Origin of the sequence: Clostridium sp. Marseille-P2415, assembly GCF_900155545.1 — a bacterium.
In the GTDB taxonomy this organism is placed as follows: domain Bacteria; phylum Bacillota; class Clostridia; order Lachnospirales; family Lachnospiraceae; genus Lacrimispora.
Genome location: NZ_LT732526.1, coordinates 565,456 through 621,614, shown reverse-complemented (window position 1 = coordinate 621,614; position 56,159 = coordinate 565,456). Strand labels below are relative to the sequence as shown.

60 protein-coding genes and 1 pseudogene (2 of these 61 only partly in view) are annotated in these 56,159 nt (G+C 47.9%); 4 read left to right on the top strand and 57 right to left on the bottom strand.

Annotation, left to right across the window (positions count from 1 at the left end; genetic code table 11):
* The 31 genes and pseudogenes from BQ9856_RS07850 to BQ9856_RS07715 form a co-directional block, all read right to left on the bottom strand.
* On the bottom strand, positions 1-115 hold the 5' portion of the coding sequence (locus tag BQ9856_RS07850; protein WP_200801276.1) for a precorrin-8X methylmutase. The gene continues 521 nt to the left of window position 1, outside the view; the window shows 115 of its 636 coding nt (coding positions 1-115); its start codon is at positions 113-115; its stop codon lies beyond the left edge, outside the window.
* A gap of 24 nt (positions 116-139) precedes the next feature.
* Complete coding sequence (locus tag BQ9856_RS07845) at positions 140-1,681, bottom strand: cobyric acid synthase (RefSeq protein WP_077610531.1); 1,542 nt, start codon at positions 1,679-1,681, stop codon at positions 140-142.
* A 4-nt stretch (positions 1,682-1,685) separates the two neighbouring features.
* Entirely contained in the window at positions 1,686-2,774 is a 1,089-nt protein-coding gene (locus BQ9856_RS07840) for a pyridoxal phosphate-dependent aminotransferase (protein ID WP_077610530.1), read from the bottom strand.
* Between the two features lie 56 nt (positions 2,775-2,830).
* Positions 2,831-3,832: an adenosylcobinamide-phosphate synthase CbiB gene (gene cbiB / locus BQ9856_RS07835; protein ID WP_077610529.1), complete on the bottom strand. Its 1,002-nt coding sequence runs from the start codon at positions 3,830-3,832 to the stop codon at positions 2,831-2,833.
* 21 nt (positions 3,833-3,853) lie between these two features.
* Positions 3,854-4,264 carry a bifunctional adenosylcobinamide kinase/adenosylcobinamide-phosphate guanylyltransferase gene (locus BQ9856_RS07830; protein WP_077610528.1) on the bottom strand — a complete coding sequence of 137 codons (411 nt, stop codon included), beginning with the start codon at positions 4,262-4,264 and terminating at the stop codon, positions 3,854-3,856.
* A 26-nt stretch (positions 4,265-4,290) separates the two neighbouring features.
* Complete coding sequence (locus BQ9856_RS07825; protein WP_328587243.1) at positions 4,291-5,106, bottom strand: adenosylcobinamide-GDP ribazoletransferase; 816 nt, start codon at positions 5,104-5,106, stop codon at positions 4,291-4,293.
* 198 nt (positions 5,107-5,304) lie between these two features.
* Complete coding sequence (locus BQ9856_RS24515) at positions 5,305-5,445, bottom strand: hypothetical protein (RefSeq protein ID WP_159441967.1); 141 nt, start codon at positions 5,443-5,445, stop codon at positions 5,305-5,307.
* A 30-nt stretch (positions 5,446-5,475) separates the two neighbouring features.
* Positions 5,476-6,612 carry a sodium ion-translocating decarboxylase subunit beta gene (locus BQ9856_RS07820; RefSeq protein ID WP_077610527.1) on the bottom strand — a complete coding sequence of 379 codons (1,137 nt, stop codon included), beginning with the start codon at positions 6,610-6,612 and terminating at the stop codon, positions 5,476-5,478.
* Positions 6,613-6,946: 334 nt separating this feature from the next.
* Positions 6,947-7,189: pseudogene (locus BQ9856_RS07815) on the bottom strand ([FeFe] hydrogenase H-cluster maturation GTPase HydF); the annotation flags it as partial.
* 280 nt (positions 7,190-7,469) lie between these two features.
* Positions 7,470-7,610, bottom strand: a complete 141-nt coding sequence (locus BQ9856_RS24510) for a hypothetical protein (protein WP_159441967.1) — start codon at positions 7,608-7,610, stop codon at positions 7,470-7,472.
* Between the two features lie 30 nt (positions 7,611-7,640).
* Entirely contained in the window at positions 7,641-8,777 is a 1,137-nt protein-coding gene (locus BQ9856_RS07810; RefSeq protein WP_077610527.1) for a sodium ion-translocating decarboxylase subunit beta, read from the bottom strand.
* 334 nt (positions 8,778-9,111) lie between these two features.
* Complete coding sequence (hydF, locus tag BQ9856_RS07805; RefSeq protein ID WP_077610526.1) at positions 9,112-10,308, bottom strand: [FeFe] hydrogenase H-cluster maturation GTPase HydF; 1,197 nt, start codon at positions 10,306-10,308, stop codon at positions 9,112-9,114.
* A gap of 34 nt (positions 10,309-10,342) precedes the next feature.
* Complete coding sequence (hydG, locus tag BQ9856_RS07800; RefSeq protein WP_077613296.1) at positions 10,343-11,758, bottom strand: [FeFe] hydrogenase H-cluster radical SAM maturase HydG; 1,416 nt, start codon at positions 11,756-11,758, stop codon at positions 10,343-10,345.
* Between the two features lie 85 nt (positions 11,759-11,843).
* Positions 11,844-12,095: a TM1266 family iron-only hydrogenase system putative regulator gene (locus tag BQ9856_RS07795; RefSeq protein WP_077610525.1), complete on the bottom strand. Its 252-nt coding sequence runs from the start codon at positions 12,093-12,095 to the stop codon at positions 11,844-11,846.
* Positions 12,096-12,266: 171 nt separating this feature from the next.
* On the bottom strand, positions 12,267-12,821 hold the full coding sequence (locus tag BQ9856_RS07790) for a bifunctional adenosylcobinamide kinase/adenosylcobinamide-phosphate guanylyltransferase (protein WP_077610524.1): 555 nt from the start codon (positions 12,819-12,821) through the stop codon (positions 12,267-12,269).
* Positions 12,821-13,900 carry a nicotinate-nucleotide--dimethylbenzimidazole phosphoribosyltransferase gene (gene cobT, locus BQ9856_RS07785; protein ID WP_077610523.1) on the bottom strand — a complete coding sequence of 360 codons (1,080 nt, stop codon included), beginning with the start codon at positions 13,898-13,900 and terminating at the stop codon, positions 12,821-12,823. The genes BQ9856_RS07790 and cobT overlap by 1 nt, the downstream gene beginning before the upstream one ends.
* Positions 13,897-15,303, bottom strand: coding sequence for a cobyrinate a,c-diamide synthase (locus tag BQ9856_RS07780; protein WP_235839178.1), 1,407 nt, complete (start codon positions 15,301-15,303; stop codon positions 13,897-13,899). Before BQ9856_RS07780 ends, cobT begins: the two co-directional genes overlap by 4 nt.
* The gene (gene cbiT / locus BQ9856_RS24790; RefSeq protein ID WP_200801274.1) at positions 15,296-15,868 is read right to left on the bottom strand and encodes a precorrin-6Y C5,15-methyltransferase (decarboxylating) subunit CbiT; all 573 of its coding nucleotides are present in this window, start codon (positions 15,866-15,868) and stop codon (positions 15,296-15,298) included. Before cbiT ends, BQ9856_RS07780 begins: the two co-directional genes overlap by 8 nt.
* A 3-nt stretch (positions 15,869-15,871) precedes the next feature.
* Positions 15,872-17,281 carry a precorrin-6A reductase gene (cobK, locus tag BQ9856_RS07775; RefSeq protein WP_077610522.1) on the bottom strand — a complete coding sequence of 470 codons (1,410 nt, stop codon included), beginning with the start codon at positions 17,279-17,281 and terminating at the stop codon, positions 15,872-15,874.
* Positions 17,274-18,014 carry a precorrin-3B C(17)-methyltransferase gene (gene cobJ, locus BQ9856_RS07770; protein WP_077610521.1) on the bottom strand — a complete coding sequence of 247 codons (741 nt, stop codon included), beginning with the start codon at positions 18,012-18,014 and terminating at the stop codon, positions 17,274-17,276. The genes cobK and cobJ overlap by 8 nt, the downstream gene beginning before the upstream one ends.
* Positions 18,011-19,078, bottom strand: a complete 1,068-nt coding sequence (locus tag BQ9856_RS07765; RefSeq protein ID WP_235839177.1) for a cobalt-precorrin 5A hydrolase — start codon at positions 19,076-19,078, stop codon at positions 18,011-18,013. Before BQ9856_RS07765 ends, cobJ begins: the two co-directional genes overlap by 4 nt.
* Complete coding sequence (gene cobM / locus BQ9856_RS07760) at positions 19,075-19,839, bottom strand: precorrin-4 C(11)-methyltransferase (protein WP_077610520.1); 765 nt, start codon at positions 19,837-19,839, stop codon at positions 19,075-19,077. The genes BQ9856_RS07765 and cobM overlap by 4 nt, the downstream gene beginning before the upstream one ends.
* Before the next feature lie 2 nt (positions 19,840-19,841).
* On the bottom strand, positions 19,842-20,519 hold the full coding sequence (gene cobI / locus BQ9856_RS07755; protein ID WP_077610519.1) for a precorrin-2 C(20)-methyltransferase: 678 nt from the start codon (positions 20,517-20,519) through the stop codon (positions 19,842-19,844).
* Positions 20,489-21,745 carry a cobalt-precorrin-5B (C(1))-methyltransferase CbiD gene (gene cbiD, locus BQ9856_RS07750; protein WP_077610518.1) on the bottom strand — a complete coding sequence of 419 codons (1,257 nt, stop codon included), beginning with the start codon at positions 21,743-21,745 and terminating at the stop codon, positions 20,489-20,491. The genes cobI and cbiD overlap by 31 nt, the downstream gene beginning before the upstream one ends.
* 62 nt (positions 21,746-21,807) lie before the next feature.
* Positions 21,808-22,029: a small, acid-soluble spore protein, alpha/beta type gene (locus BQ9856_RS07745; RefSeq protein ID WP_077610517.1), complete on the bottom strand. Its 222-nt coding sequence runs from the start codon at positions 22,027-22,029 to the stop codon at positions 21,808-21,810.
* 162 nt (positions 22,030-22,191) lie between these two features.
* The gene (locus BQ9856_RS07740) at positions 22,192-22,380 is read right to left on the bottom strand and encodes a PspC domain-containing protein (RefSeq protein ID WP_077610516.1); all 189 of its coding nucleotides are present in this window, start codon (positions 22,378-22,380) and stop codon (positions 22,192-22,194) included.
* Positions 22,381-22,427: 47 nt separating this feature from the next.
* A complete protein-coding gene (locus BQ9856_RS07735) occupies positions 22,428-23,327 on the bottom strand; it encodes a DUF4097 family beta strand repeat-containing protein (RefSeq protein ID WP_077610515.1) in 900 nt (299 codons plus the stop codon).
* A complete protein-coding gene (locus BQ9856_RS07730; protein ID WP_077610514.1) occupies positions 23,324-24,067 on the bottom strand; it encodes a DUF1700 domain-containing protein in 744 nt (247 codons plus the stop codon). Before BQ9856_RS07730 ends, BQ9856_RS07735 begins: the two co-directional genes overlap by 4 nt.
* On the bottom strand, positions 24,064-24,384 hold the full coding sequence (locus BQ9856_RS07725; RefSeq protein ID WP_013273079.1) for a PadR family transcriptional regulator: 321 nt from the start codon (positions 24,382-24,384) through the stop codon (positions 24,064-24,066). The genes BQ9856_RS07730 and BQ9856_RS07725 overlap by 4 nt, the downstream gene beginning before the upstream one ends.
* A 35-nt stretch (positions 24,385-24,419) precedes the next feature.
* Positions 24,420-24,668 (bottom strand): PspC domain-containing protein, encoded by a 249-nt coding sequence (locus BQ9856_RS07720; RefSeq protein WP_077610513.1) that lies wholly within the window; start codon positions 24,666-24,668, stop codon positions 24,420-24,422.
* A gap of 334 nt (positions 24,669-25,002) precedes the next feature.
* The gene (locus tag BQ9856_RS07715) at positions 25,003-26,238 is read right to left on the bottom strand and encodes a D-alanyl-D-alanine carboxypeptidase family protein (RefSeq protein ID WP_077610512.1); all 1,236 of its coding nucleotides are present in this window, start codon (positions 26,236-26,238) and stop codon (positions 25,003-25,005) included.
* Positions 26,239-26,429: 191 nt separating this feature from the next.
* Between BQ9856_RS07715 and BQ9856_RS07710 the strand changes: the two genes are divergently transcribed.
* Complete coding sequence (locus tag BQ9856_RS07710) at positions 26,430-27,836, top strand: polysaccharide deacetylase family protein (protein WP_077610511.1); 1,407 nt, start codon at positions 26,430-26,432, stop codon at positions 27,834-27,836.
* Between the two features lie 127 nt (positions 27,837-27,963).
* Here the strand turns inward: BQ9856_RS07710 and BQ9856_RS07705 are convergent, their stop codons facing one another.
* Positions 27,964-28,917: a TIGR03943 family putative permease subunit gene (locus BQ9856_RS07705; RefSeq protein WP_235839176.1), complete on the bottom strand. Its 954-nt coding sequence runs from the start codon at positions 28,915-28,917 to the stop codon at positions 27,964-27,966.
* A 69-nt stretch (positions 28,918-28,986) separates the two neighbouring features.
* Positions 28,987-30,117 (bottom strand): CobW family GTP-binding protein, encoded by a 1,131-nt coding sequence (locus tag BQ9856_RS07700; RefSeq protein WP_077610510.1) that lies wholly within the window; start codon positions 30,115-30,117, stop codon positions 28,987-28,989.
* 246 nt (positions 30,118-30,363) lie between these two features.
* Here BQ9856_RS07700 and BQ9856_RS07695 point away from each other — a divergent pair, with 246 nt between their 5' ends.
* Positions 30,364-31,389, top strand: a complete 1,026-nt coding sequence (locus BQ9856_RS07695) for a PTS transporter subunit IIC (RefSeq protein WP_077610509.1) — start codon at positions 30,364-30,366, stop codon at positions 31,387-31,389.
* 56 nt (positions 31,390-31,445) lie between these two features.
* On the opposite strand, the gene BQ9856_RS07690 is transcribed toward BQ9856_RS07695, so the two are convergent.
* From BQ9856_RS07690 to BQ9856_RS07670, 5 genes are all read right to left on the bottom strand, one after another.
* On the bottom strand, positions 31,446-31,628 hold the full coding sequence (locus BQ9856_RS07690; RefSeq protein WP_077610508.1) for a FeoB-associated Cys-rich membrane protein: 183 nt from the start codon (positions 31,626-31,628) through the stop codon (positions 31,446-31,448).
* 22 nt (positions 31,629-31,650) lie between these two features.
* A complete protein-coding gene (locus BQ9856_RS07685) occupies positions 31,651-32,304 on the bottom strand; it encodes a potassium channel family protein (protein WP_077610507.1) in 654 nt (217 codons plus the stop codon).
* A gap of 18 nt (positions 32,305-32,322) precedes the next feature.
* Positions 32,323-33,678, bottom strand: coding sequence for a TrkH family potassium uptake protein (locus BQ9856_RS07680; protein ID WP_077610506.1), 1,356 nt, complete (start codon positions 33,676-33,678; stop codon positions 32,323-32,325).
* Between the two features lie 224 nt (positions 33,679-33,902).
* Complete coding sequence (locus BQ9856_RS07675) at positions 33,903-34,922, bottom strand: LCP family protein (protein ID WP_077610505.1); 1,020 nt, start codon at positions 34,920-34,922, stop codon at positions 33,903-33,905.
* An 81-nt stretch (positions 34,923-35,003) separates the two neighbouring features.
* Positions 35,004-35,657: an HAD family hydrolase gene (locus BQ9856_RS07670; RefSeq protein ID WP_077610504.1), complete on the bottom strand. Its 654-nt coding sequence runs from the start codon at positions 35,655-35,657 to the stop codon at positions 35,004-35,006.
* Between the two features lie 141 nt (positions 35,658-35,798).
* On the opposite strand from BQ9856_RS07670, the gene BQ9856_RS07665 reads away from it, so the two are divergent.
* Positions 35,799-36,554 carry a DUF305 domain-containing protein gene (locus BQ9856_RS07665; protein WP_077610503.1) on the top strand — a complete coding sequence of 252 codons (756 nt, stop codon included), beginning with the start codon at positions 35,799-35,801 and terminating at the stop codon, positions 36,552-36,554.
* A 10-nt stretch (positions 36,555-36,564) separates the two neighbouring features.
* On the opposite strand, the gene BQ9856_RS07660 is transcribed toward BQ9856_RS07665, so the two are convergent.
* The 11 genes from BQ9856_RS07660 to BQ9856_RS07610 form a co-directional block, all read right to left on the bottom strand.
* A complete protein-coding gene (locus BQ9856_RS07660; protein ID WP_077610502.1) occupies positions 36,565-37,056 on the bottom strand; it encodes a GNAT family N-acetyltransferase in 492 nt (163 codons plus the stop codon).
* Between the two features lie 122 nt (positions 37,057-37,178).
* Positions 37,179-39,101 carry a PTS fructose transporter subunit IIABC gene (locus BQ9856_RS07655; RefSeq protein WP_077610501.1) on the bottom strand — a complete coding sequence of 641 codons (1,923 nt, stop codon included), beginning with the start codon at positions 39,099-39,101 and terminating at the stop codon, positions 37,179-37,181.
* Positions 39,101-40,018: a 1-phosphofructokinase gene (gene pfkB, locus BQ9856_RS07650; protein ID WP_077610499.1), complete on the bottom strand. Its 918-nt coding sequence runs from the start codon at positions 40,016-40,018 to the stop codon at positions 39,101-39,103. The genes BQ9856_RS07655 and pfkB (BQ9856_RS07650) overlap by 1 nt, the downstream gene beginning before the upstream one ends.
* A gap of 74 nt (positions 40,019-40,092) precedes the next feature.
* Positions 40,093-40,317: a hypothetical protein gene (locus BQ9856_RS07645; protein ID WP_077610498.1), complete on the bottom strand. Its 225-nt coding sequence runs from the start codon at positions 40,315-40,317 to the stop codon at positions 40,093-40,095.
* Complete coding sequence (locus BQ9856_RS25695; protein WP_077610500.1) at positions 40,304-41,608, bottom strand: fructose PTS transporter subunit IIA; 1,305 nt, start codon at positions 41,606-41,608, stop codon at positions 40,304-40,306. Before BQ9856_RS25695 ends, BQ9856_RS07645 begins: the two co-directional genes overlap by 14 nt.
* Positions 41,608-42,525 carry a 1-phosphofructokinase gene (gene pfkB / locus BQ9856_RS07635; RefSeq protein WP_077610499.1) on the bottom strand — a complete coding sequence of 306 codons (918 nt, stop codon included), beginning with the start codon at positions 42,523-42,525 and terminating at the stop codon, positions 41,608-41,610. Before pfkB (BQ9856_RS07635) ends, BQ9856_RS25695 begins: the two co-directional genes overlap by 1 nt.
* Before the next feature lie 74 nt (positions 42,526-42,599).
* A complete protein-coding gene (locus tag BQ9856_RS07630) occupies positions 42,600-42,824 on the bottom strand; it encodes a hypothetical protein (protein ID WP_077610498.1) in 225 nt (74 codons plus the stop codon).
* Positions 42,811-43,665: a MurR/RpiR family transcriptional regulator gene (locus BQ9856_RS07625; protein ID WP_077610497.1), complete on the bottom strand. Its 855-nt coding sequence runs from the start codon at positions 43,663-43,665 to the stop codon at positions 42,811-42,813. The genes BQ9856_RS07630 and BQ9856_RS07625 overlap by 14 nt, the downstream gene beginning before the upstream one ends.
* Before the next feature lie 75 nt (positions 43,666-43,740).
* Positions 43,741-44,658 carry a DMT family transporter gene (locus tag BQ9856_RS07620; protein ID WP_235839175.1) on the bottom strand — a complete coding sequence of 306 codons (918 nt, stop codon included), beginning with the start codon at positions 44,656-44,658 and terminating at the stop codon, positions 43,741-43,743.
* Complete coding sequence (locus BQ9856_RS07615) at positions 44,618-46,192, bottom strand: metallophosphoesterase (protein ID WP_077613292.1); 1,575 nt, start codon at positions 46,190-46,192, stop codon at positions 44,618-44,620. The genes BQ9856_RS07620 and BQ9856_RS07615 overlap by 41 nt, the downstream gene beginning before the upstream one ends.
* 181 nt (positions 46,193-46,373) lie before the next feature.
* A complete protein-coding gene (locus BQ9856_RS07610) occupies positions 46,374-47,543 on the bottom strand; it encodes an SAM-dependent methyltransferase (RefSeq protein ID WP_077610496.1) in 1,170 nt (389 codons plus the stop codon).
* A 237-nt stretch (positions 47,544-47,780) separates the two neighbouring features.
* Between BQ9856_RS07610 and BQ9856_RS07605 the strand changes: the two genes are divergently transcribed.
* Positions 47,781-48,713, top strand: coding sequence for a DMT family transporter (locus tag BQ9856_RS07605; RefSeq protein WP_077610495.1), 933 nt, complete (start codon positions 47,781-47,783; stop codon positions 48,711-48,713).
* Here the strand turns inward: BQ9856_RS07605 and BQ9856_RS07600 are convergent.
* The 8 genes from BQ9856_RS07600 to BQ9856_RS07565 form a co-directional block, all read right to left on the bottom strand.
* Positions 48,679-49,278: a 4'-phosphopantetheinyl transferase family protein gene (locus tag BQ9856_RS07600; RefSeq protein ID WP_077610494.1), complete on the bottom strand. Its 600-nt coding sequence runs from the start codon at positions 49,276-49,278 to the stop codon at positions 48,679-48,681. The genes BQ9856_RS07605 and BQ9856_RS07600 overlap by 35 nt on opposite strands.
* A gap of 17 nt (positions 49,279-49,295) precedes the next feature.
* A complete protein-coding gene (locus BQ9856_RS07595; RefSeq protein WP_235839174.1) occupies positions 49,296-49,955 on the bottom strand; it encodes an MBL fold metallo-hydrolase in 660 nt (219 codons plus the stop codon).
* A gap of 141 nt (positions 49,956-50,096) precedes the next feature.
* Positions 50,097-50,627, bottom strand: a complete 531-nt coding sequence (locus BQ9856_RS07590) for a GNAT family N-acetyltransferase (RefSeq protein ID WP_077610493.1) — start codon at positions 50,625-50,627, stop codon at positions 50,097-50,099.
* A 137-nt stretch (positions 50,628-50,764) separates the two neighbouring features.
* Positions 50,765-52,063 (bottom strand): phosphopyruvate hydratase, encoded by a 1,299-nt coding sequence (gene eno / locus BQ9856_RS07585; RefSeq protein ID WP_077610492.1) that lies wholly within the window; start codon positions 52,061-52,063, stop codon positions 50,765-50,767.
* Between the two features lie 122 nt (positions 52,064-52,185).
* Positions 52,186-52,749, bottom strand: a complete 564-nt coding sequence (ahpC, locus tag BQ9856_RS07580) for an alkyl hydroperoxide reductase subunit C (protein WP_077610491.1) — start codon at positions 52,747-52,749, stop codon at positions 52,186-52,188.
* 259 nt (positions 52,750-53,008) lie between these two features.
* The gene (locus BQ9856_RS07575) at positions 53,009-53,251 is read right to left on the bottom strand and encodes an RDAC family protein (RefSeq protein ID WP_077610490.1); all 243 of its coding nucleotides are present in this window, start codon (positions 53,249-53,251) and stop codon (positions 53,009-53,011) included.
* Between the two features lie 8 nt (positions 53,252-53,259).
* Positions 53,260-54,351, bottom strand: a complete 1,092-nt coding sequence (trpS, locus tag BQ9856_RS07570) for a tryptophan--tRNA ligase (protein WP_077610489.1) — start codon at positions 54,349-54,351, stop codon at positions 53,260-53,262.
* Positions 54,352-54,432: 81 nt separating this feature from the next.
* Positions 54,433-56,159 carry the 3' portion of a homocysteine S-methyltransferase family protein gene (locus BQ9856_RS07565; protein ID WP_077610488.1) on the bottom strand. It continues 712 nt past the right edge of the window, so only the last 1,727 of its 2,439 coding nucleotides appear in the window; the start codon falls outside the window, past its right edge; the stop codon is at positions 54,433-54,435.

Below are 56,159 nucleotides of genomic sequence, written 5' to 3'. Positions count from 1 at the left end.
TCACCAGTTCATTTTCCGGGTCAAGAGTTTTTTCTCCAAGTTCCATCGTTATCAGCTCAAAGCTTCTCTTTTCTATTTCTTCGGGGAGTACCCGCTCCAGTTCGTAAAGTTTCATCTGTTCCTCCATGTTTTTCTTCGGCTAACGCCGGCTTTCCGTTTCCCCCTTTATGCCCATTATCCCATAGATCCGCTCCATGTCAAGGCTTTCTCTTAAGAGCATTGCCAACCGGTCATACTGCTCTTCTTTGTATTCCTGATAAGGAAGGCTTTCATTCAGTTCAATGGAAAGCCCCTTCTTTTTAATGAGGGCTTTTACTATTGTTTCGGCAACCCCTTCCTTATCAAAAAAGCCATGAATGTAAGTGCCATATACATTTCCCTTCTGGCAGCCATCCATTTTGGCCAGGTGGGAACCGGACTGGCTTTCCATTACATAGGCCAGGGGAGGTACGGAACGCGTTGTTTCACCCATATGGATTTCATAGCCTTCCACTTCCATGCCGGAAAGCTCCTCAAAAATACCTTCCACGCCTGTACAGGCCCCTGCAACCCTTGTTCTGGTTTTTTCTTTTCCGAAAACAGTGCGGACAGGCAGAAGTCCCATACCCCTCACAGGAGAAGCTGCTGCCTCCGATTCCACACCGTCCGGATCAAAAAGGCTTTCTCCCAGCATCTGGAAACCGCCGCAGACGCCAAAAACAGGGATTTTATCCGCTTCCAGCTTAGAAACTGCCGCCTCCAGACCATTTTGGCGCATCCAAAGCAAGTCCCCGACGGTATTTTTGCTTCCGGGCAGAATGATCATATCAGGATTTCCCAGTTCAGACACACGGTCCACATAGCGCAGGTGAACTTCCTGCATGGTGGAAAATACTTGAAAATCCGTAAAATTGGATATTCTCGGCAAACGGATCACTGCAATCTCCACTGCCGTACGCTCTGTTTTCCTGCTGCCTGCCAGGTGGTCAGAAAGGCTGTCCTCATCTTCCAGATCCACATCCATATAGGGAACCACGCCTGCGACCGGTATGCCGAGCCTGTCCTCGATCATTTGAAGCCCCGGATCCAGAAGGCCCTTGTCCCCGCGGAATTTATTGACGATCAGGCCGCCGATTAAGGCCCTCTCTTCCGGCTCTAACAGCATCACGGTTCCATATAACTGCGCAAACACGCCTCCCCGGTCAATGTCTCCCACCAGAAGGACCGGCGCATCCGCCATCTTTGCCATCCCCATATTTACAATATCATCCTGCTTTAAATTGATCTCCGCCGGACTTCCGGCCCCCTCTATTACAATGATATCATACTCGTTTGAAAGCTTCCCAAAAGCTGCTTTGATCTCCGGTATCAGCTTCTTTTTGTACGCAAAATACTCCTTTGCAGGCATATTGCCGATGGACACGCCGTTTACAATCACCTGGGAGCCGGAGTCATTAGTCGGCTTTAACAGGATCGGGTTCATGGCCGAATCCGGCTTTACGCCTGCCGCCTCTGCCTGCACCACCTGGGCCCGCCCCATTTCCAGTCCTTCTTCTGTGATATAGGAATTAAGGGCCATGTTCTGGGATTTAAAAGGAGCCACCCGGTAGCCATCCTGCTTAAAAATACGGCACAATCCGGCCGCAATCAGGCTTTTTCCCGCATTTGACATGGTTCCCTGTATCATGATCGTCTTTGCCATTTCGTTACTTCCCTTCTGCTACTATGGATTCTAATATGGAAAGAAATTTTAAATTTTCTTCCCGCTGCTTTACGCAGATGCGGTAATATGTGCCGTCAAGCCCCCGGTAATTGGCACAGGAGCGTATCAGGACTTTCCGGTCGAGTAACTGTCTGTACAGCAGTTTCTCTTTTGTAAGGGCTTCCGGCCTTGTATCCCGGAAAAAAATATAATTCGCCATGGAATCAAACAGTTCAAAACCAAGCCCGGACAGATTCTTTTTAAAAAACTCCCGTTCACAGGCAATGAACTTTCTTGTTCGTTCCACATAACCGGTTTCCTTAAGCGCTGCTGCTCCGGCCGCCTGGGCAAGGGAGGAGACACTCCAGGGCTGGCGTATGAGATTCATCCGGTTTAGCACCTGCTGGCTGCAGCATATGCCATAGCCAAGCCTCAGCCCTGCCATTGCATATATTTTGGTAAATGCTTTTAAGAGGAAGACATTTTCATGCGTTCCGTCTTGAATCACATTAAGGACCGAATAACGCTCCGGTTCCTGTAAAAACTCATTGAAGCATTCGTCCACCACGCAAAAAATCCCTCTGTCCCTGCAAAAATCAAGAAACCCTGACATGTTGTCTCTCTCTATGGCAAAGCCGGTGGGATTATTGGGATTACATAAAAAAACCATCTGGAAAACAGTCCCGCTCTTCTCCATCCAGTCCATGAGTTCCTTTTCTGGCAGCCGGAAGCCCTCTTCCTCTTTTAAGTCAAAATACGTGACATTACAGGAGGCTGCCCAAAGAGCCTGTTCATATTCCAGAAAAGAAGGGGCAATTAAAAGGGCATTTTCCGGTTTAACCGCCTGCACAACCTGAAAAATCAAGTCTGCTGCTCCGTTTCCGCATATGATATGTTCCGCGGAAACGTTATGGAACTTTCCCAGTTCCTGTCTAAGATGCGCGGACCGGCTGTCCGGATAACAGGAACAGCTGTCCACTGCTTTATAAAGGGCCTCCCGTACTCCCTGTGGAAGCCCCAGAGGGTTTATATTGGCTGAATAGTCCATTGTTACGCAGTTGGTATAAATATCCCCGCCATGCTGATATTCCATATTTTTTCTCCCAGATAAAATTTTATTTACGCAAATAACGAGCCGGATGAGCCTGTTTACAGGCTCACGATAATAAACAGGATAAGAACCGGAACCAGGGCCAGCAGATATGTAACAGTCATCAGGCAATTAGCCCTGCGGATATCCTCATGCTCCACCGGCCTGATGGCATCTCCAATGGTCGGTTTTTCATATAATTTTCCAAAATAAAAGGCGTTTCCCGCCAGTTCAATTTGAAGAACTCCGGCACAGACCGCTTCGGTCTGGGCGGAATTGGGGCTTTTATGTTTAAAACGGTCTCTTTTAAATATTTTGATACCATTTCTCCCATTGTACGGGTTTTCTTTTTTTCCCCTTAATCCATAAAAAAACTGGCACACATATCCTGCTCCTATCATGAACACCGCCGATAATCTGGCCGGAATGAAATTGCAGATATCATCGAGCCTGGCGGCTGCCCGGCCAAACCATAAGTACCGGTCATTTTTATATCCCACCATAGAATCCATAGTATTGACTGCTTTATAAAGAAAAACTCCCGGGCCGCCGAAAAGCGTCATGGCAAGCAGGGGAGCTATGATTCCATCCGAGGTGTTTTCCGCTACGGTTTCTACCGCTGCTTTTGTAATTCCCGTGCCGGTCAGGGTTTTTGTATCCCGTCCCACAATCATGGAAACAGCCTTTCTGGCCTCTTCCACATCATTCATATTGAATGCCTTGTAAACCTTCATGCTTTCGGTCCGGAGAGACCGCCATGCCATCATCTGGCAGCACATCATGCTTTCTACGAAAAAGCCTGCATAGGGAGAAAGAAAACAGGCTCCGGCAAATACTGCTGCAGATATGGCTCCCGTGGTGAAAAGCACAATTACTACCAGCCATGTACCGGCTGCCAGTTCCCCCTCTTTCCCCTGAGGGAACCGCTTTCTAAGCCATTTCTCCAGCCGGCTTATAAGGGAACCGATCCCGCAGACCGGATGCCAAATCCAGTGCGGATCTCCCAAACACATATCCAGAAAGCAGCCTGTAAGCACTGCTAATAAATGTAGTCGTATCATTGCTCCAATCCTAACTTTCGTCTATTTAATCTGCGTGGCAATTCCGCACACCAGACGGTAAACCTGTTTTGAAGTCCGGGCAAGCCTTACAGAGGCCCTTCCGGCCGCTTCCCTCCATTCCCGGTCTGACCGGTCCGCCGGCACGATGCCGCATCCCAGTTCATCGGAAATAATGATGGCATCCGGATTTTGTTGTTCTATGGTATCCAGAAACGCCTCCACGCTTTTTCCTTCTTTCAGAAGCCGTCTTATATACTCGTGGAACCCGTGGATGATCTGACAGTCCACGGCAGCTTCATAACTGTCTATCCCGCCTTCCGCCACTCGATATGCTGCATTTCCGCTGTCTGCGGTTATATTGTAATGACGTTCCGCCAGTTCCATGGCAAATGCCAGCTTCCCCTGCCACGCTCCGCCAATGATCAGTATCATATCCTGCCCCCTTTATCCTATAATGATTATACCCAATGGGAGACCACAGCCAGTCCGGCCACCAGTGCCAGCTCACAGATTTGAAGGAAATATCCGGCCAGATCTCCGGTAATTCCGCCAAATTCCCGTTTTGCCATGGTATAATAATATCCATAAACAAATAACGACACAAAAAAGGCTGCCGCTGCAGCAACCGGCCCTCCCAAATACCAGACCCCCAGCTCTGCCCCGGCTGCATAACCAGCCATCACAATACCAACGGTCCGCTTCCGGGCAGCACCGGAAAACGACGCTGCAAGTCCGCTCGTCTTTGCCATCGGAAACGTAACAACAGCCAGTCCGCTTAATGCCCTGGTCATGATGAATATCATACAATAAGCCGGTATCATATGCGGTTCAAGCTCCCGAAACGCAGCCAGATAAAGAAGGAGATAGACACCGCAGCCGATGATGGCAAAAGCGCCGGTATGGGGATCTTTTAATATCTCAAGCTTCCTTTCCCTGTCCGCATGGGAAGACTTCGCGTCAATCACATCCAAAAAACCGTCCATGTGAATCCCGCCTGTAATCACGATGGGAAGGATTACCGGAAGGATCTGCCTGAAATGCAGGAAATCCAAAGAACTGCAGACCGAATAGGCGCCCATTACAAGCAGACCGATTACGGCTCCGATTAACGGGAAAAAACACATAGCGTATCTCAGCCGTTCCTTTGTCCACTCCACCTGAGGTATAGGTATGCGGGAATACATGGAAAAAGCAATAATAAAGCTGCCCAGAAGATTCAATATCATCTGCGTAACTCCCGAAAGTTCTGATTGATCAATCTCCGGATTTTTCACAAGTCTTCCTCCTTTTGATGTATAAACATACTTTAAGTCCCGGCATTTAAAATAATAATATCACAGAAACTGGAAAATGTCATTGCCATTCAAAACACCTGATTCTGTTTTTTTATAGAAAAAGAGCCATTGCCCAACGATCCGTTGGTTTTGCAACAGCTCCTTAAAGTCTGACCATGAAGCATGGAACGTATGGTCTCAATTATCCTTCCGATCCAGGAAGTTTCTTTCAAACCATTGGAACAGCATGATTAGTAAGGTGATGATTATGATAACCACAAAAATACTGACCATACCTTTCCACATAATATCAAGTGTAATCAGAAATTTATCGAACATAGCTGGCTCCTTTCAAAATGCAGCAGGGATTCATAATAAGGTCGTCAGGAGGTTTAAGATAATGCCGCCTGCTAACACGGAAGCAATCTGGCCGGAAACGTTGGCACCAATGGCATGCATCAGCAGATGGTTTGTAGGGTCTTCCTTAATCGCCATCTTCTGTACCACCCGGGCCGACATGGGAAAAGCGGAAATACCGGCCGCTCCGATCATGGGATTGATCTTATTCTTGCGGAACAGGTTAATGAATTTTGCAAACAGAACGCCGCCTATGGTGTCAAATACGAATGCAATGAGGCCAAGACCAAGGATAAGCAGGGTCTGCCAGGTCACAAAAGCTTCCGCTCTCATACTGAAGGAAACGGTGATACCAAGCAGCAGAGTAACCAGGTTGGCAAGTATGTTTTGTGCCGCATCCGATAAACTGTTCAGAACGCCGCATTCCCTAAGCAGGTTGCCAAACATTAAAAAGCCAACCAATGAAACGGACTGGGGTGCGACAAAGCCGGCAATGATTGTTACTGCAATGGGAAATATAATCTTAATTCTTTTCGATACGGACACCGGATTATAAGGCATTCTGATAAGACGTTCTTTTCTGGTGGTAACCATCCTGATCGCCAGCGGCTGTACCAGCGGAACCAGTGCCATATAGGAATATGCTGCTACGGCAATGGGGCCGATGTAATTTGATTTAAGGATCTGCGACACCAGGATGGAGGTCGGTCCGTCAGCCGCACCGATGATGCCGATGGAAGCGGCATCGGAAAGGCCGAAGCCCAGCAAAACGGCAACGGAAATGGTAAAGAAGATACCAAACTGTGCTGCAGCACCGAATAACATCATAATGGGATTGGATAAAAGAGGGCCAAAATCAATCATGGCTCCGATACCGATAAATAAGAGCAGCGGCAGCGCCTCGGAGGCTTCAATTCCTGATTCAAACAGCCACTGAATGATGCCATGGGTATTCCCGATACCAGGAAGTGTCTGATCAATAACACCGGATAAGGGCAGATTAACCAGAATCGCGCCAAATCCCATCGGAAGAAGAAGCGACGGTTCATAGCCCTTTTTAATGGCAAGATAGATCAATAAGATACCTACGAGGTACATGATCAATTGGGGAATGGTAATAGAAGCAATACCTGAAAGCAAAAAGTCCATTGTAAATCTCCCTTCGTTCTTGTGCACTTTTAGTATAGACAGAATCGCCGGCAATCTATGCAGTTCCACCCGATCTTAACCTTAAAAAGACAAGACCTGTATCCTAAAATTAGGATACAGGTCTTGTCTTTTCAAATTAAACCAGAACATTTCTGTCCACGATGTTGATTTAACTGCATTTCTGTAAAAGAAACCCTATTCCATTACAGTATGCTGACTACTCCCCTATATCTGATTAACATTACAGTAGCACAAGCCTTTCCGTTAGTCAACCTTTATTTCCATTTTTTAACATATCAAAATATTTTTTTATACTTTTTTAACACCAGACCGGTTATAAAAGCTTCTCTTCCAGATGGGGAAATATCTTTAAGCTCCTCTTTAAAATTCCTTTCATATGAGCGATGGCAGTACCATAATTCGTAAACGGAACATTTGCGTCAGCAGCACATTTTCTCCGGTACTCCATCTCCCTCTCATTTAACATGCATCCGCCGCAATGGATGATCAGCCGGTAGACTGATAAATCTTCCGGAAACTCCCGCCCGGATGAGGTTTCAATCAAAAGCTCCTTCCCNAATAATAAAGCTGCCCAGAAGATTCAATATCATCTGCGTAACTCCCGAAAGTTCTGATTGATCAATCTCCGGATTTTTCACAAGTCTTCCTCCTTTTGATGTATAAACATACTTTAAGTCCCGGCATTTAAAATAATAATATCACAGAAACTGGAAAATGTCATTGCCATTCAAAACACCTGATTCTGTTTTTTTATAGAAAAAGAGCCATTGCCCAACGATCCGTTGGTTTTGCAACAGCTCCTTAAAGTCTGACCATGAAGCATGGAACGTATGGTCTCAATTATCCTTCCGATCCAGGAAGTTTCTTTCAAACCATTGGAACAGCATGATTAGTAAGGTGATGATTATGATAACCACAAAAATACTGACCATACCTTTCCACATAATATCAAGTGTAATCAGAAATTTATCGAACATAGCTGGCTCCTTTCAAAATGCAGCAGGGATTCATAATAAGGTCGTCAGGAGGTTTAAGATAATGCCGCCTGCTAACACGGAAGCAATCTGGCCGGAAACGTTGGCACCAATGGCATGCATCAGCAGATGGTTTGTAGGGTCTTCCTTAATCGCCATCTTCTGTACCACCCGGGCCGACATGGGAAAAGCGGAAATACCGGCCGCTCCGATCATGGGATTGATCTTATTCTTGCGGAACAGGTTAATGAATTTTGCAAACAGAACGCCGCCTATGGTGTCAAATACGAATGCAATGAGGCCAAGACCAAGGATAAGCAGGGTCTGCCAGGTCACAAAAGCTTCCGCTCTCATACTGAAGGAAACGGTGATACCAAGCAGCAGAGTAACCAGGTTGGCAAGTATGTTTTGTGCCGCATCCGATAAACTGTTCAGAACGCCGCATTCCCTAAGCAGGTTGCCAAACATTAAAAAGCCAACCAATGAAACGGACTGGGGTGCGACAAAGCCGGCAATGATTGTTACTGCAATGGGAAATATAATCTTAATTCTTTTCGATACGGACACCGGATTATAAGGCATTCTGATAAGACGTTCTTTTCTGGTGGTAACCATCCTGATCGCCAGCGGCTGTACCAGCGGAACCAGTGCCATATAGGAATATGCTGCTACGGCAATGGGGCCGATGTAATTTGATTTAAGGATCTGCGACACCAGGATGGAGGTCGGTCCGTCAGCCGCACCGATGATGCCGATGGAAGCGGCATCGGAAAGGCCGAAGCCCAGCAAAACGGCAACGGAAATGGTAAAGAAGATACCAAACTGTGCTGCAGCACCGAATAACATCATAATGGGATTGGATAAAAGAGGGCCAAAATCAATCATGGCTCCGATACCGATAAATAAGAGCAGCGGCAGCGCCTCGGAGGCTTCAATTCCTGATTCAAACAGCCACTGAATGATGCCATGGGTATTCCCGATACCAGGAAGTGTCTGATCAATAACACCGGATAAGGGCAGATTAACCAGAATCGCGCCAAATCCCATCGGAAGAAGAAGCGACGGTTCATAGCCCTTTTTAATGGCAAGATAGATCAATAAGATACCTACGAGGTACATGATCAATTGGGGAATGGTAATAGAAGCAATACCTGAAAGCAAAAAGTCCATTGTAAATCTCCCTTCGTTCTTGTGCACTTTTAGTATAGACAGAATCGCCGGCAATCTATGCAGTTCCACCCGATCTTAACCTTAAAAAGACAAGACCTGTATCCTAAAATTAGGATACAGGTCTTGTCTTTTCAAATTAAACCAGAACATTTCTGTCCACGATGTTGATTTAACTGCATTTCTGTAAAAGAAACCCTATTCCATTACAGTATGCTGACTACTCCCCTATATCTGATTAACATTACAGTAGCACAAGCCTTTCCGTTAGTCAACCTTTATTTCCATTTTTTAACATATCAAAATATTTTTTTATACTTTTTTAACACCAGACCGGTTATAAAAGCTTCTCTTCCAGATGGGGAAATATCTTTAAGCTCCTCTTTAAAATTCCTTTCATATGAGCGATGGCAGTACCATAATTCGTAAACGGAACATTTGCGTCAGCAGCACATTTTCTCCGGTACTCCATCTCCCTCTCATTTAACATGCATCCGCCGCAATGGATGATCAGCCGGTAGACTGATAAATCTTCCGGAAACTCCCGCCCGGATGAGGTTTCAATCAAAAGCTCCTTCCCCGTAAATTCCCGCAGCCAGCGTGGAAGCTTTACGGTTCCAATATCATCGCACTGTCTGTGATGACTACAGCCTTCGGAAATGAGTATCCTGTCCCCATCCTTTAATTCCGCAAGGGCGGCCACCCCTTTTACGGCGTCCTCCAGAAAGCCCTTATACCTGGCCATCAGGATCGAAAAGGAAGTAAGGAGAATATCTTCGGGCGTATCTTTGTTGACCTGCTCAAAAGCCTGGCTGTCCGTTATGACAAGGGCCGGCTTCTTTCCCAGTTTTTCCAGGGTCCCCTTTAATTCCGTATCGCGCACTGCGGCCGATATTCCTCCTGCCTCTAGGATATCCCGCATTACCTGCTGCTGCGGCAGGATAAGACGGCCCTTCGGCGCTGCCTTATCAATGGGGATCACTAAAACCACCAGATCATAGGGATCCAGTAAATCTCCCACGATCCTCATTTTCATATCTCCGGTATTTACAAGTCCTCCGATCCGCTCCTTTAATTCATGGATAAACAGGCCTTCTTCCGCACTGACGGAAAGCCCGTCCGGAAAGAGCTGTTTACCGGTTAAGTCACATTTATTATAGGCAACCACGTAAGGAATCTTCTTTTCCTCAAACAAACGGATCAGTTCTTCATCTGCCTCCGTTTTTCCAATGGTTCCGTCAACCACCAGAACGGCACAGTCCGCCCGGTTTAAAATCTGCTTTGTTTTTCTTACCCGCATTTCTCCCAGGGTTCCTTCATCGTCAAACCCGGGAGTATCGATGATGACCACCGGACCCATGGGGAGCAGTTCCATGGATTTATAGACCGGATCTGTGGTCGTGCCTTTTACTTCGGATACAACGGACAGTTCCTGTCCTGTTACTGCGTTAACAACGCTTGATTTTCCTGCATTGCGGCGGCCGAAAAAGCCGATATGCACCCGCTCGGAGGATGGTGTTTCATTCAGTCCCATGCTTGTCACCTCTTATCATTATCAGTCTGGTGTATCAGAAACGGAAATCCCTTATTCCTTCTTCAATCTTCTGTAAATGGTCTTCGCAGATCATCCGCACCTTCTCTTTTGGAATGTGATTCAGTTCCGCCGCTATGAGCGCCTCACCGATTTCCGCCGTCTCCCCGGAAGCATAATCCATTAAATATTCTTTTAACGTCATGAGGGCATTAGGCTGACAGCAGTTTTGGATCTGGCCGCTTTTGCACAGGCTCATGAAGCGGTCACCGGTACGCCCTTCCCGGTAGCATGCGGTGCAGAACGACGGAATATACCCCATATCCATCAGCCAGTGAACCACTTCATCCAAAGAGCGCTGGTCGGAAACGTCAAACTGCTCCGTATCGGTAGGACGGATTTCCTCCTGATAGCCGCCCACGCTCGTCCTGGAAGCGCCGCTGATCTGGGATACCCCCAGGCGGATCACCTTTTCTCTCACCTTCTGGCTTTCCCTTGTGGAAACAATCATTCCGGTATAAGGAACCGAAATCCGGATCAAGGCGCAAAGCTTTGCAAATACTTCATCATCGATTCCATTGTCAAATGCGTCCGGATCAATGTCATCGGCACTTTTGATGCGGGGAACGCTGATGGTATGGGGGCCCACTCCATGGACCGCCTCCAAATGCTCCGCGTGCATCAACAGCCCTGCAAATTCATATTTATACATCTCCAGGCCAAACAGCACGCCCAGGCCAACATCATCGACACCGCCTTCCATCGCCCGGTCCATGGCCTCAGTATGGTATGCATAATCATGCTTGGGTCCTGTGGGGTGAAGCTTTTCATAGCTTTCCTTATGGTAGGTTTCCTGAAACAGAATATAAGTTCCGATCCCTGCCTCCTTAAGCTTCCGGTAATTCTCTACCGTGGTTGCCGCAATGTTCACGTTGACCCGGCGGATGGCACCGTTCTTATGCTTGATGGAATAAATGGTATTGATGCAGTCGAGGATATATTCGATCGGATTGTTTACGGAGTCCTCTCCCGCTTCGATCGCCAGCCGCTTATGGCCCATGTCCTGAAGGGCAATGACTTCTTCTGCAACCTCCTCCTGGGTCAGCTTCTTTCTGGCGATGTGTTTGTTTTTCAAATGGTACGGGCAATAGGTACAGCCGTTCACGCAATAGTTGGAAAGATAAAGAGGGGCAAAGATCACGATGCGGCTGCCGTAGAAATCTTTCTTGATCTGTTCTGCCAGATCATAGATCTCCTGTATTTTTTCCGGGATCTCACAGGCCAGAAGCACAGAGGCCTCCCGGTGAGTCAGGCCCTTTAAGAGCCTCGCTTTGGCAATGATCCGGTCGATGAGTTCCGCATTGCCTTTGTTTTTTTCCGCATAATCAAGAGTTTCCAGAATTTCCTCATGGGAAATAAATTCCTCCGCTTTCAGCGATTTTGGATCATACATCATGTTTTTTCCTTTCTTTTGGGTCAGCATCTGCTTCTCCGTCAGTATTTTATTTTATGAGGCCGGGCCTCTTAAAACTGTTTTGTCACGCCTTCACTCCCTGGTAAGCTGTCTTGGAACTGATTCCCTTTAATTTACCGATCTTACCGGTCAGGGCGGATATCATGCTCTGAGGCGCATCCACTGCAATGCTGATGATGCTGACCCCTCTCTTTGGATATGGGATCCCCATGCGGCCAATGATGTACTGCCGGTATTCATGAAGGATCTCATTCAGTAATTCCACCGATTCTTCCTCTTCCACAACGATACCGATCACTGCAATTCTCGTTTCCATCGTTATTCCTCCGTTTTCGTTTCATACGGACAGCCGTACAATGAAAAAGACCGCGCCGGAAAGGCGCGGCAAAACAGACTATCCCTTAAATGCCGAACCTTCTACCTCAAACTTTGTTTTTGGTGTCAGGATGCTACTATGTTATAATAATAACATAATTGAGGATTTTTTTCAATTCATTCCTTTTTTTACTATAACCGGGATCCCGGCAACTACCTCCACGACCGTATCCGCCAGTCCGGCTGTTTTTTGATTGATTTCTCCCAGAACCTTTCGGTAGGCATTGGTTTTTTCGCTGTAGCCGTCTCCATCCGAGAAAACCTCATTGGTCACAATGATAAATTCCTCTGACTGCTCCTTCACATGCCGGATTCCCTCCAATACCGCTTCCACTGCCCGGTCTTCTCCCAGGGGAGGGGCTTCTCCTGTTTCCCCAAGGCCGAAAAGTTCATTGGATACCAGATTTGACATGCATTCCAGAAGAACTGCCATGGGCTTCCCGGATTTTCCCAGATCAACGTCTTTTAAATTCCGATAACGCTCCACGGTTTCAAAATGTTTCCTGGCCCTCATCTGCCGGTGGCGTTCGATCCGTTTCCTGCATTCTTCATCCCAGGGCTTCATGGTGGCGATGTATATCCGCCTTCCCTCCCCCAGCTCCTGGATCAGGCTTTCGGCATACTCCGACTTTCCGCTTCCGCTTCCTCCGATAATCAGCGTAACCATTACACGCCCTCCATTGGCTTATATTCTTCAATATGAATGTCTTCAAAGGAACTCATTTTCGTATAAACATCGGCTGCCATATCCAAAAGCGGGACCGCTGCCACCGCTCCGGTTCCCTCTCCCAGGCACATATGGGCCTGTATGAGCGGTGCCAGCCCCAGTTCATCAAGAAGCCGCCGCCCGGCAGGCTCTGCAGATACATGGGAAGCCAGCATATAATCCCGGCATCCCGGATAAATCCGCTCTGCGGCAAGAGCTGCGGCAGCGGAAATAAATCCATCGATCAGCACAGGAATCCGGCAGATGGCACCGCCCAAAAACACACCGGCCAGTCCGGCTATATCAAATCCGCCCACACTGGCCAGAATGTCTGTCACATCCCGGCACCCGGGTCCGTATGTTTCTATGGCCTCTTTTATGACTTCAAGCTTTTTCCTTAAACCTTCCTCATTTAATCCTGCTCCCCTTCCGGTCAATTCCTCCGGATCTCTCTTAAGAAGCATGGAAGAAACGGCACTGCTGGTAGTCGTATTCCCGATCCCCATTTCTCCGGTGGCAATGAGATGATAGCCTTTTTGTGCCAGTTCCTCAACCAGACGGATGCCGGTTTCCATGGACTTAACCGCTTCAGCCCGCGTCATGGCAGGCTCTTTCCGGAAATTTTTTGTGCCGTAAGCGATTTTTCTGCGAATCAGAGGATGACGGGAACCGGACCTTAAATCTCTGGAAACTCCAATATCCACCGGAAAAACATCCACTCCGGCCCGGTCTGCCATGATGCAGACACTGCTGTTTCCTTCCGTCATATTCTCTGTCACAACGGCTGTTACCTCCTGGCCGGTCTGGGTGACTCCTTCCTCCACGATCCCGTTATCCCCGCACAGTATGAGGAGAGCCCGCCTTCCGATATCCACGTTTGAGGTTCCGCTTATGCCCGCGATCTTTACAATATCATCTTCCAGGATACCCAGGCTGTTAAGGGGTTTTGCTACATGACTCCACCGCAGGCGGGCCATTTCCATCGCTTTCTCATGAAGCGGCCGGATCCGGGACAGATATGTATGAAGCTCATCGTTCATTTTTCCATAGCCTCCTTACATTCCGCTTTCTTAAACCGTTCACAGGCTTCTACGAACCGTCCTGGCAAAACAGGATTTGACGGGTAATAAAAATGAGGAAATCCTGCCAGAAGATTCCCTTCTGCATGAACACAGTCCCAGCTTTTCCGTCCTCCGGGCTTCCGTGCTTCCATCCGGGTTCCGTTATTGGTACTGTCCCAGTAATGGAATTCATGCCCGCGGATGGACTCTCCTTTTTTCAAAAACGCGGCATCTTCCCTGGAAAAAGCCTCGATGTAGCCAAACCTTAAAAGGCGTTCTGTGGGATAAGCCCTTCCGTGGATGATCCCTGCCATAGGATAAATTTTATGTTCTTTTGTCTCCAGTTCATCATGAAGGTACAGGAAACCTCCGCATTCGGCCAGTATGGGCATAGAACGGTCTGATGCGTTTCGGATATCCCTGAGCATGGATTCATTTTCCGATAGCTCCTGTCCGTATAGCTCCGGATATCCCCCGCCAAACAAAAGTCCGCAGATTCCTTCCGGCAGCCTTTTATCGTGAACCGGGCTGAACGGGATCAGCTTTGCACCCATATCTTTCATAAGCTTTAAATTCTCCTGATAATAAAAACAGAATGCTTCGTCTCTTGCGATCCCTATGGGCACCCGGCTCCGGGCGGCTGCTTTAAATGCCTCCGGACCGCTGCCGCCGCAATAACAGGTCAGCGGTCCGGCATTCCCAGCCAGTTCCATGAGTCCTTTGATGTCAATTGTGTTTTCCATCTTAGCGGCCAGCTTGTCTAGCTGTTCCTTGAATCCTTTTAATTCCTCCGGAAGCACCAGGCCAAGATGCCGGCTGTCCAGGCGGCCTTCCTCACATTCCGGCAGATATCCGTACACACGGATTCCCAGCGCTTCCATGGCAGGCCTTAACCGCTCTGCCATGACTTCTGAGGTCCTGTTTAAGATTACGCCGCAAATATGGCTGTCCTCTCTGTATTCCAGGAACCCCTTCATCAAGGCAGCCAGTGATAAACCGGCTCCTTTGCAGTCCAGGACCAGTACGGCCGGCGCCTCCACCGTACATGCCACCTCATAGGAGCTGGCCCGGGTACTGTCTCCCCCGACCCCGTCATAATACCCCATGACGCCTTCTATGACGGAAATCCCGGCCCCGTCTGCCTGATTTACAAACTGTTCCTTCACCCTCTCTTTTTCCAGAAAAAAAGTATCCAGATTTCCGCCGTCTATGCCAAGAACATATTTATGAAACATGGGGTCTATATAATCCGGGCCGCATTTAAAAGACCGGCAGGATATCTTCCTGCCCAGAAACGCATTTAAAAGCCCGCAGGTCATCATAGTCTTCCCGCTGCCGCTTTTCGGGGCTGCAAGCATCAGCCTGGGATATGCATTATTCAAATACGGTTCCTCCTTCCCCTCCGAATGAAACAACATAAACCGGATTCTGTCCCAGCATCAAATGACAGTCCCCTGCCAGCCTGCCTTTTGAAACCTGCACCTGCACGATTTCTGCCGTAACGGAATGCTTTTTAAGCCAGGTTAAAACAGCTCCAAGGGATTCCAGAGCTATGACATTCATAACGATCCGTGCCTTGGGATTCTTTTGCAACACAAGAGCAAGCACTGCTTCCATGGAGCCGGAAGTCCCCCCGATAAATACATGGGTAGGCGCTTCGAGCCCGGTCATGGCCTCCGGTGCCGCTCCTTCCACGATTTCCAGGCAATCGGCACGGAACTTATCCTTATTGGCTCTTATAAGGCTTATTGCCTCCGCCTTTCTTTCAATGGCATAGACCCGTCCCCCGGTAAGGAAACGGGAAGCTTCGATGGATACGGATCCGGTCCCGGCCCCCACATCATAGAGAACGGAATCCGGCTTTAGTTCCAGTTTTGATATGGAAACAGCCCGGACCTCACTTTTGGTCATGGGTACATCTCCGCGGATAAACTGTTCATCTCTCATGCATTACCTCTCAATCAATACCGCTGACAGGCGGTCAAATTCCTGCTGCTCCAAAGCTTCCGGCGTTCCAACGGTGATCCGTTCATCCGGATAGGAAAGCCGTTCCCCCACAGAAAGCCTGATTTCAGCAAATCCCTGTTCCTTAAGAAGACGGCAAAGGCTTTTTACCGTATTGGTTCCGTCTAACAACGCAAAAACCCTGGGACTGCCCCTTAATTCTTCAAGAATATCCCAATCCCTTCCGTGAAGGCTCACAAGCCGCACGTCTTCCCAGCCCGTTTTCAATCTGGAACACAAATAAGAAACGGAAGATACCCCGGGAAAAACTTCGGTACAATACTTTCGGCAGTATGGCTCTTTATTTAACGCTTCCGCCATCTTTCCGGCACCGCTGTAAAAACCCGTATCACCGGAATAAAGGATTCCGATCCGGCGGCACTCCTTATGCTCCTCCAGCCAGGGCAGGATATCCCTGCTTAAATAAAACGGTTTCTGAACGGCATTTGGTATTGCATGGGAAATGCTAAGAAGCATCCTCTCTGCACCAAACACCACATCGCAGGCCTGCAATGCTTTTAACGCCTTTCCGGTCATCTGGTCCGGCCCGCCCATTCCGATTCCGATCAGCGAAACGCTCTTCCTTTCCGGCGGGATGCCAGGCTTTGGACCCAATATATTTTTTGCTTCCTGTACCGTGATTCCTTCTTCTTTTACCGGGCGTCCAACAACAACCGCTGTTATGCCGCATTCCGCTGCAGCTCTTATTTTTTCCGGGAAACCTCCGGCATTGCCGGCTTCTTTTGTCACAAGATACCGTATATCATACTGCTTTATCATGGCCTTGTTCATTTCCACAGAAAAAGGTCCCTGCATGCCGATCAAATGTTTTCCCTTTATCCCCATCTGCTCACAGGCAGAAATCACAGATACGGTCGGCAGCACTCTTGCAAAAACCCGGTCCTCCCAGGAATCCAGGGCCATAAAGAGCGAAAGTTCCTTGCTTCCCGTGGTTACAAGAACATTCCCCTGCCTTTTGCTTAAGGAAAGGACCGCTTCCTCCACCGAACCGGCCCATACAATGCTCTCCTCCTCTTTTGCAGCACATTCCTCCCGGACCACCCTCATGCGCTTCGCTCCGGTCCGTTCACAGGCCGTGAGGATGTTTTGACTCACCGCTGCTGCATAAGGATGGGTAGCGTCAAATACAAGATCAATGCCCATACGTCCCATAAACTGTTCCATCTCGCCGGAATTCATGGGGGATTCCTGTATATGCAGATACCGGCTCTCCGGCAGAACCATTTTCCCATATCCGGTAGCCACACTGACCCATGCGTTTATCCCATTTTCATGGCAGTATTCAGCCAGAATCCTGCCCTCCGTGGTACCCCCGAAAATAAGAACCCTACACATGTTTATATCCTCTTGGTGTTACCATTCTTCCATTTATTTCTTTTGTCATGGAATTCCCGATAAAGATGGTCGTAAACATATCTGCCTGGGCATCCCTTAATTTTTCCAGGGTCATGACCTCCATTTCTTCCTCTTCCCTGCCGATATTCCTTACAAGGCCGCACACGGTTTCCGGACTTTTGTATTCCATGACGGTTTCACAGGCACGTTTTAAATAATCCGCCCTCTTTTTGCTGGAAGGATTGTAAAGACAAATGATCATGTCTGCCTGGGCTGAAGTCCTGAGCCTCTTTTCAATCAAATCCATGGGAGTGAGCAGATCACTTAAGCTGATTACCGCAAAATCATGTCCAAGGGGAGCGCCCAGAAGCGCTCCGCCGCTTAACGCCGCCGTCACTCCGGGGATGATTACGATTTCCAGTTCCGGGTCCCATCGCGCCATTTGAAGAATCAGACCGCTCATGCCGTAAACGCCGGAGTCCCCGCTGCATACCATGGAAACGGTTTTTCCCTTTTTTGCCTCATCAATGGCCAGCCGGCAGCGTTCCTGTTCCCTGCGCATGGGAGTTGTCATAAACTCCTTATCCGGGAAATGTTTCCGCACAAGATCTGCATAAACCGTATATCCTACAATGACCTGGCTCTCTTCCAATGCCTTTACCGCTCTTATGGTCATATCCTCGTAGGATCCCGGGCCGATTCCCACCACGTAAAGTTTTCCTGTTCTGTTCATAATTTTACCTTCCAATCCAGGACAGCCACGGCTACCGTTACGCCGCCCGATGCCTGTTTTTTTACCAGAAGCCTTCCGCCTCCCAGTTTCTCAGCACAGGCAAGGGCTGACCGCTCACAAACATTGTCAACTCCTGTTACCTGCTTTACAAAAGAAGAAGCGGAAAACTCCCCTTCCGTTTCGGCAAGCGTCCGGGCCGGATAGGTGTAAAACCGGATCCCTTTTCCGGCCGCATATTCACAGATCCCTGCTTCTTCTTTTTTTAAATCAATGCTGGCACATGCAATCAGGCCTTCCAGGGATAAATTCCACTCCCCAAAAATCCGATTTACAGCCTTTTCTATCTCTTCTGCCGGAATCCCTTTCCTGCATCCGATTCCCAGGATGAGAAGCTTTGGAACCAGCTTAAAGGAATCCTTTAAAACAGCCTCTTCCGGCTTGTTCTTTACGGTTATCCAAAGGTTCAGCCGGCATGCCTCCCCGGAGACAAGCCCCGGGGGAAGTTTCCCTTCTACCGGAAAATCACTGTAAAATCCAATGGTTTCTCCCCTAAGGACCGCAGCGGAAACCTCTTTTACCCTGCTAAGCCCGGTGATGGCAAGTCCCTGTTTTTTGGCAAACAAGTCAACTGCAAATCCACCATGGTTGTCTGTGGCAGTCGTGATGACCGCCTGTCCGCCCGCAATTCCTGCCGCCCGCTCCGCCAGCTCATTGGCTCCGCCCAGATGGCCGGATAAAAGGGAAATGGAGAAACGGCCCATATCATCCAGGACCACCACGGCCGGATCCACTGCTTTGCTCTTTAAAAAAGGAGCAACGGCCCGGACCGCTATGCCCGCAGCCCCTATGAACACAATCCCGTCTTTCTTCAAAAACTGCTCTTTTGTCCATTCCGTTAACGATGTCTTGAGAGGAACCAGGGATTCCCCGTCTGAGCCGGATTCCAGAAGCTTTTTGGGCCCAAAGCCTTCACACTGGTCTCCGGCCATGGAAAGTCCTTTCATGAGCCTTACGCAGAGCCCGGCTCCGGCCTCCGTAAAGCATACGATAGAAAGCTTCATCATTTCCCGTCCGTCCCCTTCCGGAATTCCGTGGTAAAGGCCGGATCATAAAGCCTGGAACGCTCATAGGCGTTCTGAGCCACTGCATTGCCCACAAGAATCAGAGCCGTTTTCCTTATACTCTCCCGTTTTGCACCTTCGCTTAAGCTTTCCACCGTACAGATCACGGTCTTCTCTTCATCCCAGGTGGCCTTGTAAACGATGGCAGCTGGCGTATCCGGAGCATAACCGCCCTTTATCAGTTCTTCTGCCAAAGCATCTAACATCCCTGTGCTTAAGAAAATCACCATGGTGGTGCCATGGGCTGCAAAGGAAGCGATGGATTCCCGCTCCGGCACCGGCGTCCTGCCTGCCATACGGGTAATGACCACACTCTGGGATACCCGGGGAAGGGTATATTCCATCTTAAGTGCCGATGCCGCACCGCAAAAGGAGCTGACCCCCGGGCAGACATCATAAGAAATCCCCCTTGCGTCCAGCTCGTCCATCTGCTCCCTTATTGCGCCATAGATACAGGGGTCCCCGGTATGGAGCCGTACCGTCGTCTTTCCTTCTTTTTCCGCTTTCTCCATCACAGCGATCACTTCCTCCAGGGTCATTTCCGCGCTGTCATAAACCTGGCAGCCTTCCTTTCTCCCTTCTAACAGAACCGGATTTACCAGAGAACCTGCATAAATGATCACATCTGCCCGCAGCAGCAATTCCTTTCCTCTTACCGTGATTAAGTCCGGTGCTCCCGGACCTGCTCCCACTATATGTACCATTTTTACCTCACAATCAACAATGAATAATAGCCTGCGTCTTCCGGGATTTCATCCAGGGAATGATAGATCCGTTCCGACTGCATCCCGCAGTTCTCCACCATGACGGCGCTGGACCTGCATTTTCTGATTTCTTCCTTTACCGCTTCCATCTGTCTGCCCGCTTTCATGAGCACCTTTACACCGGAAAGCTTTAAAGCATCCTTTACCTGATAGGAAGCAGGGATGATGTGAAGCTCCTCTGCCCCCGATACCAGCGGAACCCCCAATCTGGCCGCAGCGGCGCAAAAGGAAGGAATTCCGCATTCCAGGCGGGTGGCATACCCCTCCTTCCAGAGCCTGTCCAGCAGATAACTGCAGGTTGAATAAATGCTTACATCCCCCAGCGTTATAAATCCCACGTCTTCTCCCCTGTCCAGATGTTCCATCACGGCCCTGGCCGCCAGGTCATGGCTTTCCTCCAGCACCTTTTTATCCTTTGTCATGGGCATGGGCAGATAAATGCATTCCTTTTCCTCTATTTCCGGTACCGCCTGCCTGGCGATCTGATATGCAGTACATAATTCCTTCTCTTTATGCGGAATAGCGATGATGTTTAATTCCCGGATCCTCTTTGCCGCTTTTAAGGTCATCAGCTCCGGATCTCCCGGCCCTACTCCGATCCCATACATGGTTCCAGCCATACTTTATCCTCCTGTTTATCCGTATCTCCGGTCATCCCGGCGAACAGCCCAATGAGTGCCTGTGCTTCCCGGCTCATTCCCAGTATCCCGTAAACGGTGGAAAATGTCACCACTTCCACCTTTATCCCGCCTGCCCAAAGGGAGGCAAATTTCTGTATTCTGTTTACTGCCTCTTCCATTACAGGCTCCAGTATTCCGTAATCCTTTAAAATCCCAGCGGCTTCCTCCATGGTATTTGCCAGAAGGATCTTATTTTTCAATTCCATCCCAATGCTGCTTCTTTTAAAGCTTTTCCCTTCCAATGAGGCAGCGGTACAGTCCCACAAAATTTCCATACGGCGGTCCCCATATTTGGAATGGGTATTGGATACACCTCCCGCGACCTTGATAAGCTTCCCGATATGCCCTGTAAGCAGGATCTGGCCGAAGCCCTCTTCTCCCGCCATCTCTAAGGCATCCCCGATGAAATTGCTGCAGGTGACTCCTTCTTCCATGAATAGGCCAAGAGCTTCCTTTATGAATGCCTCCCCATAATTTCCCGGAGTCAGAATGACCCGTCTGATGCCTGCCACCGCTTTCATATGCAGTTCCAGACGTATGGTAGCCGTAAGAGCCGCTTCGCTCATGGGGTTCACAATCCCGGTGGTTCCTAGAACCGAAAGGCCCCCTTTGATCCCAAGCTTTGGATTAAAGGTCTTCTCCGCCAGGTTTCTTCCCTCCGGCATCCAGATGCATATTTTTAAGGAACCCTCAAAACCGGCTTTCCTTCTCGCTTCCTCCACGCCATGGAATATCATGCTGCGGGGGACCGGATTAATGGCCGGCATACCCACGGGACAGGAAAGTCCTGGCCTTGTCACCAGTCCAATCCCTTCTCCGGCAGCCAAAAAAAGCGGACTTACGCCGTCCGCTTCTTCCCCGTTCCAACAATAACATCTTTTTACCGGCTCATCCTCTTTTCCATTAAAATATTCCACGGAGGCAAATACCAGGGCCTGATCCGTTACATCCGGATCATCTCCGGCATCTTTTTTAACCGCACAGACCGCTTTTTCCCGGTTTAAGGCGACATGGAAAAGGGATAAATCGGCAAACCTTCCTTTTGGCGTCATAAGCTCCATATGTTCCAGTTCACTTCCGGTAAGCAGCATGGCTGCTGCTGCCTTGGCAGCAACAGCGGCGCAGGTTCCCGTGGTGAATCCGCTTCTTAATTCGTGTTTTTCCATATTTTTTCCTCTTCGATGTACATTATAAAAGATTTTTGCTTATGGCGCAAGGAAATGTTTCCCTATGCTTCCTCTTCTTTCACAAGAGCGTCTTTTTTCAGTTCTCTTTTTCTTTTCGTAATCAGGCCCCCAATCCGTCCGCTTTCCTTTGCGGTCAGGCTGCGCCAGCCTCCATTTACCACTTTGTCGCCAAGACCAAGCTCCGTAGCGATTTCGAATTTAAGTATTTCCTCCGGCTTCATATTATGAGGATCAAATGGTTCATTTTTCTTTCCTTTTGACATATATTTGCATCTCCTTTCACAAATCTAAAGAGAGTATGCCCGCTGCCAGAAGAATTAAACGTAATTTTTTTCCGGTATTTTACAGGGAAAAGGCAGGACACAGCGGAACGGTTCATCCGCTATGGCCTGCCTCTTTTTCAGAATCCAAGCATTGAGATCCGCTTATCTCCTTGGAATAATGACAGCCGCTATAAAATATGCCACGATGCCTGCGCCTGAACAGCCTAACACCGCCCATAACAGGCGGATGATGGTAGTATCCACATCAAAATATTCTGCGATCCCTCCACATACCCCGCAAAGCATTTTGTCCGTATCGGAACGGTATAATCTTTTCTGATTGCCTTCCATTTGTATGTCTCCTTTCTTCCCTCTGACATGTAACTGTAGTCATTGTATTATAATTCATTCATAAAATCCACCTGGATCGCACCTGTTTCACATTCCAAATCCATGTTTTTGCCGGCTCCGTTATCCATTGTGTCCTTGCTTTTTAAGGCTGCGCTGCTTTCTTCGCCTATCTTTACCGCTCCCAGCCTGCACTGGATATCATAATTGTAATCTTCTTTTTTTCCAGCCAGCTCCATTCGAATGGCACCGACCCTGCATACCGCATCAATATTACCGGAAGTGGTTCCGGAAAAATCCACAGCACCCACATCACTTACAATGTTAAGATCTCCTGCATTGCCCTGACTGATCTTTATGGTGCCTGCCTTTGTTTCCAGGTTCATTTCATCAGCAGACAGAGACTGGGCCATGAGAACCGGAGCCGGCTCCTCCTGGTCTGAAGACCCATTGGAATGGGCCAGCTTCAAACTCACGCTGGAAAAATGGTAATCCTTAGGTACATGAATGGTAAACAGCAGTCCGGAATCGTCTCCGCTTCCTTTCCGGCCAGGGTATACCTGCAGTTCCAGTTTCTCATTCTCTTCAAACCGGCTCCAATGAGTTTCATCCCTGTTACAGAACACCCTGATCCTGTCACCAGCCGGATCCTCTACAAAGACCACGCTTCCTGCACGTGCGGCCACATCCAGTTTCTTTACTTCGGAAGAGGAATAAATTTCCTGTCCTTCCTCCGCTATATCCGTGTATTCCCGGCCATAATAATCATCGAGATCCTCCCAGAAACCGTCAAGAGTTATTCCCGGGATTTCCTTCCTCCACTGGACGGCCCTTTGGGGTACAACATCCAGCAAATCCCCGCCTAAGGCCGCTGCTGTGAACGCGATACCTCCGCCTATGAGAACGCAGATACCTCCGGCTATCAAACATATTTTTATAAACTTTTTCATGAACGGCCCCTCCTTCCATGAAATAATCCGCTAATGGCGTTCACGCAGCTCCGGAACAGAAAAGGCAGGAATTTTCCGTAAAAAGCGCCGCTGACAGCCAGTGCAAGAAGGCCGAGACCAAGAATCAGTATCCCCAGTCCCAAAAGCAATATCCCACTTAGGGGGTGGATAACCATGGAAACAATTCCGGCCAGAACCATGGCAACTCCGGCCACAAGGAGAGCGGCTGTTCCCGCACCGACCACGATGACCGCCGCCAGAAGGCAGCCAAGAAGACCGCTTACCAGTCCCATCATGCCGCCGCCTATTCCAAAAAGTATGGGTGACGCCGCAATAATTAGTAAAATCCATAAAACGGTTTTTACGATCCGGTTGGAATCCGCGGGACTGCCTTTTTTTGCGCGGCCCTTACCGGACTCCCTCTCATACTCCCTTTTATAATCCGAGGCTTCCGGGAGATCATACCGCTTTGCCATCTGAAAATTGGGATCTTTAAACCGTTCATCCTGATAACCGCTTTCCGTGAACTCTCCTCCATCCGCTAAATTGCCGGATATATCCGAACGGATAATGGAAGCAATGCGTTCCGGACTCCCAAATTCTCTGATGACTTCTTCTTCCTTTTCCGGCCCTGCTTCCTCCAGATAATCCCTGTAATATCCGATGGCTTCCACCTTTTCTTCATCGGGAATATCCGACAGCAGATATTCCAGCTCTCTCATAAACTCATCCCTGTTCATATATGTGCCTCCTCAAAAATCCGGGATATCTTCTGCGAATAGCCTTCCCATTCGCCTTTATAGAGATTCAATTGAACCCGTCCCTTTTCCGTAATTTTATAATATCTTCGGTTTCTTCCGTCAAATGCCAGATCATAGACCTCCAGGCACTCTTCCTTCTGCAGCCTGCGGAGTACCGGATACAGGGTTGATTCTGAGATCTCAATGACGTTCCTCACATCCTGTGTGATCTTATATCCATAGGTACCTTCCTGATCCCTTGACACAACCGCCAGGACAATGGCGTCCAATAGTGCTGCTCCTGTGTTAAAAACCATATGCCCACTCCTATCTTCGAATCTTAAAAAATCCGCTACCTGCTCTCATCCTTCGGCACCTTGGGAATAATTACCGCCGCGATGATATAAAGAATCAGGCTGCCTCCCATCAGGGAAAAGCCGAGGAACAAATGGAATAAATGACGCCATGGCTGGAGCAGCATCAGGAGAACCCATATAAGTCTGATCATGACAGGATCTACCTGAAGGTACTCTCCGATTCCACCGCACACACCGCAGATAACCTTGTTCTTCACGGACCGGTACAAACGTTTTCTCTCCACGACCGCCCACCTCCCTTTCTCTTTATGATGTACAAATATATAATATTATTTTTTGCTTTATATTATACCTCGTATAATATATATTATATGTTATATAATATTAGTTGTCAACACCTATTATATTTTTTTAAAGTACATCAAAACCTTTCTATAAGAAAGGGTCTGACTTGTCTGACTCCAGTGCTGCCGCGCTGCCTCTTCCGTGGCTTCTTCCTCTTAAACGTCATGAACCTCCCGCATGAATTGCTTTTTTATTTTATCGGGGAGCTCGGAGAATTTTCCTGTAAACAAAAAGGATCTGGCACGATCGTCCATGCCAGATCCTTTGGATATATTACAGGTTAAACGCCTTCCACAAGCGCTTAAAATAATCAGCAAATTTTGCTTCCCGGACCGCTCCCGCCGTCAATACGGGCACCTCTCCGATTTTTTCACCTCCCAGGGTATAAATCAAAGTTCCTGCCGTCTGCCCCTCTTCTACCGGCGCGGGAATGGAGGGTACCAGTTCCAGCTTCTTTTCAATGGCTGTAAAATCCTCCCCCTTAAGGCTTAAGTAGGAAAATGAACCGCCATATTTTAGAGGAACTTTATCCACCACTCCGTTATCCACTACCATATCAGGGAGAGGAAGCATTTCCTTATCTTCATACAGCTTGCAATTGGCATACCCATAATTCAGCAGGGTCTGCGCATCGGCAAACCGGACTTTATAGTCAGGAGCTGCCATAATGGAGGCGATGAGACGGACCCCATCCTTTTCCGCAGTAGCGGAGAGACAATATTTTGCCAGAGAGGTAGAACCCGTCTTTAATCCGGTTACATTAAAATTAGTAGCCATTTTTAACAGCTTGTTGGTATTGGAAAGGCCGAATTCCTTGGTCCCCTGCTTTGTCACATGGGTGATATTTTCCATCCATATGGTGGAATAATTATGAATCTGAGGATACTTATTGATCAGCTCTCTTGACATGAGTGCGATATCCCTGGCAGTTGTTACATGAGTCTGGGAATCAGTAAGGCCGCAGCAATCCTCAAAATGAGTGTTGGTCATCCCAAGCCCGGCCGCCCGCTCATTCATCATTTTTACGAATTCCTCTTCCGTACCTGCTATGTATTCTGCCATGGTTACGGAGGCGTCATTCCCTGATGCTATGACAATACACTTGATCAGGGTTTCCACCGTCTGGACTTCCCCCTCCTCCAAAAATACCTGGGAGCCTCCCATGGATTTTGCATGGGCGCTGGTCACAACCTCATCCGTAAGCTTGATCTTACCGGAGTCCAGAGCATCAAAGATCAGAATAAGCGTCATGATTTTGGTGATGCTCGCCGGACTCCGCTTCACATCCGCATCCTTTTCGTAGATAATCTGTCCGGTTGATGCTTCCATTAAAACGGCGCTGGGAGACTGCAAAGCCGGACCGCCTTCCGTATTCGCTTCCTTAGCCTCTTCTGCCTGGATAATCATGTCCGAGGCTACCGCTATATCCGGCACCTGCCCTGCCGCCGGCCGGCATAAACAGAAAAACAGCAAAAAGCAGCTTAAAACAATTGCCGTAACTCTCTTCATGGTTTTACACGATCCCCTGAAAAATTCCTTTGTACCATTGTATGGGATTGTTTCTTAAACATATGCCATTTTTTAGAAAAAAATTTACTGCCTTTTGATTTCATCTTCCCGGAAAGTATGCTATACTCGTACGGGGAGGGTTGATATCCTTTCGGTACCACCCCAATATTACAGAATTATGAGGTTACGTTATGAATCAACATTTCCGCAAACGGAATTTTGGCAGAGGCCGAAACCGCACGCTGCAGATTACCGTTATTGTCCTTCTTGGAATTTTCATTACTGCCGTTTTGGCTTTATGCGGCATTGCAATCAACAAAAAGCTCAAACACAGGCTGTTGCCCGCTGACTCTTCTGTCGCAGGGATTTCCTCAGAGAGCGAAGCGCAGACCCCCTCAAACGGAGAAGCTGCAACAGGGAAACCAACGGAAGAACAAAATCTGTTATCCCTCCTCTCTCAGGCAGAAGCACTTGCTGTTCAATACGATTACGAAGGGGCGATTAAACTGCTCAAATCCGATTCCCGTTATGCCGCAAAAGAAGAAGTGACATCTGCCATAGCCAGTTACGAGGCTGCCAAAGGTTCCCTGGTCCGGATCAATCCTCAGGATGTCACCCATATCTTTTTCCATTCCCTTATCATGGATACGTCAAAGGCTTTTGACGGGGACTCCAAGCAGGCCGGCTACAACCAGATGATGACTACAAAATCGGAATTTCTTAAAATCATGCAGTCCATGTATGACCGGGGATACGTTCTGGTGAGAATCCATGACCTTGCATATGAGACTACAGATGAAAACGGCAACCCCAAATTTGTATATGGGGATATCATGCTTCCAGAAGGCAAGAAAGCCTTTGTCCTGTCACAGGATGATGTATGCTATTACGAATATATGAAAGGGGATGGATTTGCCACCCGTATCATTATCGGAGAAGACGGTTACCCCACCTGTGAAATGCAGATGGATGATGGAAGTGTTTCTGTCGGAGACTATGATCTGGTGCCGATTCTTGAGAATTTCATAAAGACCCATCCCGGCTTCTCTTATAAAGGAGCCCGCGGAATCCTGGCACTTACCGGTTATAACGGAATCCTTGGATACCGGACGGACGAGTCCTATAAAGACACCAATCCCAACTATGAAGCAGACCGGGAACAGGCTGCAAAGGTGGCCCAGTCTTTAAAAGACCATGGCTGGGAACTGGCCTCCCACAGCTGGGGCCATCGGAATATGGGACAGATTTCCATGGAACATTTTAAGATCGATTCGGACAAGTGGAAACGAAACGTAGAGTCCTTAATCGGCCCCACCGATATTATCCTCTTCCCCTTTGGAAGTGATATCGGCAGCTGGACTCCCTACGCCGAAGATAACGAACGTTTTACATACTTAAAAGCTCTCGGTTTCCGCTATTTCTGTAACGTAGACGCCAGCAAAACCACCTGGATGCAATTGGGACCTGACCACTTCCGGCAGGCCCGCCGGAACTTGGATGGCTACCGGATGTATTATTACCCTGACAGCTTAAGTGATCTGTTTAACGTTCCTGATGTATTTGATCCGGCACGGCCGACGCCGGTGCCTCCCATGTAATTAAAAGAGCATCTCTACGAAAAACAGTGTATAAAAAATGAGCCTTGAATGGTCTTAAAAGCCATTTTCAAAGCTCATTTTTTATGCCATAAATACTATTTTATTTCGCAAGCTGCTATTCCTGCCGTTAAAACTGCACAATCTCTTTCACCGGCTGTGCGGGCACGACCGATTCTGCATACAGCACAGGCCCTTCTCCTTCATAATCCTTCCAGAACTCATATGCGATTTTAGCCCTGACACGGACCCACTGCCTGGTTTCAAGGTCCCTGGCTTCCCGGGCTTTCGTAACAAAGCCCAGGAACGTCATATCGTCTTCACAACAGGTCATGGCCATGCGTCCCGGCACAAAGTAATTTTGGGGAAAATCAGGAGTTTTTAAAACCATAGCTGTAAATTCTACGATTTTTCCTTCATAACGTTCCCTTCTTTCCATGCAGTCAATGTACCAGATCCCATAAGCCTCCGGTGATATGGTTACCACATCGGCACTTATGTCATAAGGCAGATCTTCATCGGAGATCTCATTGATTTCTCCCTCGGAATCCTCGAATACAATCTCACCACGGGGGCACATTGCCTTAAGGGTTCGGCGGTAGCCGGATAAATCATCAATTCCGTCACAGCGGTTGCAGATAATCATCTCTGAATTGCGCACCATGGAATAAAGAAGCGGTTTCATATTGGCCGCATAGAGATCAAAGGTGGACATATCGATCAGGGTGATCTGCTGATAAATCTTCCAGTCATCGGGAAGCTTCAGCTCATCCAAGTTCCACATGCCGTTCCACTCGATCAGAACCCGCTCCGGATTATAGAGCAGTTCCAGTTCCAAAAGCCTGTCCAGATTCAGTTCCTCTATGCTTTCAATAAACACGCCTGCTGTCCGGTTACGCTTTAACAGTTCCATATCATATTCGGTTTCTCCGTCCTCACAGACGATCAACAGAGATTTCCCATCAGACTTAAAATAATCCTGCTCCATGGTGAACTGAAGGAACTGGGTCTTTCCTGATTCCAAAAATCCATTGATAAGGAACACCGGCATAAATTCGTCTTGCATTGTATCCGTGTTACTCATGATTTCCTCTTTCCTGCCCTTTTTCTCAGGGCATATAGGCATCCCTGTCAGGGGTTCCCTCCATTCTGCTTACCTTCCAAAGGCCTTTTTAAGCTCCTCTTCTTTTAAGTTCGCTCCGATCACGCATACCTTACCGGTATATTCAGGCGCTCCGTCACGGATTTCGTACTGTTCCGGAACTAAGTCAAAGTAAAGCCATGTGCCTTTTTCCTCACCCGGGATCATGCCCTTTGCACGGAGAACATCTCCAAAACCATCTCCATAGGCCAGCTCATCAAGAATCTTATCCAGCTCTTCTTTGGCCACGGCCGGTACGTTCTCAAGGCCCCAGCTGTTGAATACCTCATCCGCATCATGGTGGTCATGGTCATGACCGCAGCCGCATTCCCCATCATGATCATGATGATGGTGGTCATGGCCGCAGCCGCAGCCTTCCCCTTCCTCATGATCATGGTGATGGTGCTCATGGCCGCAGCCGCAGCCTTCCCCTTCCTCATGATCATGGTGATGGTGCTCATGGCCGCAGCTGCATGCTTCCCCTTCCTCATGGTCATGGTGATGATGGTGCTCTTTTACCTCATTCATCAGCTCCTCTGCCATGGTATCCGGCTTCCCGATGATCTCAAGAAGCTGCTTTCCGCTCAGCTCCTCACACGGAGTCGTTACAACAGAAGCCCTGGGATTCAACTCCCGCACGATTAGAACCGCCTGATCTACCTTGTCAGCCGGGGCGATATCGGTACGGCTCAATACAACCGTTCCTGCGTTCTCGATCTGATTATTGAAAAACTCTCCGAAATTCTTCCGGTACATTTTGCATTTCTGGGCATCCACAATGGTGACTGCGCTGTTTAAGGTCACTTCCAGCTCAGAAGCCACATCAATAACGGCCTTCATAACATCAGACAATTTGCCCACTCCGGATGGCTCAATGATGACACGGTCCGGATGGTATTTTGTCAGAACCTCTTCCAGTGATTTTCCGAAATCACCAACCAGAGAGCAGCAAATACAACCGGAATTCATTTCCCGTATTTCGATACCGGCATCCTTTAAAAACCCTCCGTCAATCCCAATCTCACCAAATTCATTCTCAATCAGGACAACCTGCTCTCCGGCAATGGCTTCCTGCAGTAACTTCTTAATAAAGGTTGTTTTTCCAGCTCCAAGGAAGCCGGAGATAATATCAATCTTCGTCATATCAATACTTACCTCTTTTCTTTCCAGAGTTTTACATGAAACTACAACTACTTATTGTGTCACAAACTTAAAATAAAGTCAAGCAGAGGCCAGGTGGTTTTATGATACATATTGTTTAAAAATTATCAATTTTTTAAAAACATGTTTAAAAAGCTTGAAATTTAACAATAATGTGATAAAATACATGGCAACTGCTTTGACAAAGGTCAAATGTGTGCACCAAATAATTTAAAGGAGATTTCTACCATGGAAAAAAGCGGCGTAAAAGAATTCCTCAAGAGGAAAAACGTCACAATTACCGTCCAGACCTATCTCATTGACGCATTGGGTGCTATGGCATTTGGCCTTTTTGCGTCTCTTTTGATCGGAACCATTTTCGGTACACTGGGCAAGCAATTCAATCTTAACATTTTTAATGTCATTGCGGATTATGCAAAAAGCGCCACCGGAGCCGCCCTTGGCGTTGCGATCGCTTATGCGCTCCACGCTCCTGCTCTGGTCCTGTTTTCCGCTGCAACCGTTGGAATTGCCGGTAATTCCCTGGGCGGTCCTGTCGGGGCTCTTGCCGCAACAGTCATTGCCACAGAACTCGGTAAAATCGTTTCAAAGGAAACCCGGCTGGACATACTGGTCACTCCCGGCGTGACCATCATTTCCGGGGTCCTCATCGCCCAGTTTGTAGGGCCCGGGGTAGCCGGCTTCATGGATTGGTTCGGTACCCTTGTAAAAACAGCCACCGAACTGCAGCCGCTATTCATGGGAATTCTGGTATCAGCCCTGATCGGCATCGCCCTCACCTTGCCCATCAGCAGTGCGGCCATCTGCATTGCCTTGTCCCTTGACGGTCTGGCGGGCGGGGCGGCAACAGCAGGCTGTTGTGCACAGATGATCGGCTTCGCCGTCCTTTCCTTCCGTGAAAACGGGGTGGGCGGTCTCATGGCCCAGGGCCTGGGTACCAGCATGCTGCAAATGGGGAACATTGTGAAAAACCCAAAAATCTGGATAGCCCCCACCTTGACTTCCATGATAACCGGTCCCATTGCCACCATGGTATTCCAGTTAAAAAACATCCCTGCCGGCTCCGGTATGGGTACCTGCGGGCTGGTTGGCCCCATCGGCGTTTATACAGCAATGGGGGGCGGCAGTTCCATGTGGCTTGGAATTTTGTTCGTCTGCTTCCTGCTTCCTGCTCTGCTCACCTTTCTATTCGGGGAAATACTCAGGAAAATGGGCTGGATAAAATTGGGCGACTTAAAACTGGACTTAAAATAAAAAGAAAATCAGAAAAGGAAAGCAGCGGCTTCCCAAAGCCGCTGCTTTCTCCCGTTTCATACCGGTTTATCTTTCTCTTTTTTATTCCCAAGGGCGCAATGACCGCAGCCGCCTCCGCAATGCCCGCAGTTGCAGCCTCCTTTATTTTTTAAAACCTTTCTGGCCGCAAAATACACCAGGACCAGGAGAATCAGGGCAATAACAATCGTCGGACCATTGGCCGTTAACCATGTAAACATAACAATCCCCAAGCTTTCTTATCTACTTAAGCTCTTTTAATATATGTTCAATATGCTCTTTTTTTCCAATGACCATCAAATGCTCCTGGGACTGGATCACATAATCCGCAGGCGGCATAAGCTGTGCTCTGCCCTCCCTTTTGATTCCCAGGACGCTGATATGATACCGGTTCCGGATATCCACTTCCTTAATCGACTTGTGTACCCATTCCGGAAGCGGAGGGATCTCATAAATAGAATATTCCGGCGTCAGCTCAATGTAGTCAAAAACATGATCGGCACTGTAACGGCCCGCCAGCTTCTCAGCGATATCCCGGTCCGGATAAATCACCTCATCGGCACCATTGCGCAGCAGGAACTTTGCATGTATATCACGGTTTGCCTTACTGATCACACGCCTGCCTCCCAGTTCCTTAACCAGACTGGTAATTTCAAGACTGCTCTGAAAATTTGTCCCGATACAGACAAAGCATAAATCGAAATTGGCAATCCCCAGACTTCTTAAAACGGTTTCATTGGTACAATCTCCAATCTTTGCACTGGTAACATAAGGAAGCAGATCCTCCAGGCATTCCTCCTTCTGATCCACGATCATGACATCATTGCCGAGTCTTGCCATATTAAGGCAAAGATGATGGCCAAACCGGCCGAGTCCAATAATTAAAATTGATTTCATGGTTTTACTCCTTTTTATCTAACCTACATTAATTGCTTCTACCGGTTGTTCTATATGAACCTTGCGCTGGCTTTGAACAAATGCCAGGGCAAACGATAAGCTTCCGATTCTTCCGCTGTACATCAGGATAATAATAATCACCCGTGATACGGAATAAAGATCTCTGGTAATGCCTGTGGTCATTCCTACTGTTCCGATGGCAGATGCCGTTTCAAACAGTATGTCCGAAAATCCCAGAGGCTGAATTGCCATAATGACAAGGGAAGCAGTAAGCGCAAGGAACAGGTTGATCGTTAAAATGGTACCTGCACGCTTAATGGCCTCCTCTTCCAGGCGCCTTCCGAAGATGTTGACTCCATAAGTCTGCTTGATATTGGAATACACGCACATAAGGAGGACAAACAATGTGGTCGTCTTAATTCCGCCAGCTGTTGACCCGGGGCTCCCTCCGATGAACATGAGGATTATGGTAAGCAGCTTGCTTCCATCGGTCAGTGCCGCCGTATCGGTGGTATTAAAACCGGCTGTCCTGGCCGTCACAGAGCTGAACAGGGATGTCAATATCTGCCCGCTCACATTCATTCCCACCAGGAGGTTGTTTCGTTCCAGCAGATAGAAAAGGAACCCTCCCCCAAAAACCAGGGTCACGGTACTCACCAGAACGATTTTGGTATGAAGCATGTATTTTCTGAAATGCAGCTTATTCCGGTACAAATCATCCCACACGATAAAACCGATGCCTCCAATGATGATCAAGGACATTATGACCAGATTCACCAGCCAGTCATCATAATAGGCTACAAAAGAGCTGTAGGGCTTCTGATTTCCCATTAAATCAAATCCGGCATTGCAGAACGCGGAAATGGCGTGGAAAATACCGTAAAACAAACCCTTCCAGAACCCATACTGCGGGATGAAACGGATTGCCAGAAGAACAGCTCCGGTCCCTTCAAAGATACAGGTTCCTTTTATAATCCTTTTTGCCAGCCTCACCACACCGCCGATCTGCAGGGTATTCACGCTTTCCTGTAAAAGCCCTCTCTCCTTCAGTCCTATCTTTCGCCGCAGGACAATGGAGATGAACACTCCTACCGTGATAAACCCAAGACCTCCGATCTGTATCATTGTCAGAATCACCAGCTGTCCGAATAAGGACCACTGGGACCAGGTATCCCTGACTACCAACCCGGTCACACAGGAAGCACTGGTCGCGGTAAACAGGCAGTTTAAAAAATTCTCAGACTGCCCATCCCTGCTGGAGATGGGAAGCATCAAAAGAAGCGCTCCCGTCATAATCAGGCAAAAAAATCCATATGCAATAAACTGTGTCTGGCTCACGTGCCGTCTGGCACGTTTCAATTGTTTCTCTTCCATGATCCTCTTACTGTCTCTCCTCTTTTCTTATGATACCATATTCCTGTTTTGTATTCAGGCTTTTGTATTCATTTTCAATCTCCTATCTGATTCCATTCGCATAGTATAGCACACTTTGTGCAATAGGAAAAGGTTCGATTTTGCATTTAAACAAGAAAAACCTGTAAAAAACATCAGAAGCAAAACCTTCTGCTGCCCTTTACAGGCTTCCTGGCTCTTTTCTCTTATTTTTTTACCTTCTGCTGAATCTGCCTGCTGGTTTCTTTTACCAGCCCGGAAGGCTCGTAGACCTCATCATCAAATAAAAACTGGTGAAGCCTTTTTACGTTTTCCTCCAATGTCACTGGAATGACACAATCTTTTTTCCCGATTTTTACGTCCTTTAGTTTCGATGGAAAGCCTTCGGTCTCAGTTAAATGAAACCGTTTTGCATTTTTCATCAATGGAAGCATATCTTTCATGCCAATGCTGGTGGATATCTGGGGAAGCACGGCAGTGACCACCCGGTTTAAGGTGGACAAATCCGCTTTTCTGGCCTTTTCAAGCGCCAGATCTGCAACCTCCCTCTGCCGTTCCGTCCGCTTGAAATCCGTATCCATTTTCCGAAGCCTTGCGTAAGCGACTGCCTGGACGCCGTCCAGATGGTTGGGCCCTTCCTTTTTTAAATGATGGGATCCCACACCGGTAGCTTCCACGGTTTCCGTAATGAAACCATTGATGACCCGAAACTCCTCATGACTGATATCCACATCGATTCCTCCCAGAATATTGATGGCATCCGCTACTGCCTTCCAGCTGAATGAGGCATAATCGTCTATGCTTAAATCCAGATTTTCCGTCAATGCCTCAATCGCCTGTTTTGGCCCGCCATTGAAATATGCCTCGTTGATCTTATCATACCGGCCCTTCTGGTCTATCTTTAAATACGTGTCACGGTAGACAGAGACCATTCGTATTTCCCCGGTACCCAGATTTACATTGAGGATCATCTGCATATCCGATCTGGTCCCTTTCCCTAAGTTTCCTTCCCTGGAATCCACGCCGAACACGGCCAGTGTCCAGTATCCCTCCATTTTTTCCTGGGTTTCTATACTAATATTCGTATTTTGAATCTGAGGCATTTCCGCTTGGGGAAGCTTTTGCGGCAAATGCATGATATTCCAGGCATATCCCAGCATAGTCCCTATAAGGGCCGCCCAGACGGCCGCAATCAGGATCAAGCCCCATTTAAAGTATTTAGCCATGGTTCCTCCGTTTTATCAACAAATAAAAAAAGAAGAGATACTCACTCTTATCTCTCCTTAATTTTCCTTTTTTTTAAAATTTTATTCAAAAACATGTTTGATCTCATCCGGATGATCGATGATGTACCTGGGATGAAACGCCTCTAACTCATCCCGGTCACGAAATCCCCATGTAACGGCAGCCGTGTCCATACCGGCGTTGATACCGGTCCGCATATCGGTATTGGTATCTCCAAAATAAAGGCACTCCGAAGGCTTCGCATGAAAACTCTCCGCTGTCATCAAAGCACCTGAAGGGTCCGGCTTGCATTTCACTCCGTTCCCTTCCCCTGTGATCAGGTCAAAAAAGCCCGTTCCATAAACGGCCTCCACGCATTCAACTGCCTGTTCATGCCCTTTGTTGGTCAACACTCCTATTTTTATTTCCTTTTCTTTTAAGAATTTTAAAAACGGCCGCATTCCATCGTAAGGCTCCACCTGGTAAAGACAGTTTTTCTTAAATATTTCCTCATAAACGGCCAGTGCTTCCCCGTAATGAACCAGCTTTTCATCCCCGGAATAAATAAGAGCCCTTTCTACCAGCTTTTTAAATCCATCCCCGACAAACTGCTTGGTGTGGGCCTCATCAACCGGCTTATATCCGAAATGCTCCATGGTCTGACTGATGGAATAGGCCAGGGAATGAATGGTATTGATAATGGTTCCATCCAGATCAAATATACAACACTTATACATATCTCTCTCCTTCCCTCTTTCTTGCCCTTTCATTATAAATCATAATATCTTAAAAATCCAGCTCTCCTGCCTTTTTGAATAAGGGCCTTATTTCTGCCCATACTAATGATGTCCGAATATCAAAAGAAATGGGAGAATGTTATGAAAAAAAATTTGAGATATTGGGCCATTGGCTTTATTCTGGCATTTACCGTCCTGCTGGTCGCCACCTTTACTTCGGTTAACTGGATCAAAATCCGAAAATCCAACCAGTCCAAAATCCCATCCGAAAGCGTCCAGGGGGCTGTTTCTACCGTTTCCGTTACCCCAGGGGCAAATCCGTCAGTGGAGGTAAACCGCAACTTAGACAACGTTTCAGCCGAAGACAATGTCAACCGTTATCTGTCCAGGCAGGATGAAATCATGACGGATATGATGCAGGCAATGAAAAACATTCCGAAATCAGGAAATGCCTCCATTGATTTCTTAAATGGAATGGTCCTTCATCATGAATCCGCCATTTTGATGTCAGAAGCCTATCTCTCTTACGGCAGCAGCGATGACAAGCTGAAAGGCATGGCAGAACATATCATCCCGGCCCAGCAGGCGGAAATTACCAGAATGCAGGATCTGGCAGATAAATATGGCTCGGAAGGCCACAACAATGAGGATAAGGAAAGTGCCTATCTGGAAGACTACCACGGCTTTTTAAACCGCGGCCAAAAAATGGATAAATCCAATGCTTCCAGCCTCGGCCACGCTTTTGCAGACGGCATGATAAAACATCATCAAATGGCAGTGGAAATGGCAAAATCCATACTGGAATACACAGATTATGAAGAAATCCGCACCCTGGCCCAGAACATCATAACCGTTCAGGAGCAGGAAATCAATGAGATGCGGGATTTCACCCAATAAGCGCCCGCTGTTAAAGCAGATGATAATAGGGGCAGATGTCTTCGTAATGGCCATCCTTCATTAAAAATCCCCCTGGAATCACCCCAAGCTGCTGAAAGCCCAGCCGCTCGTACAGGCGCCTGGCCGAAGTATTGGTGGCAACGACCGCATTGAACTGCAGGATCCGAAAGCCAAGCTTCTTACCCTGAGTCAGACAATGATTAACCAGACGCTCTCCGATATGGTGACCCCTGCACTCTGCGCTTACCGCATAGCTGGCATTGCATATGTGCCCGCATCTTCCCACATTGTTGGGATGCAGAATATAAAGACCGCACAGCTTCTTTGCTGCCGTATCCTCTGCTACGGCAGCAAAACTTTGTTCTGCAAAAAATGACTGCCCGGTCATGCTGTCAAGACAGGTTTCCTGGGGAAATGCATTTCCCTCTAAAACAATCTGATTCCATAAGGCGGTCATTTCCGGAAGATCCTTATCTTCGTAAGGTCTGATTACAATATCCAATTCTTACTCCTCCAATCTTTCATCCATTTTAATAAGTATACCGAATGGACAGGGGTTCGTAAAGCTCTTTTTCCTGTCAACAGCAAAGCGCCACAGCCTGCGGGCCGTGGCGCTTAAATATATTATTCTGCCTGTATATTCTTTTTCAGTGCGGCCAATACAACGCAGCCCACAGCAGAACCAATGATAATGGCTAACAGGTATCCAAACGGATTTCCAATAGTAGGAAGAACGAATATCCCTCCGTGAGGCGCCCGAAGGGTACAGCCAAATGCCATGGAAAGTCCGCCCGCCACTGCAGAGCCTATCATGCAGGAAGGAATCACACGGATCGGGTCTGCTGCTGCAAATGGGATAGCTCCCTCTGAAATAAAGGACAGTCCCATGATATAGTTAACCAGACCGGACTGACGCTCTTTATCTGTAAATTTCTTCTTAAAAAATGTGGTGCAAAGAGCAATGGCGATCGGAGGAACCATGCCCCCTGCCATGACAGCCGCCATAATATCAAAATTACCTTCTGCCAGCTGGGCCGTGCCGAACACATAAGCCGCCTTGTTCACAGGGCCGCCCATATCCACGGACATCATGCCTCCCACAACGACACCGAGAATGATCTTGCTGGTGCCGCCCATTCCGTTTAACAGGCTTGTGAGTCCATCATTGATCGCACCTACAAACGGATTGATGAAGGTTGTCACCACGGATACCAGTAAAATACCGATCAGCGGATAGAGGAGGACAGGCTTGATTCCTTCCAAGGATTTTGGAAGCCTTCTGAATGCCCTCTTAAGCATCAGCACAATGTATCCGCCGATGAAGCCGGCTAACAGAGCGCCCAGAAAACCGGAGTTCACATTTCCGCCTGCCGGATTTGCAAATGTAGCGCCCATTTTAGCTACAAGTCCGCCCACAAACCCTACCGCCAGACCCGGACGGTCGGCAATGCTCATGGCAATGTATCCGGCCAGAACCGGAAGCATCATGCCGAAGGCCTGCTCCCCAATGGTCTTTAAATATGCGGCAAGGGGGGTGTTTTTACCAAAATTAGAAGGGTCTATGGAATAATCATCAAATAAGAAAGCCAGAGCTATGAGGATTCCTCCGCCGATTACAAAAGGAAGCATGTGGGATACGCCATTCATCAGATGCTTATAAACGGAATGACCGATTCCTTCCTGCTCATTGCCCTCTCCCTGGGAAACAGCTCCCGAATGGTGGTAAACAGGTGTTTCCCCGCTCACCGCCCGTTTAATCAGCTCTTCTCCCTTTTGGATTCCTTCCGAAACAGTAGCCATGACCACACGTTTCCCATCAAAGCGGGCCATATCCACGTTTTTATCGGCTGCTATGACGATCCCGTCCGCTGAGGCGATCTCAGCCTTTGTCAGGGCATTGCCTACCCCTTCCGCCCCGTTGGTTTCCGCTTTGACCGGAATTCCCATTTTCTTCCCCAGCTTTTCCAAGTTCTCGGCTGCCATAAAGGTGTGGGCAATTCCGGTCGGACAGGCCGTAACAGCCAAAACACGGTATCCATTTGTAGCCTTTGGAGCATCCGAAGTTTTTTCTGCAGGCTTCTTTTGGTACCGTTCGGATTCCTTGTCATCGATAAGCCGTAAAAATTCTTCCTTTGAACCGGCTTTTATCAAATCATCTTTAAAATCAGGATCCATGAGCAAGGTAGAAAGCCTGGACAATGCCTCCAGATGAACATCCGCTTCCCCCTCCGGCGCAGCGATCATGAATATCAAATGGGCGGGGGAACCGTCAAAGGCTTCGTAATCCACCCCTTCCGGTACCACGATGGCGGCAAGGCCCGGTTCCTTCACCGCCGCTGTCTTAGCATGGGGGATCGCAATCCCGTCACCCACAGCCGTGCTACCCAGCGCTTCCCTCGAAAGAATGCCTTCTTTGTATCCTGCCTTGTCGTTCAGCCTACCGCCTGCATCCATTAAGCCCACCAGCCGGTCAATGGCGGCTTCCTTATCAGAAACCTTCACGCCCAGTTCTACGCTTTCCTTTTTTAACAATTCTGTAATCTTCATTAAAACCCCTCCATTGATAATTCTTCATACAGTTTCAGAATATCTTCCTTACCGGCAAGCCCTTCGGAAAAAGCGCTGGCGCTTCCAGCGGCACTTCCAAGGCGCAGGGCATGCTCATAGCTTCCGTTTTCCAGGAAACCGGCTATAAAACCGGCTACCATGGAATCTCCGGCACCAACGGAATTCTTGACCGTTCCTTTCGGAACTCCCATCCGGTATACCTTCGACTCCTCGGTGATGAGAATGGCTCCGTCTCCTGCCATGGAGACCAGCACGTTTCCGGCTCCTTTGTCCTGCAGGCGCTTCCCATAATCAATAATCTCTTCCTCCCCGCGGAGCGTTACGCCAAACATCTCACCCAATTCATGATTATTCGGTTTAATCAGGAATGGATGATAAGGAAGTACATTGATAAGCAGGTCTTTCGTCGCATCCACCACGATACGGACTCCCCTTCCGTCTAACTGCTTCATGATCCGCTCATAGATGTCATCGTCAATGGATTTCGGAATGCTTCCGGATAAAACCAGCACATCCTCTTTTTTTAAACAGTCCAGCTTCTCAAAAAGGCGTTTCACATCTTCCCCGGTGATTTCAGGCCCCATGCCGTTGATCTCTGTCTCTTCCCGGGATTTAAGCTTCACATTGATTCTGGACATGCCTTTTTCCACCCGGATAAAATCCGACTGAAAGCCCAGGCTTTTAACTCCCCGTTCAATCTCCTGCCCGGTAAATCCTGCCACAAAACCCAGTGCAATATTCCCGTATCCCAAAGCCGCTAAAACCGCAGATACGTTTAGTCCTTTTCCCCCACAATAGATGCTTTCCCGCTCAGTCCGATTGACCGTTCCCAGCGTGAAGTGATCTACCTTTACGACATAATCCAAAGCCGGATTAAATGTTACGGTGTAAATCATATGTCACCTTTCCTTTTATCTATAAAATTTTATTTCTTCCCTCGCTTATAATATAATACGATTGCTTTATTTCGTCAATATGTTTCTTCAAGAAATATTATTTCTTGCACTGTTTCAGCAGTTTGCACAATTATCAGTGTTCCCGAAAACAGGCCGGAGTATGTTCCCTCCTGCTTTTTGTTTTTCATCGGATAATAAAAAAGCTCCCGGTACGGCAATGTATATGCAAACATGCCGTACCCGGGAGCCTTCCTGGGCTTGTTTAAAGCCGTCATAAATGAGGCTTTATTTTTTATCATCAGAAATCGCAATCTCATGGCGCCTGATATGGTCATGGGAATCCTTTATGCTGACAGATAAAAACAAATATAATATTTCAATCACAGTTGTAGCTGTCACTCTGGAAAAACAGAACTCTCCCAAAAGCAGCTTTTCTCTGGTAGCCGTGGTAATGTGATAATCACAGGCCTGTCCAAGCGGTGAGGAGACATTGTTCGTTACCGCTATGATTGGGGTGTGGTTTTCCTTTGCCACAGCCGCAAGAGTCATGAGGCGTTTGGAAAAACCTGAATTGGAAATGATGATGATTGCATCCTCTTCCCTTAAATTACAGGTATAGGCCATCTGCGTTTCCCAGATAGTCCCTGATACAGCCGGTATTCCAAGCTGATTGAATTTAAAGGAACCATCCAGGGCAACCGGTATGGTGTTCCCAACAGCCACAAGCTGCACCGTTCTGGCATGTTCAATCACGTTCAAAATCCGGCTTAACTCATCCGGGTCCATCATGGATATGGTCTGGGTCAATTCCGCCACCTTATTGGCCAGAATATTCTGAAGAGACTGAGCAATGTTATCACGGCTGATATCATTGGACACTTCAATGGAATTCCCCTGCTCTTCCGCCACCTCTTTCGCCANCTCAGCCTTTGTCAGGGCATTGCCTACCCCTTCCGCCCCGTTGGTTTCCGCTTTGACCGGAATTCCCATTTTCTTCCCCAGCTTTTCCAAGTTCTCGGCTGCCATAAAGGTGTGGGCAATTCCGGTCGGACAGGCCGTAACAGCCAAAACACGGTATCCATTTGTAGCCTTTGGAGCATCCGAAGTTTTTTCTGCAGGCTTCTTTTGGTACCGTTCGGATTCCTTGTCATCGATAAGCCGTAAAAATTCTTCCTTTGAACCGGCTTTTATCAAATCATCTTTAAAATCAGGATCCATGAGCAAGGTAGAAAGCCTGGACAATGCCTCCAGATGAACATCCGCTTCCCCCTCCGGCGCAGCGATCATGAATATCAAATGGGCGGGGGAACCGTCAAAGGCTTCGTAATCCACCCCTTCCGGTACCACGATGGCGGCAAGGCCCGGTTCCTTCACCGCCGCTGTCTTAGCATGGGGGATCGCAATCCCGTCACCCACAGCCGTGCTACCCAGCGCTTCCCTCGAAAGAATGCCTTCTTTGTATCCTGCCTTGTCGTTCAGCCTACCGCCTGCATCCATTAAGCCCACCAGCCGGTCAATGGCGGCTTCCTTATCAGAAACCTTCACGCCCAGTTCTACGCTTTCCTTTTTTAACAATTCTGTAATCTTCATTAAAACCCCTCCATTGATAATTCTTCATACAGTTTCAGAATATCTTCCTTACCGGCAAGCCCTTCGGAAAAAGCGCTGGCGCTTCCAGCGGCACTTCCAAGGCGCAGGGCATGCTCATAGCTTCCGTTTTCCAGGAAACCGGCTATAAAACCGGCTACCATGGAATCTCCGGCACCAACGGAATTCTTGACCGTTCCTTTCGGAACTCCCATCCGGTATACCTTCGACTCCTCGGTGATGAGAATGGCTCCGTCTCCTGCCATGGAGACCAGCACGTTTCCGGCTCCTTTGTCCTGCAGGCGCTTCCCATAATCAATAATCTCTTCCTCCCCGCGGAGCGTTACGCCAAACATCTCACCCAATTCATGATTATTCGGTTTAATCAGGAATGGATGATAAGGAAGTACATTGATAAGCAGGTCTTTCGTCGCATCCACCACGATACGGACTCCCCTTCCGTCTAACTGCTTCATGATCCGCTCATAGATGTCATCGTCAATGGATTTCGGAATGCTTCCGGATAAAACCAGCACATCCTCTTTTTTTAAACAGTCCAGCTTCTCAAAAAGGCGTTTCACATCTTCCCCGGTGATTTCAGGCCCCATGCCGTTGATCTCTGTCTCTTCCCGGGATTTAAGCTTCACATTGATTCTGGACATGCCTTTTTCCACCCGGATAAAATCCGACTGAAAGCCCAGGCTTTTAACTCCCCGTTCAATCTCCTGCCCGGTAAATCCTGCCACAAAACCCAGTGCAATATTCCCGTATCCCAAAGCCGCTAAAACCGCAGATACGTTTAGTCCTTTTCCCCCACAATAGATGCTTTCCCGCTCAGTCCGATTGACCGTTCCCAGCGTGAAGTGATCTACCTTTACGACATAATCCAAAGCCGGATTAAATGTTACGGTGTAAATCATATGTCACCTTTCCTTTTATCTATAAAATTTTATTTCTTCCCTCGCTTATAATATAATACGATTGCTTTATTTCGTCAATATGTTTCTTCAAGAAATATTATTTCTTGCACTGTTTCAGCAGTTTGCACAATTATCAGTGTTCCCGAAAACAGGCCGGAGTATGTTCCCTCCTGCTTTTTGTTTTTCATCGGATAATAAAAAAGCTCCCGGTACGGCAATGTATATGCAAACATGCCGTACCCGGGAGCCTTCCTGGGCTTGTTTAAAGCCGTCATAAATGAGGCTTTATTTTTTATCATCAGAAATCGCAATCTCATGGCGCCTGATATGGTCATGGGAATCCTTTATGCTGACAGATAAAAACAAATATAATATTTCAATCACAGTTGTAGCTGTCACTCTGGAAAAACAGAACTCTCCCAAAAGCAGCTTTTCTCTGGTAGCCGTGGTAATGTGATAATCACAGGCCTGTCCAAGCGGTGAGGAGACATTGTTCGTTACCGCTATGATTGGGGTGTGGTTTTCCTTTGCCACAGCCGCAAGAGTCATGAGGCGTTTGGAAAAACCTGAATTGGAAATGATGATGATTGCATCCTCTTCCCTTAAATTACAGGTATAGGCCATCTGCGTTTCCCAGATAGTCCCTGATACAGCCGGTATTCCAAGCTGATTGAATTTAAAGGAACCATCCAGGGCAACCGGTATGGTGTTCCCAACAGCCACAAGCTGCACCGTTCTGGCATGTTCAATCACGTTCAAAATCCGGCTTAACTCATCCGGGTCCATCATGGATATGGTCTGGGTCAATTCCGCCACCTTATTGGCCAGAATATTCTGAAGAGACTGAGCAATGTTATCACGGCTGATATCATTGGACACTTCAATGGAATTCCCCTGCTCTTCCGCCACCTCTTTCGCCAGATTGATTTTTAAATGATGAAAGCCGTTAAAGCCGCACCTCCTGCAGAATCTGGACACGGTTGCATCGCTTGTACCGCTTGCCAGAGCCAGTTCCGCCACCGTCATATCAATGATTTCACTCTTATGTGCCAGTATATAATCTGCAATCTTTTTTTCCGCTTCAAAAAACGAATCATAAGATGAGCAGAGAACACCGGACACGTTGATACTTTCCTGCATAAACAACCTTCCTCGAATTTCATGTAATATTATTTCACAATTATATCATGATGTGAAATATAGTGTAAAGAGGAGCTACCTGCTTTTTCCAAGGGCCAACAGAAAAATCGTGGAAATAATGCAGACAAATCCCAGTAAATCCATGGGGCCGAAGCCGGCCTTCATGAATAATACGGAAAAAACCGTTGCTGATACAGGCTCTATCGCCGCAAACAGACTTCCCTTTTCAGGCCCCACACATTTGACTCCCTCCATATAACTGGTAAAAGCGATGATGGTACCGGCCAGAATGATAACCGCCATACCGCAGATCACCACGCCATCCACATCTGCCTTGATATTCCAGGGTTTCCGTATCAGGCACAGAAGGACCCCTCCGATGAACATTCCCCAGGCAGTTACGGCCATGGAGCCGTACTTGTCAAGAAGACGGCCGGGCTGCACGGTATAAACGGCCAGGGCCGCCGCCGAACAAAGTCCCCAGAAAAGGGCACGGCTGGAAATAGCCAGGCTGTTCATGTTCCCGTGTGTGGCCAGAAGATATGTTCCAAAAAGAGCCAGTGCCACTGCGGCAAGCTCGCTTTTTTCCGGCATCTTCCCGGTCCGGAGGGATACATACAGCATAATGAGGACCGGCCCTATGTACTGAAGCACGGTAGCGGTTCCTGCATTGGAATGGCCAATGGCCGTAAAATATGTATACTGGCACATGGACATACCAACCATGCCAAAAATCAGAATATCCCGCCCGTCTTTCGGAACCCTCCAAAGAGCAAAAATCTGTTTTCCTTCCTTAAAATAGCATACAACGAGCAAAAGAAGCCCGGCTGTTAAAAGCCGGATGGGAACCAGCCAGTCCGAGGTAAGTCCTTTTACCTGTAAAAGGTACTGTCCGCAGGTCCCGGATGCCCCCCATAAGATCCCCCCAAACAGAGTCAGGATACAGCCTCTCCTAAGGCTGTTCTTTGCCGTCATACTCATCGCTGTCTTCACTCCGTTTTTCTTCCAGTTCATACTCCCAGGAATTGTGATCATGCCCCGTATCCCTTAAAATCTCATCAATTTCAGCAAACATTTTGCTGTCAGGCAGATTCCTCTGCCAAAGGCGGAAAGCCTCGCCGGACCGTATTTCCTTTGCATCAATGGGAATTCCTGCGCAGTAGGCCTTGTTTATATCCCCGTAAAGACCTGCCATCATCTGCATCTGTTCCTCAGGCAGGTTACTGATCCGGTCATAAACCTGGCTGCTGATTACCTCTGTGAGGAATTTCGGCCCATATTCCTTGAAATGAAGGAGATTTTCATCGGAAACCCCCTGTTTTTCTGCCCAGTTCTCCACATCGGTCTCTTTGGTCGTATAGACCAGCCTGCCATCATCCGTCCATTCCAGGACGCCGTACTGACAGGGAGGGATCGCAAAGGAGTCCGCCACCACTTCACTGATATGGTAGACATCATCGCTTTCTCCTGGTTCCGGCTTATACTTTTTGGTCCTCTGCAAATGCAGATGGCCGCTTATGTAGAGTGGAACCCGGTAGGACTCCAGAAGTTCAATGACATTCCGGCTGTTTTCCAGGGTGCAGTCAGTTGGATATAAGATACTTTCTTTCAACAGATTATGATGAGCAATGGGTATTACGGTTATCCCCTGCTCTCTGGCCTCTTCCAGCTGCTTTTCCATCCAGACCAGAGTTTCCTCCCTGATCCGCCCTCCCACTTTGTTAAGAGGTTCATACTGGGCGGAATCAAGCATGAGGAGCCAGTTTTTCTGATCCAGCTCATAAACATAGCTTAAGGAATCCTCATCCCGGCTCCTTGCCTGATCATAACCGAATTGGCGGTAAATATCATAGAATCCCTCCGGATCCACGATGTCCGCCGGTTTTTTTCCGTCACCGAAATAGGAGGCAGAAAAATAATTATTGATATCATGGTTGCCGGGTATGACCAATACCTTAACTCCCTTTTCCTCTATGACCTTAAGCTTTTGAGCCAGCGCTACATGCCCCGCCTTTTCCCCGTTTAAAGTCAGATCTCCGCTTAAGATCACTGCGGAAGGCTTAAGCTCTTCCATTTCAGCCGTAAACGCATCCATAAGCTGCGGAATGTAATTCACCAGCTTCCCATCGTCACGCATTAACATGGTTTCAAAGGCTTCGCCATAATCCGTCAGCTCCGGAGAAAAATAATGGACATCCGATGCAATTACGATGACAGGCGGCTTATATGCTTCCGTCTGTTCCTTTACCGGGATGCTTTTCGGCGGCTTTCCGTAAATATTTTTATGATTTTCCGATTCCACATTCCCCTCCGACGGCTCTGTCTCAGGATTTAAATGCTCTTCTTCATCCGGCTCTCCGTCCTCATCCCTGCCGCCGGGCTCTTCCTCCGGAAGCTTACCGGCCGTTTCCTGTCCGTCACGGGGGGGAGAATGCAGCTCATCCACCACCATGACAATGCCGAAGCATAAGAGAATCATGATTGTATAAATGAGGATCAGAAGTCCGTTTTTCTTTCGTTTGTTCATGTTGTTCCACAAGATCCCTTTCCACATCCCGTCAGTTTTATCCTATGGAATCATATCACGCTTTCTAAAATCCGGCAACCCTTATAACCCAAGGTCTTATAATCCCAGATTTTCCAGAGCTGTCCCGTATCCTCTCCCGGCTCAAAGGGGGATTGGCTCAGAGTTTTGGGTTCTCATTCGGTTAATACCACCTTGTGAGCGGAAGATCATTGTTCACTCCTTTGGAAATCAGAAGCTGGTGCAGGTCAATGATCCCATTGTGGAAGGTAGCCGCACAGGCACTCAGATAAAGGTCCCACATTCTGGTAAACTCTGTACCCATTTTCTCCTCAATTTCCGTCCGGTGGTCGTTAAAATTCTGATCCCAAAGGCGAAGGGTCTTGTAATAATGACGGCGGAGGCTTTCTACATCGAGCGTATAGAACTGATGGTCGCTTAAAATATGGATCATTTCTCTGAGGCTTGGGATCATTCCCCCCGGGAAAATATATTTTTTCATCCATGGATCGCCGGGATGTTCCTTTAATGCGCTGATATAATGAAGAAGCAATAAACCGCCTGGATTTAACACTGCCTCTATGTTTTTTACAAACAGCTCATAATGCTCCCTTCCCACATGCTCCAGCATGCCAACGCTGACAACGCGGTCAAAGGTCCTGCCGCATTTTTCTAAATCCCGGTAGTCCATTAATTCCACCGATACCCTTCCCGTAAGGCCCTCTTCCTCAATTTTTTCTTCAAATTTTTTCTTCTGTTCCCTGCTCAAGGTAATTCCAAGACCTTTCACACCATATTCCCTGGCAGCCCGGATCAGTAAGTATCCCCAGCCGCAGCCAATGTCAAGAAGGGTCATGTCCTTTTTCAGATACAGCTTTTTCAGGATCCGTTCTACCTTGTTGCACTGGGCGTCGTACAGGGTATCGGTTTCCGTTTTAAAATAACCGCAGGAATAGCTCATGGTATCATCAAGCCAAAGGCTGTAGAAATCATTGCCGATATCGTAATGGGATGTGACCTCCTTCTCCTGATTTTTTCTGGACTGGGAAGAAAAGATCAGCTTCTTAAGCTTGTTCTGGTCCGTTGAGAATTTCTCCATCTGTCCCAGGAAATGGTCCAGTGCATGAAATAAATCTCCCTCAATATCCAGATTTCCTTTCATATAGGCTTCTCCCAGTGCCAGGGAGGTGCTGGTTAATAATTCCCTGCCTTCGATATCCTCTTTCAGATTCACAATAAATGTGGGATTTCCTTTACCGATATGATGAGTCTTTCCGCGAAGCTTTACATCAAAAGGATAATCGTTAAACCTTTGAAGGAAAGAAATTATAAAGTTATCAGTAACGTTTTTCATGGCTTCTCCTCCAATCTGTTTTTATGACTTATATGATTTTTCCCATTTTTTTATGATTTCATAATAATTATTTTTACAATACATCCATTTTTCCAAATAAGCAACATCTTACAAGACATTTCTTATAATCTGTGCTAAACTCAAATCACCTGTCAGGTGTGCCGGTTCCGGTAACCCCCGTAAAACCGCCGTACCTGCCATAATGCAGCATAAATTTATTTATAGGAGTAAACAATCATGAACAATCAGAACCATTTATACGGGCACATGGCCGCCGGGTTTTCCATATTCGTATGGGGAACTACCTTTATCTCTACCAAAGTTCTTCTTGAGGCTTTCACCCCGCTTGAAATCCTGTTTTTCCGTTTTCTCATCGGCTATGCCGCCCTTTGGCTGGCTCGTCCCCGCCTTTTACGGACAAAAAGCAGGGGACAGGAAGGCCTTTTCGCAGCTGCCGGAATGTGCGGTGTAACTTTATATTTTCTCATGGAAAATTTTGCTCTCACTTATACGCTTGCCGCCAATGTCAGTGTGATCATAGCCGTAGCCCCATTTTTTACCGCGCTGTTTTACTGGCTGTTTTTAAAGGGGGAAAAACCGGGTCCCCGCTTTCTGGCAGGATTTATGGCGGCTATCATCGGCATCGGCCTTATGAGCTTCCAAATGGAGTCCGGCGTGAAAATTAACCCAAAAGGAGACTTCCTGGCACTGGCTGCCGCCGTCACCTGGGCTGCTTACTCCGTGATCACAAAAAAAATAGGGGAATATGGCCATGGAACCATTGAAACCACAAGGCGCATTTTCTTCTACGGCCTCCTGTTCATGATTCCTGTACTGGCAATTTTCCCCTTCCGTCTCGGCTTTTCCCGCTTCACTGACACAAAGAACTTATTTAATATCCTGTTTCTGGGTCTGGGCGCCTCCGCCCTCTGCTTTGCAACCTGGAATTATGCTGTAAAAGAGCTGGGTTCCGTAAAAACCAGCGTCTATATCTATGCAGTTCCGGTCATCACGGTCATCGCATCCATGCTGATTCTAAACGAACGAATAAGCCTCCGGTCCGCCTGTGGAATCATGCTGACTCTTGCAGGGCTTATGATTTCCGAAAGCAAACCCCGGTCACAAGGTTTCCGGTTTAAATGGAAGAAACAGAGCCCGGCTCAAAATTGATTTCGTCATCCCCAAATGTACATATGGAAAGGACATATCCGCCCTTAAGGATTTTCTGTTGAAAAGACACACCCGGAACAGAGCATAGCAGGGTACCATCTTCCTTCCATTCAAAAGAAATATCGGTCAGAGGTATGGTAATGCCGCAGCCTGCCGCTTTTACGTAGCTTTCCTTTAGCGTCCATATCCGGAAGAAGTATTCGGAATGCTCTTCCGGCCGTATTTCTTCCATGCGGCGTCTTTCCGCACCGGAAAAAACCTTTTTAAGTATGGGACCGTGGAAAGGCCGTATCCGTTCCACATCGATCCCCAACTGCCTGTCTCCTATTCCGCAGGCCACCATGCCATCCGTATGGCTGATGTTATAGTGAATCTGAGGGTACTCCCCAAGATATGGTTTTCCATGCTCTCCCTCCAAAATCACAAGCTGATCCTGAAATTCCGGAATGATTCCGTATAATTCCTCCAAGCCCTTTAAAAGAAGCTTTTTCCCGAGCTGATGCTCCAATTCCCGTTTCTTCTTTCCATGCGCTGCTTCATACTGCGCCAGATAAATCGTTACCATACCGCCTTAGACCTTTTTTAGATTCCTGTCCTATTCCACGCCCGGTTTTCCACCGGACTTCCGTGACCGAAATATACCTTTCTTGCGCCAAGGGCGCTGATCTTCTCCGCACTTTTTATCATCTCTTCCCGGTCACAATAAATCATCGATAACCCGGGATAGAACATATTCATCAGTGCATCTCCTACCATGACATCCTTCTCATCTATATCAAGTCCGACCGACCCTCTGGTATGTCCCGGAAGCTCCATGACTCTGGCATTTATCCCATAATCCTTCAGCCAGTCTCCTTCCCTCAAAAAGATTTCCGGAGTAAATTCCGGGATCCGGTCCGCTTCAAAGCTTTTGACCGAGACCTCCGCAATCACCATTCCCAGCAAGCCCTGATATTGCAGGGGCTCAATAAAATTGTCCTTAATAAGCTTTAAGTCCGCCCTATGTAACGCTACGGGAACCCCCAATGCTTTCTTAAGATAGGCCGTATTCTGCACATGCTCCATGTGGCCATGGGTGAGTACAATCAGTTCCACGCTTGTTTTCCGGCATTGGGCCAGTATTTTTTCTTCAAACCCGTTCCTTCCCGTATCCACAAGAATGGCTCTTCCATGATCCTTGATCAGGTAGCTGTTCACATTCCCGCATCTGATACGTTCTATTTCTGCCATCTTTTTTTTCATCTCTCTTTCAAATACATTAATTCTCCGCCGGAAGCGGCCTTTGGAAATGTCACGCCATTGTTCATTGTATTGAAGGAGAGCCTTGTATATTCCCACTTTTTTCTATCTTTTTCTGTATATGCACTGCCAGGGAGCATTGCATTATTCCAGCACATATTCCAGCTGGCAGTCGCAAGGTTCTCTGTCCACATGCTCTTTATCGTATTCCCGGGCCTCCGCACAGCCCATTGCCTTATAAAACGCCTGTGTTTCTACGGAGGAATGGGAAGAAATATAAAGCTTCCTAGCGCCGTGCTTCCCGGCCCACTCTGCCGCAAGCTTAAAAAGCCTGCTGCCTGCTTTCTGCCCTCTTAAGTCCCGTGACACATGGAGGCTTGAAAGATCAAGATATTGGTTCTCTTTTCCGAATGGGGTTCCCTCCACAGAGGTAAATCCTTTTAATTTTCCGTTAAGAAAACAGCCGAAGACAACTCCTCCCGTTCGGATGGTATTTTTCAGGCATTTCACCAATACCTCATAATCTTCGTCCTTCCACTGTTCCGTAAATGGATTCTCCTTTACCACCCAGGCTCCGTTTTCCTTCCTCCAGCACTCCTTTACTTCCTGGAAACGGTCAAAATCCTTAAAAAGCTCTCTATTTAGTTCGCCTTCTCTTAATTCCCTAAGCTCCATGAAACTTCTCCCTACGAATTTCTTATGATATATAGCATACCATTTTTTCCTTCTTTCATCAATTCCTTTTCCAATTGAATGGAAAAAGGCCCGGCAGGTTTCAAATTTAAAACCTGCCGGACTCTGTGCCCGATCCTTTATGACCGCCGGATATGGAACGCTTCCATTCCCGGATAAACTGCATGTTCTCCCAGTTCTTCTTCAATCCGGAGCAGCTGGTTGTATTTCGCTACACGTTCGCTTCTGCTGGGTGCGCCTGTCTTAATCTGACACGTATTAAGAGCGACTGCCAGATCAGCAATGGTGGTATCTTCCGTTTCCCCGGACCGGTGGGAAGCAATGGCCGTGTAACCTGCACTGTGGGCCATCTTGATCGCTTCCAGTGTCTCCGATACGGAACCGATCTGATTGAGCTTTATCAGGATGGAATTGCCGCATCCCTCCTGGATTCCTTTCTTCAGACGCTCCGTATTGGTAACGAATAAATCATCCCCAACCAGCTGGACCTTGCTGCCCAGCTCCTTTGTAAGCTTCTTCCAGCCTTCCCAGTCCTCTTCATCAAGAGCATCCTCGATAGAGTAAATGGGATACTTCTCACACAGCTGTTTCCAGTGCTCAATGAGTTCCTCGGAGGTAAAGTGCTTTCCGCATTTGGGAAGGACATACTCTCCCTTATTCTCGCCCTTCCATTCGCTGGAAGCAGCATCCATTGCCAGGACAAAATCACGTCCGGGCTCATATCCAGCCTTTCTGATGGCTTCAAGAATCAGTTCGATGGCTGCTTCGTCGCTCTCTAAGTCCGGAGCAAAACCGCCCTCATCGCCAACGGAGGTAGCCAGACCTTTGGACTTTAACAGAGCTGCCAGGCCATGGAACACTTCCGTACACCAGCGGAGCCCTTCTTTAAAATCCTGGGCTCCTGCAGGCATGATCATGAATTCCTGTACGTCTACCGTATTGGCTGCGTGAGCACCGCCGTTTAGGATATTCATCATAGGAACCGGGAGACGGTTTCCGGATATCCCCCCTAAGAAACGGTACAGCGGAACTCCCATGCTGACAGCCGCCGCCCTTGCGCAGGCAATGGATACGGCGAGAATGGCATTGGCTCCCAGCCTGGATTTGTCGTTTGTCCCATCTGCGGAAATCATAGCCTTGTCAATGGCGTAAATATCGGAAACATCCATCCCGACCAGCGCATAATGAATCACCGTGTTAATGTTATGAACCGCGTTTAAAACACCTTTTCCTCCAAAACGGGCCTTATCCCCATCCCGAAGCTCCAGAGCCTCAAATTCGCCGGTAGAAGCCCCGCTGGGCGCCGCTCCTCTGGCTATGGTACCGTCAGCCAGATGTACCTCGGCTTCCACGGTAGGATTTCCTCTGGAATCAATAATTTCCCTTCCTATCACTTTTTCAATTTCCAGATAATTCATCATCTTTTCTCCTTTACTCTTAAATGTTTTCCAGAATGGAAGGAAACTCCTCTACGGACTTCTTTCCAAATTCTACTTTTTCATCATTGAGGATCATACAGTTCATACATAGTATCCCGCCTTTACAGAAGTCCTACCAGATCCAGGCTTGGCTTTAAGGTTTTGTCACCTGGTTTCCATCTGGCCGGGCAGACCTCATCGCCATGCTCCGCCACGAACTGGGAAGCCTGAACTCTTCGGAATAATTCATCCGCATTTCGTCCCACATTTCCGGCAATTACTTCATAAGCTACGATCCTGCCTTCAGTATTCACGATAAAGGATCCCCTCTCCGCCATCCCTGTGGATTCTGTCATTACATCAAAATCCCTGGCAAGAGCCCCTGTTGGGTCGGCCAGCATCGGATACTTTATCTCCCGGATCGTTTTGGAAGCATCATGCCATGCCTTGTGAACAAAATGGCTGTCACAGGATACGCTGTAAATCTCACATCCGATTTTCTTAAATTCCTCATATTTATCTGCCAGGTCTTCAAGCTCTGTGGGACAGACAAAGGTAAAATCCGCCGGATAGAAAAAGAACACCGACCATTTTCCCAGAACATCCGCCTTAACCACTTCTTTAAATTCACCGTTTATAAAACTCTGTACCTTAAAATCACCAATTTCTTTTCCAATAAATGACATACCATCTATCTCCTTTCCTGATAGGTGTACCAAATTAATATGGCTTATTTCTATAATTTTTATGAGTTAGTCTTTCCTAATTCACATATAAATCATAGCATATCCAGTCAGAAAATTCAAGAAATAATACCGATAATAATTATTGTTTTATATCTTTTGCTTTTTTATGCCGATAAATGATCCTATTTAAGAAAAAATGCCGGAGAAATGCTGAGGAACCTTTTTCCCGCATCTTCTCCGGCATCCCTGTCTCCGGAATTTACCCCAGCCAGAAGTCCGTTTTATCTTCTCCGTACTCCAGCTTAAGCCGAAGCCTGTTAAAAAATTCTTCCAGAGCCTCATACAGCTTTTCGTACTGTTCCTCATTGTTCTCGGCATCGCAGGACTCGATCCAACAGGATTGCTTTCCGCATGCATCTCTTAAATGGATCCGGAACTTAAGTCCCCTGTCATTTAAGAATTTATTACATTCTAAAATTTCGGTGATCGATACAATCTTCATATCCGCCTCTATTCCCGTCCTTTGTATTTCCTTGCCTGCTCCTCTATGAGCTCCAGATCATCAAAATAATTGATCTTCATAGCCTCTTTCACATCCTTTAAGGTCCGGGCGGCAACAGCCTCAGCCTTTTCGCTTCCCTCTTTTAATATCTGGTATACGTGAGGGATATTGGCTTCATATTCTTTTCTTTTTCTGCGGATCGGCTCCAGCTCTGCCTGAAGAACGCTGTTTAAGAACCGCTTCACCTTGACATCACCCAGACCGCCCCGTCTGTAGTGGTCTTTCAGTTCATCAAGGTTCTTATAATCCGGAAGATATTGTTCAAAGTCTTCATCCCTGCAAAAAGCGTCAAGATAGGTAAATACCGTATTTCCTTCCACTTCTCCCGGATCTGATACCTGAATGTGGTTGGGATCTGTATACATGCTCATGACCTTCTTCTTCACATCCTCTTCCGAATCGGACAAATAAATGCAATTCCCCAAGGATTTGCTCATCTTCGCCTTGCCGTCGGTTCCGGGAAGCCTTAAGCATGCCTTGTTGTCAGGAAGCAGAATGTCCGGCTCCACCAGAGCTTCTCCGTAAACAGAATTAAATTTACGAACGATCTCCCTGGTCTGCTCGATCATAGGCTCCTGGTCCTCTCCTACGGGCACTGTGGTGGCCTTAAATGCCGTAATGTCAGCCGCCTGGCTGATGGGATAGGTAAAGAAGCCTACCGGAATGCTCGTCTCAAAATTTCTCATGGCAATCTCGGATTTTACCGTAGGATTCCGCTGCAGCCTGGATACGGTTACCAGATTCATATAGTAAAAGGACAGCTCCGTCAGTTCCGGAATCTGTGACTGGATGAACAGGGTACATTTCTTCGGGTCCAGCCCGCAGGAAAGGTAGTCCAGCGCAACTTCTATGATATTCTGACGAACTTTTTCCGGATTATCCGCATTGTCCGTAAGTGCCTGGGCATCCGCGATCATAATAAAAATTTCGTCAAACTCGCCGGAATTCTGCAGCTCCACCCTGCGCTTTAGAGAACCGGCGTAATGGCCGATATGAAGCTTTCCGGTGGGGCGGTCTCCCGTTAATATTATCTTTCCCATGTTTGTACCTCCAGAAGTATTATCAAGTTTAATTGTACCATTCATTCTAAATTTGTCAATCCGGCACCTTATTTTGGCACCTTATTTTCCTTTAAATATTCCTTCGGCATAATTCACGGAAGCCATGGCGTCGCGGCAGTACCGGTCTGCGCCGATGGTATTTGCATAATCTTCGGTAAGAACCGCTCCGCCCACCATCACCTTTACATGAGGGGCTGAAGCACGGAGCTGCCGGATCGTCTCTTCCATGCTCGGGACCGTAGTGGTCATGAGAGCGCTTAGACCCACCAGCCTCACCTGATCCCTTACGGCGGTTTCCACAATCGTCTCCGGCGGCACATCCTTTCCCAGGTCAATCACATCATAGCTGTAATTTTCCAAAAGAACCTTGACAATGTTCTTTCCGATATCATGAATATCACCTTTCACCGTAGCCAGGATAACTGTTCCCTTTTTCTCCTCTACGGTACCGTTTTTTGCCATTTGCTCCTTTATGACTTCAAAAGCCGCTTTGGCTGCCTCTGCACTCATGAGCAGCTGGGGAAGGAATACCGTTCCCTTTTCAAACCCTTTTCCCACCCGGTCCAGGGCCGGAATCATCTCTTCATTTATAATGGTTAACGGCTCCTTCTCCTTGAGCAGCTCCGTCACTGCGGCATAAGCCCGGTCCTTAAGACCCTTTGCAATGCTTTCCGCCAGCGTAATATCACCGCCGGAGCCATTTCCCGGGCCGGAGTCATTCCCCGGCTTTACCGTTTCTCCCAGGGTTGCAACATTGCCGCTGTAAACCGCAATGTAATCGCTGCACCGGGGATCTAAATCCGCAAGAGCCCGGTAACTGTAATAGGAACGCATCATGGCCTCAGAATTGGGATTGATGATGGCAGCGTTCAATCCGCTCTGCAGCGCCATTGCAAAGAAAGTGGCATTGACAATTTCCCTCTGGGGAAGTCCGAAGGAAATATTGGAGACTCCCAGTATGGTCCTGCCTCCCAGCTCATCCCGCACCCTTCTTAGAGTCTCCAGCGTAGTCAGAGCCCCTTTGCTGTCGGAGCTTACGGTCATGCAAAGGGCATCGATCAGGATGTCATTCTTCGGGATCCCGTATTCAGCCGCCTTTCCGTATATTTTTTCCGCCACGGCGATCCGTCCGTCTGCTGTTTCAGGAATGCCATCCTCATCAAGAACCAGGGCCACCACTACGCCTCCATACTGTTTTACCAGAGGAAAAACGGCCTCCATCACCTCTTTTTTTCCATTTACGGAATTAATAAGAGGCTTTCCGTTGTATATCCTCATTGCCCGCTCCATGGCCTCTATGTTGGATGTATCGATCTGAAGAGGCAGGTCTATAACGCTCTGAAGCTCTTTCACCACCTCTTCCATCATGGCAGGCTCGTCGATCTCCGGCAGCCCCACATTTACATCCAGAACATGAGCTCCATTGTCCTGCTGGGCTACCCCCTCACGGAGAATATATTCCAGATTGTGGTCCCGGAGCGCCTGTTTAAACTTAGATTTTCCTGTGGGATTGATCCTTTCCCCTATGATAATAGGGTCCCGGTCAATCACCACTGCCTGAGCATAAGAGGAAATTACGGTCCGGTTCTTTTTATCCGGCAGTCTGGCCGGAAAATCTCTGCAGAGAGCAACGGTCTTTTTAATGTGCTCCGGCGTGGTTCCGCAGCAGCCGCCCACCACGCAGGCACCCATCTCCACGATTTCCTTCATAACAGCCGCAAATTCATCGGCATCGATATTATAAACCGTCTTTCCGCCTTCGCTTCTCGGAAGACCTGCATTGGGAT

What these genes read in the sequence shown, in the direction of transcription:
- BQ9856_RS24510 (WP_159441967.1), bottom strand. Translation starts at nt 7,610, where the DNA reads ATGTTCGATAAATTTCTGATTACACTTGATATTATGTGGAAAGGTATG.
- cobJ (WP_077610521.1), bottom strand. Translation starts at nt 18,014, where the DNA reads ATGAACAGAACAGGAAAACTTTACGTGGTGGGAATCGGCCCGGGATCC.
- BQ9856_RS07745 (WP_077610517.1), bottom strand. Translation starts at nt 22,029, where the DNA reads ATGTCAAAAGGAAAGAAAAATGAACCATTTGATCCTCATAATATGAAG.
- hydG (WP_077613296.1), bottom strand. Translation starts at nt 11,758, where the DNA reads ATGTATGATCCAAAATCGCTGAAAGCGGAGGAATTTATTTCCCATGAG.
- pfkB (WP_077610499.1), bottom strand. Translation starts at nt 40,018, where the DNA reads ATGATTTACACCGTAACATTTAATCCGGCTTTGGATTATGTCGTAAAG.
- BQ9856_RS07625 (WP_077610497.1), bottom strand. Translation starts at nt 43,665, where the DNA reads ATGCAGGAAAGTATCAACGTGTCCGGTGTTCTCTGCTCATCTTATGAT.
- BQ9856_RS07830 (WP_077610528.1), bottom strand. Translation starts at nt 4,264, where the DNA reads ATGATACTGATCATTGGCGGAGCGTGGCAGGGGAAGCTGGCATTTGCC.
- cbiD (WP_077610518.1), bottom strand. Translation starts at nt 21,745, where the DNA reads ATGGAAAAACACGAATTAAGAAGCGGATTCACCACGGGAACCTGCGCC.
- BQ9856_RS07595 (WP_235839174.1), bottom strand. Translation starts at nt 49,955, where the DNA reads ATGAAAAAAAAGATGGCAGAAATAGAACGTATCAGATGCGGGAATGTG.
- BQ9856_RS07690 (WP_077610508.1), bottom strand. Translation starts at nt 31,628, where the DNA reads ATGTTTACATGGTTAACGGCCAATGGTCCGACGATTGTTATTGCCCTG.
- BQ9856_RS07700 (WP_077610510.1), bottom strand. Translation starts at nt 30,117, where the DNA reads ATGACGAAGATTGATATTATCTCCGGCTTCCTTGGAGCTGGAAAAACA.
- BQ9856_RS07795 (WP_077610525.1), bottom strand. Translation starts at nt 12,095, where the DNA reads ATGGAAACGAGAATTGCAGTGATCGGTATCGTTGTGGAAGAGGAAGAA.
- BQ9856_RS07605 (WP_077610495.1), top strand. Translation starts at nt 47,781, where the DNA reads ATGAACAATCAGAACCATTTATACGGGCACATGGCCGCCGGGTTTTCC.
- BQ9856_RS07575 (WP_077610490.1), bottom strand. Translation starts at nt 53,251, where the DNA reads ATGAAGATTGTATCGATCACCGAAATTTTAGAATGTAATAAATTCTTA.
- BQ9856_RS07705 (WP_235839176.1), bottom strand. Translation starts at nt 28,917, where the DNA reads ATGAGTAACACGGATACAATGCAAGACGAATTTATGCCGGTGTTCCTT.
- hydF (WP_077610526.1), bottom strand. Translation starts at nt 10,308, where the DNA reads ATGGGACTGAATGAAACACCATCCTCCGAGCGGGTGCATATCGGCTTT.
- cobM (WP_077610520.1), bottom strand. Translation starts at nt 19,839, where the DNA reads ATGGTACATATAGTGGGAGCAGGTCCGGGAGCACCGGACTTAATCACG.
- BQ9856_RS07725 (WP_013273079.1), bottom strand. Translation starts at nt 24,384, where the DNA reads ATGGTTTTTAACACAGGAGCAGCACTATTGGACGCCATTGTCCTGGCG.
- BQ9856_RS07765 (WP_235839177.1), bottom strand. Translation starts at nt 19,078, where the DNA reads ATGATGAAGCTTTCTATCGTATGCTTTACGGAGGCCGGAGCCGGGCTC.
- BQ9856_RS07740 (WP_077610516.1), bottom strand. Translation starts at nt 22,380, where the DNA reads ATGGAAGGCAATCAGAAAAGATTATACCGTTCCGATACGGACAAAATG.
- BQ9856_RS07630 (WP_077610498.1), bottom strand. Translation starts at nt 42,824, where the DNA reads ATGATAAAAAATAAAGCCTCATTTATGACGGCTTTAAACAAGCCCAGG.
- BQ9856_RS07790 (WP_077610524.1), bottom strand. Translation starts at nt 12,821, where the DNA reads ATGGTTACGCTGATTATCGGAGGAAGCGGAAGCGGAAAGTCGGAGTAT.
- cbiB (WP_077610529.1), bottom strand. Translation starts at nt 3,832, where the DNA reads ATGATACGACTACATTTATTAGCAGTGCTTACAGGCTGCTTTCTGGAT.
- trpS (WP_077610489.1), bottom strand. Translation starts at nt 54,351, where the DNA reads ATGGGAAAGATAATATTAACGGGAGACCGCCCCACCGGAAAGCTTCAT.
- BQ9856_RS07670 (WP_077610504.1), bottom strand. Translation starts at nt 35,657, where the DNA reads ATGTATAAGTGTTGTATATTTGATCTGGATGGAACCATTATCAATACC.
- BQ9856_RS07735 (WP_077610515.1), bottom strand. Translation starts at nt 23,327, where the DNA reads ATGAAAAAGTTTATAAAAATATGTTTGATAGCCGGAGGTATCTGCGTT.
- BQ9856_RS07820 (WP_077610527.1), bottom strand. Translation starts at nt 6,612, where the DNA reads ATGGACTTTTTGCTTTCAGGTATTGCTTCTATTACCATTCCCCAATTG.
- BQ9856_RS07675 (WP_077610505.1), bottom strand. Translation starts at nt 34,922, where the DNA reads ATGGCTAAATACTTTAAATGGGGCTTGATCCTGATTGCGGCCGTCTGG.
- BQ9856_RS07685 (WP_077610507.1), bottom strand. Translation starts at nt 32,304, where the DNA reads ATGAAATCAATTTTAATTATTGGACTCGGCCGGTTTGGCCATCATCTT.
- eno (WP_077610492.1), bottom strand. Translation starts at nt 52,063, where the DNA reads ATGAATTATCTGGAAATTGAAAAAGTGATAGGAAGGGAAATTATTGAT.
- BQ9856_RS07665 (WP_077610503.1), top strand. Translation starts at nt 35,799, where the DNA reads ATGAAAAAAAATTTGAGATATTGGGCCATTGGCTTTATTCTGGCATTT.
- BQ9856_RS07845 (WP_077610531.1), bottom strand. Translation starts at nt 1,681, where the DNA reads ATGGCAAAGACGATCATGATACAGGGAACCATGTCAAATGCGGGAAAA.
- BQ9856_RS07710 (WP_077610511.1), top strand. Translation starts at nt 26,430, where the DNA reads ATGAATCAACATTTCCGCAAACGGAATTTTGGCAGAGGCCGAAACCGC.
- BQ9856_RS07655 (WP_077610501.1), bottom strand. Translation starts at nt 39,101, where the DNA reads ATGAAGATTACAGAATTGTTAAAAAAGGAAAGCGTAGAACTGGGCGTG.
- BQ9856_RS07715 (WP_077610512.1), bottom strand. Translation starts at nt 26,238, where the DNA reads ATGAAGAGAGTTACGGCAATTGTTTTAAGCTGCTTTTTGCTGTTTTTC.
- BQ9856_RS07680 (WP_077610506.1), bottom strand. Translation starts at nt 33,678, where the DNA reads ATGGAAGAGAAACAATTGAAACGTGCCAGACGGCACGTGAGCCAGACA.
- BQ9856_RS07610 (WP_077610496.1), bottom strand. Translation starts at nt 47,543, where the DNA reads ATGAAAAACGTTACTGATAACTTTATAATTTCTTTCCTTCAAAGGTTT.
- BQ9856_RS07590 (WP_077610493.1), bottom strand. Translation starts at nt 50,627, where the DNA reads ATGGAGCTTAGGGAATTAAGAGAAGGCGAACTAAATAGAGAGCTTTTT.
- BQ9856_RS07840 (WP_077610530.1), bottom strand. Translation starts at nt 2,774, where the DNA reads ATGGAATATCAGCATGGCGGGGATATTTATACCAACTGCGTAACAATG.
- cobT (WP_077610523.1), bottom strand. Translation starts at nt 13,900, where the DNA reads ATGAACGATGAGCTTCATACATATCTGTCCCGGATCCGGCCGCTTCAT.
- cobI (WP_077610519.1), bottom strand. Translation starts at nt 20,519, where the DNA reads ATGGCTGGAACCATGTATGGGATCGGAGTAGGGCCGGGAGATCCGGAG.
- cbiT (WP_200801274.1), bottom strand. Translation starts at nt 15,868, where the DNA reads ATGAGAGATGAACAGTTTATCCGCGGAGATGTACCCATGACCAAAAGT.
- BQ9856_RS07645 (WP_077610498.1), bottom strand. Translation starts at nt 40,317, where the DNA reads ATGATAAAAAATAAAGCCTCATTTATGACGGCTTTAAACAAGCCCAGG.
- BQ9856_RS07810 (WP_077610527.1), bottom strand. Translation starts at nt 8,777, where the DNA reads ATGGACTTTTTGCTTTCAGGTATTGCTTCTATTACCATTCCCCAATTG.
- BQ9856_RS07695 (WP_077610509.1), top strand. Translation starts at nt 30,364, where the DNA reads ATGGAAAAAAGCGGCGTAAAAGAATTCCTCAAGAGGAAAAACGTCACA.
- BQ9856_RS07730 (WP_077610514.1), bottom strand. Translation starts at nt 24,067, where the DNA reads ATGAACAGGGATGAGTTTATGAGAGAGCTGGAATATCTGCTGTCGGAT.
- BQ9856_RS07615 (WP_077613292.1), bottom strand. Translation starts at nt 46,192, where the DNA reads ATGAACAAACGAAAGAAAAACGGACTTCTGATCCTCATTTATACAATC.
- cobK (WP_077610522.1), bottom strand. Translation starts at nt 17,281, where the DNA reads ATGTGTAGGGTTCTTATTTTCGGGGGTACCACGGAGGGCAGGATTCTG.
- ahpC (WP_077610491.1), bottom strand. Translation starts at nt 52,749, where the DNA reads ATGTCATTTATTGGAAAAGAAATTGGTGATTTTAAGGTACAGAGTTTT.
- BQ9856_RS24515 (WP_159441967.1), bottom strand. Translation starts at nt 5,445, where the DNA reads ATGTTCGATAAATTTCTGATTACACTTGATATTATGTGGAAAGGTATG.
- BQ9856_RS07600 (WP_077610494.1), bottom strand. Translation starts at nt 49,278, where the DNA reads ATGGTAACGATTTATCTGGCGCAGTATGAAGCAGCGCATGGAAAGAAG.
- pfkB (WP_077610499.1), bottom strand. Translation starts at nt 42,525, where the DNA reads ATGATTTACACCGTAACATTTAATCCGGCTTTGGATTATGTCGTAAAG.